The following is a 56,548-nucleotide window of genomic DNA, read 5'->3' on the forward strand; positions in this document are numbered from 1 at the left end:
AGGTGATGGGCCCGATGGGGTGCTTCCCGTCCGGGTGGGCGCGCAGTCCGCGCTCCTTGATCTGGTCGAAGATCTTCTCGGCGTCCGCCTCGATACGGTCGGTGAGCTGCTCCACGTACCAGGCACCACCCAGCGGGTCTGCCACGTTGGCGACGCCCGTCTCCTCCATCAGTACCTGTTGCGTGCGCAGGGCGATCTCGGCGGCCTGCTCCGACGGCAGTGCCAGCGTCTCGTCCAGGGCGTTGGTGTGCAGCGAGTTGGTGCCGCCGAGGACGGCCGCGAGTGCCTCTACCGCCGTGCGCACGACGTTGTTGTACGGCTGCTGGGCGGTCAGCGAGACACCGGCCGTCTGGGTGTGGAACCGCAGCCACTGCGCCTTGTCGGTCTTCGCCCCGTAGACCTCCTTCATCCAGCGGGCCCAGATGCGGCGGGCCGCGCGGAACTTGGCGATCTCCTCGAAGAAGTCCAGGTGCGCGTCGAAGAAGAAGGACAGTCCGGGTGCGAAGACGTCCACGTCCAGTCCGCGGCTGAGGCCGAGTTCGACGTACCCGAAGCCGTCGGCGAGCGTGTACGCCAGCTCCTGCGCGGCCGTCGCGCCCGCCTCGCGGATGTGGTAGCCGGAGACGGAGAGCGGCTTGTACGCCGGGATGTCCCGGGCGCAGTACTCCATCAGGTCGCCGATGAGACGCAGATGGGGCTCCGGCTCGAACAGCCATTCCTTCTGGGCGATGTACTCCTTGAAGATGTCGGTCTGGAGCGTGCCGTTCAGGACGCCCGGGTCGACACCCTGCCGCTCGGCGGCGACGAGGTACATGCAGAAGGCGGGGACGGCGGGACCGCTGATCGTCATCGAGGTGGTGACGTCGCCGAGCGGGATGTCCTTGAAGAGGACGTCCATGTCGGCGGCGGAGTCGATGGCGACACCGCAGTGGCCGACCTCGCCGAGGGACCGCGGGTCGTCGGAGTCGCGCCCCATGAGCGTCGGCATGTCGAAGGCGACGCTGAGCCCGCCGCCGCCGGCGGCCAGGATCATCTTGTACCGCTCGTTGGTCTGCTCGGCGTTGCCGAAGCCGGCGAACTGGCGGATGGTCCAGGTACGGCCGCGGTAGCCCGTCGGGTACAGACCGCGGGTGAAGGGGTACTCGCCCGGCCATCCGATCCGCTCGAAGCCGTCGTAGGTGTCGCCGGGCCGGGGCCCGTAGACCGGCTCGACCGGATCACCGGAGAGCGTGGTGAAGTCGGCGTTCCGCTTCTTCGCGGAGTCGTAGCGGGCCTGCCAGCGTCGGCGGCCTTCCTCGATGGCGTCAGCGTCCATACCCACGAATTTACTAGGACGTCCTAGTAAATGTCGATGGCAGACCGCCGTACGCATGCGTACGGCGGAGTGACTACGCCTTGACGACCGCCGGCTCCGACTCGCTGACCAGCGGCGCGACCGAACGCGTGACATTGCGTTCGACGAAGAAGGCGACGAAGGGAATCGTCCCGGAGAGCAGCACCCACAGCAGCTTGCCGAACGGCCACTTGGCCTTGGAGCCGAGGTCGAAGGCGAAGATCAGGTAGATGATGTAGAGGACGCCGTGCGCCTGGGAGACGGCGAAGGTGATGTCCTCACCCGTGTCGAACCCGTACTTGAACACCATGCAGGTGCACAGCACGAGCAGCATGACGGCGGTGACGTAGGCCATCACCCGGTAACGGGTCAGGACGCTCTTCTTCATGGCGATGAGCGTAACGGTCCGCTTTGGGCGATCTTCGGGTGGGTCGGTCCTGGGCCGAGGCGGCCCGCGCCCCGTCCGCAGAGGCGGCTCAGCCCTCGTCGAAGTCGTGCGCCGCGACCCTCAGCGGCCGCAGCAGCGCGAAGATCTCCGCGCACTCCTCGGTGTCGTAGGCGCCGAGCCCGAAGTCCATCTCCATGAGGTCCCGGGTGGCCGCCTCGACGACCTCGCGCCCCTTGTCCGTGATGGAGGCGAGCGTGCCGCGACCGTCGTTGGGGTTGGGCCGCTTGGCGACCAGACCGGACCTCACCAGGCGGTCCACGGTGTTCGTGACGGAGGTCGGGTGGACCATCAGCCGCTCACCGATCTTGGACATCGGCAGCTCCCCGGCCTTGGAGAAGGTGAGCAGCACCAGCGCCTCGTAGCGGGCGAAGGTCAGCCCGTACGGCTTGACCACGGCGTCGACCTCGGCGAGCAGGATCTGGTGGGCCCGCATGATCGAGGTGATCGCGGCCATCGAGGGCACGGGGCCCCAGCGCTGCCGCCAGAGCTCGTCGGCTCGGGCGATGGGGTCGAAGGGAAGGCTGAGCGGCTTCGGCACGGCATCGACCTTACCCACTGGTCATATGCTGGTCAGCCCTGTCTCGCACTTCGGTCCTTCCCCGCCCGAGACCCGGCCGCCTCCCGCCCCGCGGTCCGCCGCGGCCCCCGGTACCGCACGGGTGCTGGGCTGGGCGCGCGGGGCAGGACAGCCCCCGTCCGTTCGGACGCCCGGCCGGGGGCTGCCCCGGGTCGCGGGTGGGACCCGGGTCAGGCGGAGAGGTGGCGCTCGACCGTCTCGACCTTGCTCGTCAGTCCGTCCGCGACACCCGGCCTCACATCGGCCTTGAGGACGAGGGAGACGCGCGGGGCGCGTGCCTCGACCGCGGCGACGGCGCGCCTGACGACGTCCATCACCTCGTCCCAGTCGCCCTCGACCGAGGTGAACATCGCGTCCGTGCGGTTCGGCAGTCCGGACTCGCGGACGACGCGGACCGCGTCGGCGACGTACTCGCCGACGTCCTCGCCCACGCCGAGCGGGGTGACGGAGAAGGCGACGATCACGCGTTCACCGTGCCCTCGCGCCGGGCGCGGGAGGCGATGACCGCGTCCGCGGCGGCGCGCTTGAGCTTGCGGTCGGCGAAGAAGCCGCCGAACGGCACCACCGACAGGACGAAGTAGACCGCGGCCGTCCCGACGTCCCACTTGGTGCGGTTCCAGGCGTCCAGCCAGAAGATCACGTACAGGATGAAGAGGACGCCGTGGATCGCGCCCATGACCGGGACCGCGTTGAACTCCGTCGTGCGCTTGAGCACCGAGCAGACGAGCAGGAGCAGGAAGGACACGGCCTCGGGGCCGGAGACGAGCCGGAGGCGGTGGAGGGCGGAGGCGGTCTTGATGTCCACGGCAGGCACCTTCAGGGGGGAGGGGGCGATGGTCTTGTGAACGGACGCACAAGCGTAGCCATTCTGGCACCGCGCTTTTCCCGCCCTTTACCCGGGTGGCCTCGGGGTCGGGTCAGGGTCGTGTTCATTCCTGGGGGCCTGTCCGAACACGCGGCCCGCCCAGTACCTTCACCCCGTGGCAATGTTCCGACTTCAAGGCAGCAAAGTGCTCGCCGTCGACATGACCGGGGACTCCGTCAAGGCGAAGAACGGGTCCATGGTCGCGTACGACGGCCACATGGACTTCAAGAAACTGTCCGGCGGCGGTGAGGGCATCCGCGGCATGGTGACCCGACGCCTCACCGGCGAGCAGATGACCATGATGGAGGTGAAGGGCCAGGGCACCTGCTATTTCGCCGATCGCGCCTCCGAGATCAATCTCGTCTCGCTGCACGGCGACAAGCTGTACGTCGAGTCGAGCAATCTCCTCTGCACGGACGGCGGGCTGCGCACCGGCACCAGCTTCACCGGTCTGCGCGGCGGCGCGACCGGCAACGGACTGTTCACGACGACCGTCGAGGGCACGGGCCAGGCCGCGATCATGTCGGACGGCCCGGCCGTGGTACTGCGCGTGACGCCCCAGTACCCGCTCTCCGTGGACCCGGGCGCCTACATCGCGCACCAGGGCGGTCTTCAGCAGCAGTTCCAGTCCGGGGTCACCTTCCGCACGCTCATGGGCGAGGGCGGCGGCGAGGCCTTCCAGATCCGGTTCGAGGGCGACGGACTCGTGTACGTGCAGCCGAGCGAGCGGAACACCGTCGGAGGGGACGTCTGATGCCGTTCCGCGAGATCAATTCGAAGATGGTCGAGGCGACGGTGGTCCCCGGCCAGAAGATGTACAGCCAGCGCGGCGCGATGCTCGCCTACAAGGGCGACGTCTCCTTCACCCCGAACATCGCGGGCGGCCAGGGCGGCCTGATGTCGATGATCGGCCGGCGGGTCGCCGACGAGGCGACGCCGCTGATGACGGTCGAGGGCTCCGGTACGGTCATGTTCGGCCACGGCGGCCACCACATCCAGGTCATCGGCCTCACCGGCGACACGCTGTACGTCGAGGCCGACCGGCTGCTCGCCTTCGACGGCACGCTGCAGCAGGGCACGATGTTCATGGGCGCGCAGGGCGGGGTCATGGGGATGGTGCGGGGCCAGGTCACCGGCCAGGGCCTGTTCACCACCACTCTGAAGGGTCACGGCGCGGTCGCCGTCATGGCCCACGGCGGGGTGATCGAACTGCCCATCACACCGGGCCGGCCCGTCCACGTGGACCCCCAGGCGTACGTCGCGCACCACGGCGACGTGCGGAACAAGCTCTCCACCGCGCTGGGCTGGCGCGACATGGTGGGGCGCGGCTCCGGCGAGGCGTTCCAGCTCGAGCTGAGCGGCAGTGGTGCGGTGTACGTCCAGGCGTCGGAGGAGAAGCTTTGAGCACGCCGGTGATTCATGACCCGATGACGCTGCCGAGCGACGACAACGTCAACCCGTACACCTTCTGCGTGGAGCTCAAGGGCTCCCAGTGGTTCCTGCAGAAGGGGAAGATGATCGCCTACTACGGGCGGATCGACTTCAACGGGATCGGCCACGGCCGGCTGGACCGGCTGATGCGCACCAGCTTCCACTCGCCGCTGCACGCGAGCGACTGGGTGGTGGCCGAGGGCAGCGGCAAGATGCTGCTCGCCGACCGGGCCTTCGACGTCAACTCCTTCGATCTCGACGAGGGCAATCTGACGATCCGGGCCGGGAACCTGCTGGCGTACCAGCCCTCGCTGGCCCTGAAGCAGTCGATCGTTCCCGGCTTCCTCACTCTGATCGGCACCGGGAAGTTCGTCGCGGCGTCGAACGGCCCCGTGGTCTTCATGGAGCCCCCGATCCGGGTGGACCCGCAGGCGCTGGTGGGCTGGGCGGACTGCCCCTCACCGTGCCACCACTACGACCACGGGTACATGAGCGGGGTGATGGGCGGCCTGCGGCAGCTGTCCGGGATCGGCGGGGCGTCCGGCGAGGAGCACCAGTTCGAGTTCGTCGGCGCGGGTGCGGTGCTGCTGCAGTCGACCGAGGCGCTCATGCCCGAACAGGCGACCGGCGCGGTCCCGCATGCGGACGGGGTGCCCGGCGGCGGCCACGGCCCTGGTCAACACGGCTCCACCCCGCGCCTCCCCGGTCAGCTGGGGGACCTCCAGCGTCGCTTCGGCTTGTGAGCGGTAGGCTGCGGAGTGTGACGTCGAACGTCTGCACCCTTCTCGGGGGACTCGGGGTGCCGGATGTGACCGTCCCCGCATTCGTCCGGATTTCAACTTCTTAGGGTAGCATCCATATATGGAGACCGAGACGGCCACGCGCTGGCTGAGCGACACGGAGCAGTGCGCCTGGCGCACCTATCTGGACGTCAACAGGCTGTTGACCTACCAGATGGAAAAGGATCTGCAACCGTTCGGCCTGACCAACAACGACTACGAGATCCTCGTCAACCTCTCGGAGTCCCCCGAGCGGCGCATGAGGATGAGCGACCTGGCGGCGGCGACGCTGCAGTCCAAGAGCCGGCTCTCCCACCAGATCACCCGCATGGAGAACGCGGGCCTGGTCCGCCGGGAGAACTGCGAGTCCGACCGCCGCGGACTCTACGCGGTGCTCACCGACCAGGGCATGGAGACCATGCAGAAGGTCGCGCCGCACCATGTCGAGTCCGTGCGCCAGCACTTCATCGACCTGCTGTCCCCGGAGGCGCTCGCCGACCTCCACGAATCCCTCAAGCCGGTGGCGGAGCACCTGCGCGGCCGCCGCGGCAGGGTCTGACAGGGCCGTACCAACCGCTGACGCGCGCTCCGGCCGCGGGTCGCGCGGGACCCGGCCCTGTCCCGGACGTCCGCACCCGCTGCGCACCGCGCCGCCTCACCACGTGCCTTGGGGGAATGGGCACGGGACCGGCGCGGTGCGGGTGCACGGGACGGGCGTTCAGGGCTCGGACCCGCGCGGTCGCCCCCGGGTGCGCCCGAGCCCGACCGCGGCCCGGCACCGCGACCCCGCGGTGCAGAACGCCCCGCGGTCCCGCACCGCGCCCCGCCGTCGGCCGGGCGCCCTCCCCGCAACGCCGTCCGCCGGACCCCGTCCGCGGACCGTGCGGGCCGAACGGTCCTGCAGGTCGAAGGGGTCGTGCGGAACTCGAGGAGTCAGGGCTTCAGGACGCGAGGGGCAGGCGCAGCACGAACAGAGCGCCGCCGCCGGCCGCCGCAGAGACCGTCAGCGTCCCCCCGTGGCGCCGCGCCACGTCACGGGCGATCGCGAGGCCGAGGCCCGCGCCGCCCGCGTCACGGGTGCGGGCGTCGTCGAGGCGCACGAATCGTTCGAAGATCCGCTCGCGCTCCGGCTCCGGCACCCCCGGGCCGTCGTCCGCCACGCCGAGCACCGCGTCCCCGCCCTCGCGCCGTACGGACACGGACACCGCGCCGCGCGCATGCCGCTGTGCGTTGTCCAGCAGATTGCCGAGCACTCGGGCCAACTGCCTGCGCGACCCCGCCACTTCCACCGGCTCCCCGGCCTCCACGGCCACCGGCAGCCGGTCGGCCGCGCCTCGCTGCGCCACCTCCTCGCGAACCGTCGCCGCCAGGTCCAGACGGGCCCGTCCGGGCCGCTCACCCGCGTCCAGCCGGGCCAGCAGCAGCAGATCGGCGGCCAGTTGCTGAAGGCGTACGGTGTCGGCGACGGCGCCGGGCACGTCCAGCAGACCGGGGTGCGCGGCGCCCACCTCCAACTGGGTGCGCAGGGACGCGATGGGGCTTCGCAGCTCGTGCGACGCGTCCGCGACGAAGCGCCGCTGGCGCTCGACCGACGCCTCCAGCGCGGCGAGGGTCTCGTTGGTCGTACGGGCCAGCCGGGCGATCTCGTCGCGGGATTCCGGCTCGGGAACGCGCCGGGAGAGGTCCTCGGAGGCGGTGATCGCCGCCATCTCGCTGCGGATGCCCTCCACCGGCCGCAGCGCCCTGCGGGTCACCAGCCAGGTCACGCCCGCCACGACGAGCAGCAGCACGGGCAGTCCGATGAGCATGGCGTCCCTGACCGTGTCGACCGCCCGGTGCTCGGCGGCCAGGGGCGCTCCGGCGGCCACGGTGACGGTCAGGCCGTCGCGGGCGTCGGCCCGTACGACGGCGAAGCGGTAGTCCGCCGTCTCCCCGTCCACGGTCGCGGTGCCGTTGCCGAAGCCGGGCCGGTCCTCGTCGTCGGCCGGGGCCGCGGGCGTCCCGGTCATGGCCTCCAGGTCCTCGCTCGCCGCGCGCACGCGGCCGTCCTCGCCGGTCACACGCACCGGGCGGTCCTCGCCGTCCGGCAGGTCCAGCCGGTCGTAGGGCACGTCGAGGTCGAGCTGCGTCGCGATGTTGCGGGCGGTGACCTCGGCCTGGAGCCCGGCCTGGTCGGTCAGGTTCGCCCGCAGCACGAACAGCACGGCCAGCCCGGCACCGATCAGCGCCACCGCGACGACGAGCGTGGCGCCCAGGGCCGCCCTCGCCCGTACCGAACTCACCCGTCCACCAGCCGGTAGCCGGCGCCGCGCACGGTCTGGATCACCGAGGCGCCCAGCTTGCGGCGCAGCGAGCTGATGTACACCTCGACGATGTTCGGGTCGCCGTCGTAGGCGAAGTCCCAGACGTGCTCGAGGATCTCCGGCTTGCCGACGACCTCGCCGGGCCGCAGGGCGAGCTGCTCCAGCACGGCGAACTCCTTGGCCGTGAGGGCGATCTCGTCATCGCCGCGGCGGACCCGGCGGGCGGCGGTGTCGACCGCGACGTCCCCGGCACGCAGCACCGGCGAGACGCGGTCGGCCCGCCCGCGGCGGCGCAGCAGCGCCTTGATCCGGGCGACGAGGACGACGTACGAGAAGGGCTTGGTCAGATAGTCGTCGGCGCCCGTGTCGAGCCCCTCGGCCTCGTCGTACTCGCCGTCCTTCGCGGTCAGCATCAGGATCGGGACGTCGTTCCCCGCGGAGCGGAGGGCGCCGCAGACGCGGTAGCCGTTCAGGCCCGGCAGCATGATGTCGAGGACGACCAGGTCGTACGGGTTCTCACCGGCGCGGTGCAGCGCCTCCAGGCCGTCGTGCACCACGTCCACGGCGTAGCCCTCCGCGGTGAGCCCGGCGGCGAGGGACCGCGCGAGCCGCTTCTCGTCCTCCACGATCAACAGCCTCATGCGCACAGCGTCGCAAACGGATCCTGAAGGCGCCTTCAGGTGCCTTCAGGAGGGCTTCAGCGTTACCCGGGCAGGGTGGATCCCGTCATCACTCCCCGCCACCGGAAGGCATGACTCATGAAGCGACGCAAGCGGGCCATCGCGGCCCTCACCGCAGCCCTCCTCGCCGGCGGGGGGACCGCCGCCGCCTTCGCCGTCCAGGACGGTGACGGGGACCGGGGTGGCGCGGCGCAGGCCCGGGCTGCGAAGATCACCATCTCCCAGGCGATCGACTCGGCCCTGGGCGCCGTGCCGGGCACGGTCACCGGCGCCTGCCTGGACGACGGCGAGTGGGAGGTCGAGGTCCACGGCACGGACGGCGACCGGCACGACGTGACGCTGGACGCGGCCACCGGGAGGATCACCTCGACCGAGCGCTCGGACGGCGACGGTCACGCACCGTCGGCACAGGACGCCCCGGTCACGGCCGCCCGCGCGGCCGAGGCCGCCGAGTCGGCCGTCCCCGGCACGGTGACCGCGGTCGAGCTCGACCACGCCGACGGTCCCGGCGCGCCCGTCGTCTGGGAGGCCGAGGTCCAGGGTCTGGACGGCCGGGAGCACGAACTGACCGTGGACGCGAAGACGGCGAAGGTCTCGACGGAGGCGCGGAAGGCCTCCGGAGCGGAGTCGGACGAGGACACGGGCAGGGACGGGGAAGCGGACGAGCACGGCGACGTGGACGGGCAGGGCGACGCCGGCGACCACGACGGCGACAGCGACTGACCGGCCCGCAGGAACGCGGGGGTTGCGGGGCCGTCGGGTCGCCCGGCCCCGCGGGACCGTGTGCCGTGTCGCGCCGGTCCCGGGCGCGGCGCGGCAGTCACGCGCCGGCGACGCACCGGTGACCTGCGTCCGTCCACCCGCCCGGGCCGACCCCCGGAACCCGCTCCACGGGCCGGGGGGAGACCGCCACCCGTCCGCGTGGCCGGACGCGCGCCGGTCAGTCGCCCGTCAGACCCGCGACCAGTTCGTCCGCCGCCGCGTACGGGTCCAGTTCGCCCGCGACGATGCGCTCCGCGAGGGTGCCGAGGCGGCGGTCGCCGCGGAGGTCGCCGATGCGTTCGCGGAGGGCCGTGACCGCGATGGTCTCCACCTCGTGGGCGGCGCGGCGGGCGCGGCGTTCGGCGAGGACGCCGTGCTCCTCCATCCAGGCGCGGTGCTTCTCCAGGGCCTCGACGACCTCGTCGACGCCCTGCGCCCGCGCGGCCACCGTCTTCACGATCGGCGGACGCCAGTCGCCCGGCCCCCGGGACTGGCCCAGCCCGAGCATGTGGTTGAGCTCGCGGGCGGTGGCGTCGGCGCCGTCGCGGTCCGCCTTGTTGACCACGTACACATCGCCGATCTCCAGGATCCCCGCCTTCGCGGCCTGGATGCCGTCGCCCATCCCGGGCGCCAGCAGCACCACGGACGTGTCGGCCTGGGAGGCGATCTCCACCTCGGACTGTCCGACGCCGACCGTCTCTACGAGGACCACGTCGCAGCCCGCCGCGTCGAGGACGCGGATCGCCTGCGGCGCGGCCCAGGCGAGTCCGCCGAGATGGCCCCGGGTGGCCATCGAGCGGATGTAGACCCCCGGATCGGAGGCGTGCTCGGACATCCGCACCCGGTCCCCGAGCAGCGCACCACCGCTGAACGGGGACGACGGGTCGACGGCGAGCACGCCGACGCGCTTGCCGGCCTTCCGGTACGCCGTCACCAGCGCCGAGGTGGACGTGGACTTGCCGACGCCCGGCGAACCGGTCAGACCCACCACGTACGCGCCCCCGGTCAGCGGTGCGAGCTCCGCCATGACCTCGCGGAGCTGCGGGGACGCCCCCTCGACGAGCGAGATCAGCCGGGCCACGGCCCGCGGCCGGCCCTCCCTCGCCTGGGCGACCAGCTGGGGGACGTCCACCATCGTGCGTGCTCCGATCTCTGAAGGGCTTACTTCGCCGGTACGCGGACGATCAGCGCGTCGCCCTGACCGCCGCCGCCGCACAGCGCCGCCGCGCCGGTCCCGCCGCCGCGCCGCTTCAGTTCCAGCGCCAGGTGCAGCACGATGCGCGCGCCGGACATGCCGATCGGGTGGCCGAGGGCGATCGCGCCGCCGTTGACGTTCACCTTTTCCGGGGATACCCCGAGGTCCTTCATCGACTGCACGGCCACGGCGGCGAACGCCTCGTTGATCTCGATGAGGTCGAGGTCCGAGACCTCCAGGCCGTCCTTCTTCAGGGCGTGCGCGATCGCGTTGGACGGCTGGGACTGCAGCGAGTTGTCCGGGCCCGCGACGTTTCCGTGGGCGCCGATCTCGGCGATCCAGTCCAGACCGAGCTCCTCGGCCTTGGCCTTGCTCATCACGACCACGGCGGCGGCGCCGTCGGAGATCTGCGAGGAGGTGCCGGCCGTGATCGTGCCGTCCTTGGCGAACGCGGGGCGCAGCTTGCCGAGCGACTCGACGGTGGTCTCGGCGCGGATGCCCTCGTCCTTGCTGAAGACGACCGGCTCGCCCTTGCGCTGCGGGATCTCGACGGGCGTGATCTCGGCCTCGAACAGGCCGTTCTTCTGCGCGGCCGCGGCACGCTGGTGGGACAGCGCGGCGATCTCGTCCTGCTCGGGACGGGCGATGCCGAGGCGGGTGTTGTGCTTCTCGGTGGACTCGCCCATGGCGATGCCCTCGAACGCGTCGGTGAGGCCGTCGTGCGCCATCGCGTCGAGCATCTCGATCGCGCCGTACTTGAAGCCGTCGCGGGACTTCGGCAGCAGGTGCGGCGCGTTGGTCATGGACTCCTGGCCACCGGCGACGACGACGTCGAATTCACCCGCACGGATCAGCTGGTCGGCGAGGGCGATCGCGTCCAGTCCGGACAGGCACACCTTGTTGATCGTGAGGGCCGGGACGTTCATGGGGATGCCGGCCTTGACGGCCGCCTGACGGGCAGGGATCTGCCCGGCGCCGGCCTGCAGCACCTGGCCCATGATCACGTACTGCACCTGGTCGCCGCCGATGCCGGCACGGTCCAGCGCGGCCTTGATGGCGAAGCCGCCGAGGTCGGCGCCGGAGAAGGACTTGAGCGAGCCGAGCAGTCGCCCCATGGGGGTACGCGCCCCGGCGACGATGACGGATGTGGTGCTGTTCGTTCCGGTCATGAGAGGGGATCCCCTTCCAGCACGGCGGCTGAGGAGTGAACGAGGGTTTACTCGAACTGTACTGAGCGGTTCGCGCCCGGGTCACCGGGCAGCCGGTGTGATCGCGCGCACGTTGCGTAACCACCGCCGGGAGCGCTGCACTGGAACCATGCTGACGCGAATCGACCACATCGGAATCGCCTGTTTCGACCTCGACAGGACCGTCGAGTTCTACCAGGCCACGTACGGCTTCGAGGTCTTCCACACGGAGGTCAACGAGGAGCAGGGCGTACGGGAGGCCATGCTCAAGATCAACGAGACCTCGGACGGCGGCGCCTCCTACCTCCAGCTCCTGGAGCCCACCCGCGAGGACTCCGCGGTCGGGAAGTGGCTGGCCAAGAACGGCGAAGGGGTCCACCACATCGCCTTCGGCACGGCGGACGTGGACGGTGCCGCCGGCGACATCCGGAGCAAGGGCGTGCGGGTGCTCTACGACGAGCCGCGCATCGGTTCGATGGGCTCCCGGATCACGTTCCTGCACCCCAAGGACTGCCACGGCGTCCTCACCGAACTGGTCACTTCCGCCGACCCCACCTCAGCGGAGCACTGACCGCCGGGATTCCCGGCCCGGTAGAGTGGGCCGCTCCGGGCCGGGGCCGGGCCGGGGCCGCGCCGCGTCCTCGTGACTGATCTGACACCATTTCCCCGGGGGGCCGTTCAGGCGAACGGTGCTCGTCTGTAGAGAGTTGCGACCAGGGGACGGATGGGACCGCGCAGTGCGGGGCTACGAACGCCAGGAGAGCCACCGAGCTGACGACGACCACCTCTCGCGGTTCGAAGCCGAGATGGACCGGCTGAAGACCGAGCGGGAGAAGGCCGTCCAGCACGCCGAGGACCTCGGATACCAGGTCGAGGTGTTGCGCGCCAAGCTCCACGAGGCGCGTCGCACCATCGCGTCCCGTCCCGCGTACGACAGCGCCGACATCGGCTACCAGGCCGAGCAGCTGCTCAGGAACGCCCAGATCCAGGCCGACCAGCTGCGTTCGGACGCCGAGCGGGAGCTGCGCGAGGTCCGGGCCCAGACACAGCGCATCCTCCAGGAGCACGCCGAGCACCAGGCCCGTCTGCAGGCCGAGTTGCACGCGGAGGCGAACCAGCGCCGCCAGCGCCTCGACCAGGAGCTGGCGGAGCGCCGGCAGACCGTCGAGGCGCACGTCAACGAGAACGTGGCCTGGGCCGAACAGCTCCGTGCCCGCAGCGAGTCCCAGGCCCGCCGCCTCCTGGACGAGTCGCGCGCCGAGGCCGAGCAGGGGCTCGCCGCCGCCCGCGCCGAGGCCGCGCGGGTCGCCGAGCAGGCCCGGCAGCGGCTCAGCTCCGAGGCGGAGTCCGCCCGCGCCGAGGCGGAAGCCATCCTCCTGCGCGCCCGCAAGGACGCCGAGCGCCTGCTGAACGCCGCCTCCAGCCAGGCCCAGGAGGCCACCAGTCACGCCGAGCAGCTGCGTTCCGCGACGACCGCCGAGTCCGACCAGGCCCGCCAGCAGGCCGCGGAGCTCAGCCGGGGCGCCGAGCAGCGGATGCAGGAGGCCGAGGACAGGCTCCGCGAGGCGCGTACGGAGGCCGAGAAGGCCGTCGCCGAGGCCAAGGAGGCCGCGGCCAAGCTGCTCGCGAGCGCCGAGTCGGCGAACGAGCAGCGGGCCAGGACCGCCAAGTCGGAGATCGCCCGGCTCGTCGCCGAGGCCACCAAGGAGGCCGAGAACCTCAGGAGCGAGGCCGAGCAGGCACTGGCGGACGCCAAGGCCGAGGCGGAGAAGCTGGTCGCGGAGGCGTCGGACAAGGCCCGTACGGTCGCCGCCGAGGACTCCGCCGCACAGCTCGCGAAGGCGGCGCGGACCGCCGAGGAGGTCCTGAACAAGGCGTCCGAGGACGCCAAGGACACCACCCGCAAGGCCGTCGAGGAGGCCGAGCGGATCCGCCGCGAGGCCGAGGCCGAGGCGGACCGGCTGCGCGCCGAGGCCCACGACACGGCCGAGGAGCTGAAGGGCGCGGCGAAGGACGACACCAAGGAGTACCGCGCCAAGACGGTCGAGCTGCAGGAGGAGGCCCGGCGGCTGCGCGGCGAGGCCGAGCAGCTGCGTTCCGAGGCCGTCGCCGAGGGTGAGCGGATCCGCAGCGAGGCGCGCCGTGAGGCCGTCCAGCAGATCGAGGAGGCGGCGAAGACCGCCGAGGACCTGCTGACGAAGGCGAAGGCCGACGCCGACGACGTGCGGTCCAAGGCCACCACGGACAGCGAGCGCGTCCGCACCGAGGCCATCGAGCGGGCCACGACCCTGCGCCGGCAGGCCGAGGAGACGCTGGAGCGCACCCGTACCGAGGCGGACCGGCTGCGCACCGAGGCCGAGGAGCAGGCGGACGAGACGAAGGCGGCGGCCGAGCGCGCGGCCGCCGAGCTGCGCGAGGAGACCGAGCGCGGCGTCGCCGCCCGCCGTGCCGAGGCCGCGGACGAGCTGACCCGGCTGCACTCGGAGGCGGAGGCCCGTCTCGCGTCGGCCGAGGAGGCGCTGACCCAGGCGCGCACGGAGGCCGAGCGGATCCGCCGCGAGGCCGAGGCGGAGGCCGAGCGGCTGCGCGCGGAGACGGCCGAGCGCAGCCGTACGCTCCTGGAGCAGGCCGAGCGGGAGGCCGAGCGGCTGCGCACGGAGGCCGCGTCCGACGCGTCGGCCTCCAGGGCCGAGGGCGAGGCCATCGCCGTGCGAGTGCGCACCGAGGCCGCCACGGAGGCCGAGCGGCTGAAGTCCGAGGCACAGGAGACCGCCGACCGGGTCCGGGGCGAGGCCGCCGCGGCCGCCGAGCGGGTCGGTCAGGAGGCGTCCGAGGCCCTCGCCGCCGCCCAGGAGGAGGCAAACCGGCGCCGCCGCGAGGCGGAGGAGATCCTCGGCGCGGCCCGTGGCGAGGCCGACCAGGAACGGGAACTGGCCCGCGAGCAGAGCGAGGAGCTGCTCGCCGCCGCCCGCAAGCGGGTCGAGGACGCCCAGACCGAGGCCCAGCGGCTGGTGGAGGAGGCGGACCGGCGCGCCACCGAGATGGTGTCGGCCGCCGAGCAGACCGCCCAGCAGGTGCGGGACTCCGTGTCCGGTCTGCAGGAGCAGGCCGAACAGGAGATCTCCGGGCTGCGCAACGCCGCCGAGCACGCGGCGGAGCGCACGAGGACGGAGGCGCAGGAGGAGGCGGACCGCGTCCGTGCCGACGCCTACGCCGAGCGGGAGCGCGCCACCGAGGACGCCAACCGCGTCCGGGCGCGCGCCGACGAGGAGGCGGAGGCCGCCAGGTCGCTCGCCGAGCGGACCGTGAACGACGCGATCACCGAGTCGGACCGGCTGCGCGCCGAGACCTCGGAATACGCCCAGCGGATGCGCACCGAGGCGGCCGACGCGCTGGCCTCCGCCGAGCAGGACGCGGCACGGGCCCGGGCCGAGGCCCGCGAGGACGCCAACCGGATGCGTTCCGAGGCCGCGGCCCAGGCCGACCGGCTGGTGGCCGAGGCCACGAGCGAGTCCGACCGCGTCACGACCGAGGCGTCCGAGCTGCTGTCGCTCGCCGAGCAGGACGCGGCCCGGCTGCGTGCCGAGGCCGAGCAGGTCAAGCAGGACGGCGAGCGTCGGGCCGAGGAGCTGCGGGCGGCCGCCCGGGCGGACGGCGAGCGGGTCCTGGACGAGGCCAGGAAGTCCGCGGACAAGCGCCGGGCCGACGCTGCCGAGCAGGCCGACCAGCTCATCGCCGAGGCGGGCGCCGAGGCGGAACGGCTGCGCGCCGAGGCGGCCGACACCGTGGGCACCGCCCAGCAGCGGGCGGACCGCATCAGGGCCGAGGCGGAGCGGCTCCGCGAGGAGGCCGAGCGCGCCGCCGAGCAGATGCGCTCGGAGGCCCGCGAGGAGGCCGACCGTACGCTCGACACCGCCAGGAAGGACGCGGCCAAGCGCCGCGCGGACGCGGCGGAGCAGGTCGACCAGTTGATGGCGAAGGCGCAGGAGGAGGCGCTGCGCGCCACGACCGAGGCGGAGTCGCAGGCGGACACCATGGTCGGCGCGGCCCGCAAGGAGGCCGACCGACTGGTCGCCGAGGCGACCGTCGAGGGCAACTCCCTGGTGGAGAAGGCCCGTACGGACGCCGACGAGCTGCTGGTGGGGGCGCGCGGCGACGCGACCGCCATCCGGGAGCGCGCGGAGGAGCTGCGCAGGCGCGTCGAGAACGAGGTCGAGGAGCTGCACGAGCGGGCCCGCCGGGAGTCCGCCGAGCAGATGAAGGCCGCGGGCGAGCGCTGCGACCAGCTGGTGAAGGCTGCGGAGGAGCAGCAGGCCGAGGCCGGGGCGAAGGCCAAGGAGCTGGTGTCGGAGGCCAATTCGGAGGCCGGCAAGGTGCGCATCGCCGCGGTGAGGAAGGCGGAGGCACTGCTCAAGGAGGCCGAGCAGAAGAAGGCCGGGCTGGTCCGGGAGGCCGAGAAGGTCAAGGCGGACGCGGAGCGCGAGGCCGAGCGCATGATCGAGGAGGGCAAGCGGGAGCTGGACGTGCTCGTGCGCCGCCGCGAGGACATCCAGGCGGAGATCTCCCGGGTGCAGGACGTGCTGGAGGCGCTGGAGTCGTTCGAGGCTCCGGCCGGCAAGGACGGCGTGGTCAAGGCGGGGGCGTCAGCCGGGATTACACGTTCGAGTGGCAAGTCCTCCGAGAGCTAGCCACCCGAAAGGCTGGACATTCTCCATATCAAACGGGCATCAGCTCGATGACACGCCGCTCGGGCGCCTAGGATTCCCCCTAACACCTCAGCCGGTCTCATTCGACAGGAACCCCATGAGCGACACTTCCTCCCCCTTCGGCTTCGAGCTCGTGCGGCGTGGGTACGACCGCGGTCAGGTGGACGACCGCATTACCAAACTCGTCGCCGATCGTGACAGTGCTCTCGCACGCATCACCTCACTGGAAAAGCGCATCGAGGAGCTCCATCTCGAAACGCAGAACGCCCAGGCCCAGGTCAACGACGCGGAGCCGTCCTACGCGGGGCTCGGTGCGCGTGTCGAGAAGATCCTCCGCCTCGCCGAGGAGGAGGCGAAGGACCTGCGCGAGGAGGCCCGTCGCGCGGCCGAGCAGCACCGCGAGCTCGCCGAGGGCGCCGCCCAGCAGGTGCGCAACGACGCCGAGGCGTTCGCGGCGGAGCGCAAGCAGAAGGCCGAGGACGAGGGCGTCAGGATCGTCGAGAAGGCGCAGAGCGAGGCGAACTCGCTGCGTTCCGACGCGCAGAAGGACGCGCAGTCCAAGCGCGAGGAGGCGGACGCGCTCTTCGAGGAGACCCGCGCCAAGGCCGCCCAGGCCGCCGCGGACTTCGAGACGAACCTGGCCAAGCGCCGCGAGCAGTCCGAGCGCGATCTGGCGTCTCGTCAGGCGAAGGCGGAGAAGCGCCTCGCGGAGATCGAGCACCGCGCCGAGCAGCTGCGCCTGGAGGCCGAGAAGCTGCGCACGGACGCGGAGCGCCGTGCCCGGCAGACCGTCGAGACCGCGCAGCGCCAGGCCGAGGACATCGTGGCCGACGCGAACGCCAAGGCGGACCGTATCCGCAGCGAATCGGAGCGCGAGCTGGCGGCGCTGACGAACCGTCGCGACTCCATCAACGCCCAGCTGACCAACGTCCGCGAGATGCTGGCCACGCTGACCGGCGCGGCGGTCGCCGCGACGGGTGCCCCGGCGGACGACGAGCCGGTGTCCCGCGGCGTTCCGGCGCAGCAGACCCGCTGACGCCTCAGCCGCACGGCAGTACGCTCCGCGTGCGCCCGGTGCCTTCGACGGCACCGGGCGCACGCGTCTTCCCGGGTCCGTACGGCGCGGCGCGGGCCGGACAGCTGCCGGCGGTCACCGTCCGGACGGCGAAATGTCGCCGTCCGTTGGCCATATCCGCTGGCATCGCCCCATGGGCCCACGTAGCGTGAACGCATGATCGAGCTCGAGGGTCTCACCAAGCGTTTCGGCTCCAAGGTCGCGGTCGACCATCTCTCCTTCACGGTGCGGCCGGGCGTCGTGACCGGCTTCCTGGGCCCCAACGGCGCGGGCAAGTCGACGACGATGCGCATGATGCTGGATCTGGACAACCCCACCAGCGGGACGGTCCGGATCGACGGCAAGCACTACCGGGAGTTGCAGGAACCGCTCAAGTACATCGGCGCCCTGCTCGACGCCAAGGCGATGCACGGCGGGCGAACCGCGTACAACAACCTGCTCTGTCTGGCCCAGGCGAACCGGATCCCGGCGAGCCGGGTGGCCGAGGTCCTCGACACGGTCGGCCTGACCGCGGTGGCGAGGAAGAAGACCAAGGGCTTCTCCCTCGGTATGGGGCAGCGGCTGGGCATCGCTTCGGCGCTGCTCGGCGACCCGGAGATCCTGATGTTCGACGAGCCGGTCAACGGGCTGGATCCCGAGGGAATTCACTGGATCCGCAATCTGATGAAACAGCTTGCGGCCGAAGGAAGAACGATCTTCGTCTCCTCCCATTTGATGAGCGAGATGGCCCTCACCGCAGATCACTTGATCGTCATCGGACAGGGGCGACTGCTCGCCGACACATCGATGGCCGATTTCATCCACCAGAACTCGCGCAGTTATGTGCGGCTGCGGTCGCCGCAGCAGGAACGGCTGCGGGACGTGCTCCACCAGTCGGGCCTCGTCCCCGTCGAGGCCGGCAACGGCACGCTGGAGATCGACGGCGCCACCACCGAGCAGGTGGGCGAACTGGCGGCCGAGCACCACATCGTGCTCCACGAACTGAGCTCGCAGCGCGCCTCGCTGGAGGAGGCGTTCATGCAGATGACGGCGAGCGCCGTGGAGTACCACGCGCACTCCGCCCCCGGTCACGGCCCCCAGTGGGCCCCGCGCGACAAGGGAGCCTGACCCATGGCCTCGGTACCCGCCGTTCTGCAGTCCGAGTGGACCAAGATCCGTACGGTCGCCTCCACCACCTGGACGCTCGTCAGCGCCTTCGTCGTGACGGTCGTCGTCGGCGCTCTGCTCTGCGCGCTGCTCGCCTCGACCTTCGACGAGCTGCCGCCGGCGGAGCAGGCCACCTTCGACCCGACGCTCGTCAGCTTCTCCGGCATGGTGCTGGGACAGCTCGCGATGGTCGTCTTCGGCGTGCTCGTGGTCGGCACGGAGTACAGCTCGGGCATGATCCGCACCTCCCTCGCGGCGGTCCCCCAGCGCGCCACCTTCCTGTTCAGCAAGATCGTGGTGGCCGGGCTGCTGGCGCTGGTGGTCGGAATGGCGACGAGCTTCCTGAGCTTCTTCCTCGGCCAGGCCCTGCTCGGCGAGCGCGCCACCTCCATCGGCGAGGAGAACGTGCTCCGCGCGGTGATCGGCGGAGGGCTCTACATGGGGCTCATCGCGATCTTCTCCATGGGCGTCGCGGCGATGCTGCGCAGCTCGATGCTCTCGCTCGGCATCCTGATGCCGTTCTTCTTCCTGGTGTCCCAGATCCTGGCCGCCGTCCCGTACGCGAAGGACGTGGCCCGCTACTTCCCGGACCAGGCGGGCTCGAAGATCATGCAGGTCGTGCCGCTGGCGATGAACAGCGAGGAGGCCCCGTACGGGCCGTGGGGCGGTCTCGGCATCATGCTGCTCTGGGTGGCGGCGGCGCTGCTCGGCGGCTTCACGGTGCTCAAGAAGCGGGACGCCTGACGCGACGAGGCGGCGGAGCCCATGGGTCCTGGGCCCCACCGCCGGTCTCGTCTCGTTGTTCCAGGTCCCCGGCTTCGGGTCGGCTATCGGCCGCGCGCTCGCGACAGCCGGTTCACCGGCGTCACTTGCACTGCTTGGCGTTCACTACGGTCCACTTCTTGCGCTTCGAGCCGAACTTGTTCTGATAGCAGGTCTTGTCCTTCAATTTCTTGGAGGCTTCAAGGGTCGGAAAGAAGACCTTTCCTCCTACGGCGAGACCGCAAGCGGTCCCCAGAAGAAGACGCGCCTTGCCGCAGATGTACGCAAGGCCGACCTCCACGCCGAATCCGACCATGGGCGCGATGATTTTCAGCTCACGCCCCCACATACTGATGTAGACACCCCAACCGAGCGAGATTTTGGGGTCCGCCACGACGGGAAACGCGGTCGATTCGCTCGTCTCAACGGTCTGCACCAGGGTGTTGCCGTCAAGCGTGTAGGACGTGGGGACGGCTTCGCCCCGGGCGTCCTTGGCCCAGGGTGCGTCGATGGCGCCGATGGCGCGTTTGCCACCCTCTCCATCTGCGCCCTGCAGGATCTGGTAGCCGCCCTCACCGTCCGGGACGAGTTCGGCACCGTCGGGCAGGTCCAGGTCAAAGCGGTGCGTGGTCGCCGCTGACCGGTCCTTGAGGGTCACCAAAGCGCGTACGGCCCCGGAATCGGTGGCCTGCACCGAGACATCGGTGGCTTGGGCCGCTTCCGGGTAGACGACGGTGCCGCTGCCGGCCAGGACCCCGGACACGTTCTCGGTGACCGGCAGACCGAGACCGACCGTTCCGCCCTCGGGGCCCCGCACCTCGACGGAGCCGTTTGCCTCTTCAGGCGCGGCCACGGTGACGGCTCCGCCGTTCTCCACCGCCACAACGGTGGTGAAGGCGCTCCCCGCCTCGCCGGACGGACGGTCGGCCAGATCCCCGGTACCGGTGGCCCTTTCGACGACTGCGGCCGCGAGCTGGGGCGACGTCGTCACATCCACGGCACCCGCGGGCGTCGCAGAGGCCAGGAGCGAGGTGGTGAGGGCGATTGCGATGGCCCCCGAAGATATTGCGAACGCGGACTTCAAGGCAGCCCAATTCCCCTTGGATAACGAAGCGGAGTGCTTCTACGGATCTGATCTGACCACGAGGACCTCCCGGGCATGCCTGAGAACCCGCTGCGGGCAGGTCAGGCAAGCAAGGAATCGGCGATCGTGCACAGCACCCTGAAAATGCCGCGCGGAGGCCGCCGGCCGAGAATTCCCCCTGGACTCGCCGGGTGTGGTCGGCACCCGACTGATCGGTAGCTTAGGCACGCGGCGAGAGAACAATCAAATGAAGTTCCGGGGACGACCCGGTCGGCGCCCACGCGCCCTGGGGAGCAAGGTCGCCTACGCCCCGGGCGATGCCGGTCGCCCTCTTCCGTCGGATCGTCTCTCGGCACAGGCATGGGCTTGGCCGGAACCGTCAAGGCCCGGATATCCTCGTAGCTCATACGGGGGTGTACGGCAACAGCACGGCCAGGCCCCGACGACCGACAGTCGATGGGGCTGGAGACATGATCGAGGCAGTCGGCCTGACGAAGCGCTACGGCGCCAAGACGGCCGTGTACAACCTTTCCTTCCAGGTGCGGCCCGGTGCCGTCACCGGGTTCCTCGGTCCCAACGGTGCCGGCAAGTCCACGACCATGCGCATGGTCCTGGGGCTCGACCGGCCCACCGAGGGACAGGTGACCATCGGTGGGCTTCCGTACCGGCAACTGCCGAACGCCCCGCGCCAGGTCGGAGCGCTGCTGGACGCCAAGGCGGTCCACGGTGGGCGCAGCGCGCGCAATCACCTGTTGTCGCTGGCGCAGCTCGCCGGCATCCCGGCCCGCCGGGTCGACGAGGTCCTCGGCGTGGTCGGCCTCCACGACGTCGCCAAGCGACGCTCCGGCGGTTTCTCGCTCGGCATGGGGCAGCGCCTGGGCATCGCCGCGGCCCTGTTGGGCGACCCGCAGGTGCTGCTCTTCGACGAGCCGGTCAACGGCCTCGACCCCGAGGGCATCCTCTGGGTCAGGAACCTGATGAAGCAGCTCGCCGCCGAGGGCCGCACCGTCTTCGTCTCCTCCCACCTGATGAGCGAGATGGCGCTGACCGCCGACCACCTGATCGTGATCGGCCGCGGCCAGCTGATGGCCGACATGAGCGTCCAGGACTTCATCGCCCACAACTCGGCCAGCTTCGCCAGGGTCCGGACCCCGGAGACCGAGCCGCAGCAGCGCGAGAAGCTGTCCGCGGCCCTGTCCGAGGCGGGCGGCCAGGTCATGCCCGAACAGGACGGCGCGCTGCGGGTCACCGGGCTCGCCCTGTCGCGCATCAGCGACCTGGCGCACGAGGCGGACGTCCGGCTGTGGGAGCTGTCGCCGCACCAGGCATCCCTGGAGGAGGCGTACATGCGGATGACCCAGGGCGCCGTGGACTACCGCTCGACGGAGGACCAGAAGGCGGGCCTGATGCAGGCGCAGCCCCTGGGTTACGCGCCACCGCAGCCGCAGATCCCCGAGGTGCCCCAGCAGGGCTGGTACGCCCCGCCGCCGCCCGCGCCCGGCGAGAACCCGTACGCGACCGCACCGCCGGCCACTCCCCCGGCGAACGCCGCCCCCACCGACCAGATCAAGCCCGAGGACTCCCGATGACCACCCCCTACCAGCAGCCGGGTGCCGCCATGGGCGCGTACACCTCCCCGATTCCGGTCCGGGCGGCCCACCTCGGCGACGCCCTCGCCTCCGAGTGGACCAAGATCCGCTCGGTTCGCTCCACGATGTGGACGCTGGGCGTGATGATCCTGCTGATGCTCGTGGCCGGTCTCGGGATCGCCGCCTTGGTCGCCGCGGCGGACGTGAACGGCGAGATGGCCAGTGAACCCGTGCTCGGCCTGGGTGTGTTCGGCGCGCTGATCGGCTGCATCTGTGTGATCACCCTCGGCTCGCTGACGGTCACCTCGGAGTTCGGCACCGGGATGATCCGCACGACGCTGACGGCCTGCCCGAGCCGGAGCCGGGTGCTCATGGCGAAGTCGCTCGTCTTCTTCGGCCTGGCCTTCGTCACGACGCTGGTGACCACCGCTTTCGTCGCTCTCTGCCAGGTGGCGATCCTCGACGGCCGGGAGCCGACCACCGAGGAGTGGCTCCTGTCCACCGTGGGCTCATCGCTGTTCATCGCCCTGCTCGGACTGGCGTCGCTGGGTATGGGCGCGGTGATCCGGCACTCCGCCGGGACGATCACGGTGATGCTGGGCATCATGCTGATGCCGCTCGTGGCCGGATTCTTCATGCTCGGGTCCGCAGCCCTGTCGGACGTGAGCGAGTTCCTGCTCGGCTACTCGATCCCGGCGCAGCTCATCGGCGTCTACGGTGAGGCCGCCGGATCGGGGCCCGCGGGCTGGACGTCCGTACTGCTGATGCTCGGTGTCACGGGGGCCTCCCTGGGAAGCGCCTTTGTCGTGATCAACAGCCGCGACGTCTGACCGCCGCCAGCCGGCGCTTCGGCAGCCGGACCGGGCCCTTCAGTACCGAGGCGCGTTGCGGGACCGCTGCACCCGGGAGGTGCGGCGGTCCTTCGCGTTCCAGCACGCCTTGTGCCAGTGCCGCCGGTCGTCCACGCCCCCGTACTCGGGCCAGGCCACCACGTGCGGCGTGCCGGACGGGATCTCCTGGTCGCAGCCCGGGCAGCGGTAGCGCTTGCCCGCGGCGCTCGCCCCCGCGACGTGCCGGACCCGCCAGTCCTCGCCCTGCCAGTTCTCGGACCGCTCCGCACCACCGTACCGGTCGCCCATGTCACCGGCGCGGTCGGTCGGCTTCTCCCCGCCGCGAGGGCGGTTTCTGCGCGGGGACACGTGACACCTCGGGAGCAGAGCGGACAGTTCGCCCCCAAGCCTACGGTCCCGGACGGTGGGCGGGCGTCCGTTACGGCACCGAGCACACCACCCGCAGGGGCCAGTTACCGGAAAATCGCAACAACTTCATTCGGGGCCGTGCCTTTGGCACGTGTCAGACGTTGTTGCCTGTGTGGGGGGAATGCCGCGTCGGCCGCAAGGAGGCATCAGGCGATGCGCGTTGGATCTTTTGTACTGGCCGCCCAGTTCCCGGGGCAGGGGCATGGAGAGGCGCTGCACCGGGCCGTTCGGTCCGCCGAGGCGGCGGAGGCCGCCGGGCTGGACTCGGTCTGGCTGGCCGAGCACCACTTCGTACCGTACGGGGTTTGCCCGTCGGCGGTGACCCTGGCCGCGCTGCTGCTCGGGCGCACGGAACGGATCCGGGTGGGCACGGCGGTGAGCGTCCTGCCGACCGCCCATCCCGTGGCGCTGGGAGAGCAGGCGGCGCTGCTGCACCTCACCTCGGGAGGCCGGTTCTCCCTCGGTGTGGGCCGCGGCGGCCCCTGGGTCGATCTGGAGGTCTTCGGAGCCGGCCTCGCGGCGTACGAGAAGGACTTCCCCGAGTCGCTGGACCTGCTGCTGCGCTGGCTGCGGGAGGCCCGCGTGGGCAGCGAGGGGGAACGATTCGCTTTCCGTGAGGTCCCCGTCGTACCACGCCCCGACGATCTGATCGTCGAGGACGGCGACGGTCCCGCGGGCCCCGAGGTGATCGTGGCCTGCACCTCCCCCGCGTCGGTCCGGTTGGCGGCCGAGCGCGGGCTGCCGATGCTGCTCGGGATGCACTGCGGCGACGAGGAGAAGGCGGACATGGTCGCCCTCTGGCGGAGCCACGCCCTCGCGGCGGGACACGACCCGGAGGCGGTGGCCGCGGCCGGCCATGTGTCGGCCGGTGTGGCGCAGATCGCGGACAGCCGCACGGCGGCGGAGGAGACCCTCGTCAAGGCGATGCCGGGCTGGCTGAAGCAGGGCCTCGACGCGCATGTGACGGTCGACGGACGGCGGCGCGCGATGCGTGACCCGGTCGCCTACACGGAGTTGCTGTGCCGGCTGCACCCGGTGGGCCCACCGGTGCTGGCGGCGGACCGGCTCGCGGCGACCTCCGAGCGCACCGGCATCACCCGGTTCGCGCTCCTCTCCGAGGGCTCGGGAGATCTCGCGGCGACGGAGGAGAACGTGCGGCGGCTCGGCGCCGAGGTGCTTCCGCTGCTCCGCTGAGTTGGCCGGCGCACGTGCGGGCCGCACGACCGTACGGCCCGCACGCCTCCCCCGGCCCGTCGTCCGGCGGAGGCTGCCGCCCCGGCATCCATGACGCCTCCTGAGATGCGGAGCGGCAGCGGAAGACATCAGCAGTCGCGCAGTTCGGGCGACTGGTTGAGCAGCTGTGCCCTTACGGAAGTGAAGCGGGCGAGCCGCTCGTCCACCGAGGAGTCCAGCGGGAACACCGCGACGCGGTGGCAGTTCTGGAAAGCGAGCCGTACTCCGAAGTGCCGCTGCAGCGCACCCCGGATGGCGTCACTCGCGAGCGCGCGCAACAGCTGACCACGTGCCTGCTCGTCCGGCGGAGGCGTCTGGTTGTCGGCGAACTCGCCGCCGTCCACCTTCAGCTGAGCCACCAGAGAACTGATCATCTCCCATGCGAAGGGCAGGGAGGTCCGGACGCAGTCGACGAATGCAGCTTCGTCGACCTCGCCTCGCTCGGCCTGTTCCAACAGCGCCGGTGAGACGTCGAGCGACATGGGTTCTCCTCTCGCGACCCCGCTGAACGGGGTCTTACGGGCAGGGAAGGAGGCGACCGTTCCTGCCCGGCTGCGGCGCTGAAGACGACGCAGAGTGCACGACCGGCGACCTCCTGCTTCCACGTTATGCGCGCTGTCTGGTCCGCACCAGGAGAATGGGAACACAACCGGCCAACAACGTAAGGGCACAAGAAGGGCGACCCGTAGGGACTCGGACAGGGGCAGTGTGGGCGACAGCTGGAGGAATCGCGCGCGAGGAGGTCGGTCGAGTAGCGTTGCGCACCATGCGTCTCGTCATCGCCCGCTGTTCCGTGGACTACGCCGGCCGGCTCACCGCCCACCTGCCCTCCGCTCCCCGTCTGATCCTGGTCAAGGCGGACGGCAGCGTCTCCATCCACGCCGACGACCGGGCGTACAAACCGCTGAACTGGATGTCCCCGCCCTGCAGCCTCAAGGAGGGGGACGACGGCGTCTGGACGGTCACCAACAAAACGGGCGAGAAACTGATCATCACGATGGAGGAGGTCCTCCACGACTCGTCCCACGAGCTGGGTGTGGACCCGGGCCTCATCAAGGACGGCGTGGAGGCGCACCTCCAGGAGCTGCTGGCAGACCGTATCGAGACACTGGGCGAGGGCTACAGCCTGATCCGCCGCGAGTACCCGACGGCGATCGGCCCCGTGGACATCCTGTGCCGCGACTCCGACGGCGCGACGGTGGCGGTGGAGATCAAGCGCCGCGGTGAGATCGACGGCGTCGAGCAGCTCACCCGCTATCTGGATCTGCTGAACCGCGACCCCCATCTCGCCCCGGTACGCGGTGTGTTCGCCGCACAGGAGATCAAACCCCAGGCGCGCGTGCTGGCGACGGACCGCGGCATCGGCTGTGTGGTGCTGGACTACGACGCCCTGCGTGGCATCGAGGACGACAAGCTGCGGCTCTTCTGACGGGAGGCACGCGTACACGGGCGGCCCGCTGTGTGCGTGCCGCCCGCGCCTTGTGTGCGCGGGCGCACCGGGCGGCGTGGGTGTACGCGTCGAGGTGACGGCGTGCGCGCGGACGCAGCGCCGCGGGTGCCGGGCGCGTCACTCCGGCGCGCTCGCCGCGGTGACGGCCCGCGTACCGCCGCCCCCTCTTGCCGTTCCGTGCGCCCGTCCGAACCGGACCGGACGCCTCCGAACCGAACAGGCCCGGACCGGACCGCGACGGGCGGTGCGGGCCTGCCCGAAGCCGGGGGCCCTGACGCGCCCCCGCTCAGGACGACGAACTGCTGGGGTCCGCCTGGTTGCCGCTGGGGCTGCTCGACGTGGTGCCCGTGCCGCCGTCAGTCGTACCGCCGTCCGCAGTGCCGCCGTCGGTCGTGCCACCGTCGGTGGTCCCGCCGTCGGTCATACCCCCGTCAGTCGTGCCACCGTCGGTGGTCCCGCCGTCGGTCATACCCCCGTCAGTCGTACCACCCTCAGTCGTACCGCCGTCGGCCGTACCGCCGCTCGGGCCGCTGGACGAGCCACCGGTCGTCGGCGAACCCGACGAACCCGACGACGAGCCGCCCGTCGACGGGGAACCCCCCGTAGACGACGAACCACCGGTCGTGCCGCCCGTCGTCGACGAGGACGAGCCACCGGTCGCCGAGCCGGTCGTGCCCGAACCGCCCGTCGAGGAACCGCTGCCCGACGTGGCCGGGTCGCCCGCCGAGCCGCTCTCACCGGGCCGGGCGGTGCCCGGGGCCGCCGGAGCGCCACCCGACGTACCGCCGGTGGTGCCGTCCGCGGGACCGCTCGTGGAGTCGTCGGAAGGCTCGTCGGCGTTGAGGCCGTCGCTCCCCTCGCCCTCGTTCGCCGAATGTTCGCTGGTCACGCGGTTCGCCGGAGTCTCCTCGTCGGAGGTCGCCCCGAGCGTCACCACCGTCCCGAGGACCACGGCCAGCAGGACGCCCGCTCCGGCTGCGACGAGATGGCGCCGGGGGCCGGAGACGGCGAGCCGGCGGGCGCCGGCGAGCAGTCCGGCCGGCGAGGCAGGGGTGTCACGGCGGGTCACCAGCGTCTCGACCGGCGCGGAGACGACCGCGAGGCCCTTGCCCGGGGACACCGGCTCCTCGGTGCGGACGGACGGAGCACCTTCGCCCTCGGACGTGTCCGTGCCGGGGAGCCGGGCTCCCTCGCGGTCGGTCACGAGGGCCAGCGCCCTCCGGCCGGCGACCGTGCCGCGCTTGTCGGCCAGCGCTCCGCGCATGGCGATGGACGCCTCGAGTTCGGCCCGCGCCCGGTCGAGGCTGCCCGAGCAGAGGGCCAGTACGCCGAGCTCGTGGAGGAAGTAGGCCTCCTCGGCGACCTCGCCCGCGGTCCGGGCCGCCTCCTGACCGGCGCGCAGGGCGCGCTGCCACGCCTGCCAGTGCAGTCCGGCCGCGAACGCGGGTGCGGCGCTGCGGGCCAGCAGCACGGCGGTGCTGGCGTGCCCGGTCTCCTGCGCGGGCACCAGCGCGCCCAGTGCCGCGAGGATCGCGTCGGCCTCCGACGACGCCCGCGCGGGCGTCACCGAGGGGTGCCCCGTCCACCAGGCGTAGTGCTGGGCGGCCGTGTGGGCGCGGCCGAGGGCGCCCTCGCCGTACCCGGCGGCCTCGAGCTGCGCGGCGACCCCGGCCGCAAGCCGGTAGCGGGGGCCGACGGGGCTGAGCAGGGCGCAGCCGGTCAGTTCGCCGAGCGCGGCGTCCGCGTGGGTGTCGCCGACGAGGGCGGGGAGATGGGCCTGGTGCGGGACCTCGCCGCCGAGGGCGACCGCGAACCGGAGGGTGTCCCGGGTGGACTCGCTGAGCCGGGAGGCGAGCAGCGCGGCGGGGGCGGCACCTTCGCCCAGCGTCGGCAGCGGGACGTCGGGACCGTCGCCGAAGACGTTGTCCCCGTCGTCGTCATCGTCGTCGCGCTCCTCGGGGACGTTGCGCAGGGCGTCGCGCTGCCTCAGCAGCGCGCCGGCCTGGACGAAGCGCAGGGGCAGCCCCTCCGACTCGAACCAGAGGTCGCCGGCCCAGTTGGCCTCCTCGTCGGTGAGCGGCCGGTCCACGGCCCGCTCGAGGAGCTCCAGCGCCGTGCCGCGCTCGAGCCCGGAGAGGAAGACCTCTTCGACTCGGGAGTCGGCCGAGGGCGGCGCGACGTCGGGTGTCGCGGCGAGCAGGAAGGCGCATTCCGGGGTGGCGTCCAGCAGTTCGTCCAGGGCGCTCCCGCCGAACTCCAGGTCGTCCACGAGGACGACGGCGCCGATCTCGCGGACGTGTCCGAGGAGCTCCGCACGGTCGGGCCGGTGCAGGGGCGCGTTGTGGACGGCGGTGAAGAGTTCGTAGAGGAGCTCGGCAGAGGTGCGGTGGTGTCCGGAGAGGCGGACGACGCCGTCGGGGGCGAGGTCCGCGCAGTCGGCGGCGACGGCGTCGAGCAGGGCGGTGCGACCCGATCCGGCCGGGCCGGTCAGCCGTACCGTACGGCCGTGCCCCAGGAGCCGGACGAGCCGCTCGCGCTCCTCCTGACGCGCCAGCAGCGGCAGCGCGGGGGCGGCCGGTCCGGGCGGGACCGGGGGCCGGCCGGCGCGCCGCAGTTCGTCGCGCTCCTCGGTGGTGTGCCGGACGGGGGCGGCGGGTTCCGTGCCGGGGGGACAGGGCTCGATCTCGCTGCCGTCGACCGGGTTGACGGTGAGCGCGAAGTCGCCGGCGACCACGCGCACCGTCCGTGCGGGTGCGGCCTTCTGGTGGGCGAACTCCGGCGGTACCGCGTCGCGCGGCGGCCGCTGCGGGGTGCCGCCCTCCTCGGTGCCGCGGTCGTACTCGTCCGGTCCCGGATTCCTCGGGTCCATGGTCAAAGCCCCCCAGATGACGTCTCGTGCGGAAGCCCCTCCCGGCCGGTCTGCACGCTCCGCTGCCGCTTCTGGTCCGGTGCCCGCCGTGTGGGTTCGTGAAGAGGCAGGCGACCGGAGCCTAGACGCTCGCCGGGTGTCGGGGAACAGCCGGGGGGCCGCCCGCCCCAGGACGTCACGGTCTCGTGATGATTGTGCGCCCTGGCAGGTGTCGTCCGCTCAGACCCGGGGCAGGGACTCTGCGGCGATTCCGCCCTCGATGGCCAGGATGCGGTGCAGCCGGGTGGCCACGAGGAGCCGCTGCATCTGCGGCGGCACACCCCGCAGGACGAGGCGCCGGCCGCAGCGGCCGGCCCGCCGGTGCGCGCCCATGATGACGCCGAGGCCGGTGGCGTCCCAGGAGTCGAGATTGCTCAGGTCGAGCACGAGATCGCCCACTCCGTCGTCGACGGCCGAGTGCAGGACCGTTCGGGCGTCCGCCGCGCTCCGGACGTCGAGGCGGCCCCCGACGACCAGCTCGGCATGGTCGCCCCTGATGTGCATATGCGCTCCCCGAGAGTGCCTGTGTCCGTCAGGTCTGACTTGTACGTCTGTCTTCTGACTCTGCGTTCGATTGTCGCGTTCGACCGTGAGCTTCGACTGCGTATTTCTTTGCACCAACTGACTGCCACACGGGCAGAGAAGTTGCCGTCTGTAAGCGAACCGATACCGAATTCACCCTGAGGGGTGACGGTACGCAGGGGCGTACGGCCCCCGCGCACCCAGGGTCGGAGTTCAGTGCTTGTAGAAGCCCTGCCCGCTCTTGCGTCCGATGTCACCGGCGTCCACCATCCGGCGCATCAGCTCCGGCGGCGCGAACTTCTCGTCCTGCGACTCGGTGTAGATGTTGCCGGTGGCGTGGAGCAGGATGTCGACGCCGGTCAGGTCGGCGGTGGCCAGCGGCCCCATCGCGTGGCCGAAGCCGAGCTTGCAGGCGATGTCGATGTCCTCGGCGGTCGCCACGCCCGACTCGTACAGCTTGGCGGCCTCCACGATGAGCGCCGAGATCAGACGGGTGGTCACGAAGCCCGCGACGTCACGGTTGACGACGATGCAGGTCTTGCCCACGGACTCGGCGAACTCACGGGCGGTGGCGAGCGTTTCGTCGCTGGTCTTGTAGCCGCGGACGAGTTCGCACAGCTGCATCATGGGAACGGGCGAGAAGAAGTGGGCACCGACGACGCGCTCCGGCCGCTCGGTCACGGCCGCGATCTTGGTGATCGGGATGGCGGAGGTGTTGGACGCCAGCACCGCCTCGTCCCGTACGAGCTTGTCGAGCGCACGGAAGATCTCGTGCTTCACCTCGAGCTTCTCGAAGACCGCTTCGACGACGACGTCCGCGTCGGCCACCGCGTCGAGGTCCGTGGTCGTGGTGATGCGCCCCAACGCGGCCTCGGCGTCGGCAGCTTCGAGCTTCCCCTTGGCCACGAACCTGTCGTAGGACGCCTTGATGCCGTCGGTGCCGCGAGTCAGGGCCGCGTCGGTGACGTCACGCAGCACGACGTCCCAGCCCGCCTGGGCGGAGACCTGCGCGATACCGGACCCCATGAGTCCGGCCCCGATGACGGCGAGCTTCCTGGCCACTGCTGCACCCCTTAACACACGTTTACATATCGGATCTCTGCGGAGGTTAGCGGCCTCGGGGCGCCGTGTGGCGGCGAAGAGATACGCGTCACGTCTCAGATGACGGACATCACATCGGGAGGCGGGAGGGCGCCGCTTCACGCACCGTCCCGGGCGGTGCCCGTACGGTCCCGCCGGGCCCGGGAACCGGGGGACGCGGCGCCTCGGACGCGCACTCACCGAGTCGCCGGGACAGCCCCGGCGCGACCGTACGGGGACGGGCCCGCCGCCCCGTGACGGTACCGCCCCGGCAGGCCGCGGCGGGGGCCCCGGGGCGGCGCGCCTTCGCGGACACGGCCCGAGGGCCGTCCGTGATCCGCGGTGGATCGGCGCGCGGCATCGGATGCGGAGCATCGCACGACAGAGCGGCGTCCTCCTGCTCGGGCGTATTCGGATGATCCAACGACGCAGCCAGTGCCGCGGCCGACGTCGTGTGCCCGATGGGGGTCACGAGACAGCCCTTAGGCTGGCCGCATGGTCAATCTGACGCGCATCTACACGCGCACCGGCGACAAGGGCACCACGGCGCTCGGGGACATGAGCCGCACGAGCAAGACCGATGTGCGCATCTCCGCCTACGCGGACGCCAACGAGGCCAACGCGGCCATCGGGACCGCCGTCGCGCTCGGCGGGCTCCCGGAGGAGGTCGTGAAAGTCCTCGTGCGGGTCCAGAACGACCTCTTCGACGTGGGGGCGGACCTTTCCACACCCGTCGTGGAGAACCCGGAGTACCCGCCGCTGCGCGTGGAACAGCAGTACGTGGACAAGCTGGAGGCGGACTGCGACCGCTTCCTCGCCGACCTGGACAAGCTCCGCTCGTTCATCCTGCCGGGCGGCACGCCGGGCGCCGCGCTGCTGCACCAGGCGTGCACGGTGGTACGGCGGGCCGAGCGCTCCACCTGGGCGGCCATGGAGGTGCACGGCGAGACGATGAACCCGCTGACGGCGACCTACCTCAACAGGCTGTCCGACCTGCTCTTCATCCTCGCCCGGACGGCGAACAAGGAGGTCGGGGACGTCCTCTGGGTGCCCGGCGGCGAGCGCTAGCCGCACTGCCCGGGCGCCCGGCGCCCGGGCCGGGAGGTGTTCCGAAGTCCGTCCGTCCGCCCGCGGCCGGACGGACCTCCCCGACCTCCCAGGACGGAACGCCTAGTAGGACTTGGTCAGGTCCCCCGCCGAGGCCTTCTTCGGGCCCTTCTTCGGAAAGAGCGCGTAGCTCAGCGCGAAGAGTCCGTGGAAGGCCACGATCCGCCAGGAGGTGTGCATCCAGCCCTCCAGCGAACCCGTCCGCGCGGCGTCGCCGACGTACCAGGCGGCGGCCTGCAGCAGACCGGTGGCGACGGCCGCACCGACCACCGTGCCCAGCCAGACCCGGCCCTCGTGCCGGGCGCGCGCGGCGCCGTGGGTCGGGGGCTTCACGGGCGGCGGACCGCCGCCGAGCCGGTGCGCGGCATGGCCGTCGAGCCACTTGACGGTCCGATGGCCGTGGCCCACGGTGTAGCCGATGTAGAGCGCGGCGAGACCGTGCTTCCAGCTCGGGTCGGCCCCGTTCCTGAGGTCGAGGGCCGTCACCACCAGCAGGACGATCTCCAGCAGCGGCTCCATGAGCAGGATGGCCAGTCCGGTCCTCGGCATCCTGAGCGGATAGCGCGCGGCGAGACCGGCGGCCAGCAGCACCCAGAATCCGACCTCGCAGACGATGATCAGCGTGACGATCACGGTGGTTCCCCCCTTCGTACCGGAACCAGGCTCCCCGACGGCGCACCCGGACGCGTCGTCGCCGGTGACGAACCGTGACTGCACCCTTCGATGTATCCGGGCTCACCCCGGACGGGGAGGCCGGGAGGCTCCCCGGCGTGTTTCATGGGGTGGTGACCATCCCCCGCCCTCATCGCCACGACGCCGTCATCGCCGTCACCGGCCTCGTCGGCGGTCTGCTGCTGTGGTCGCTCGGTCTGCACACCACCGAGGGCGGCCGTCCGCTGTCCGGGCCGTGGGTCACACTCGTGCCGCTCTTCGCCATGTCGGGGCTGGAGCTGCTGCGGCGGACCATGCCGAGGACTGCGCTCCTCGCCGGCACGGCCGCGGTCGTGGCGGACCAGTTCACACCGGGCAACCTCGCGACGGTCCTGATGTTCACGGACATCGTGTACGCGGCCGTCGTGTACGGCCCGCCGGCCTCGGCACGGCGCATCCCGTACACCACCGGGCTGATCACGGTCGGGGCGACGATCGGCTTCCTCACCTGGTTCCGGCATCCCTCCGCGCTGCTCGTCGGGGTGGTCGTGGGACTGGTGTCGTTCGGCCCGGCGGCGACCGGCGCGCTCGTGCGCGACCACCGCGAGGCCGCGGAGGCGGCACGGCTGCGCGCGCAGCAGACGGCGCTGCTCGCCGAGATGGACCGGAGGGAGGCGATCATCGCCGAGCGCACCCGGATGGCCAGGGAACTGCACGACCTGGTCGCCAACCACCTCTCCGCGATCGCCATCCACTCCACCGCGGCGCTGTCCCTGGACGAGCCCGCGACGACGCGGCAGGCACTCACCGTCATCCGGGAGAACAGCGTGGAGGGACTGGCGGAGATGCGGCGGCTGATCGGGCTGCTGCGGGACAGCGGCGACGGCGCCGAGCCCGCCGTCGCCCCCACCCTGGCCGGCCTTGACGCGCTCATGGCGCAGGCCCGCACCAACGGCGCCGCGAGCGGACTGGACTTCATGCTGGACGACGCGATCGACACGGATACCGCGCCTCCCGTCCCGGTGGCGCTCGCGGCCTACCGGATCGTGCAGGAGTCGCTCACGAACGCGCTGAAGCACGCGGACGCGGGCGAGGTCGCCGTCCGGCTCACCGGCACCACCGGCCGGGCGCTGACGGTGACGGTGACCAGCCCGTACGGCAGCGGGCCGGGGCCGCGCGCGCCGGGGTCGGGCGCCGGGCTGGTCGGGATGCGGGAGCGGATCGCACTGCTGGGCGGTGAGTTCGCGGCGGGACCCGAGCCCGGCCCGGCCGGCGGCCCGGCGAGGATCTGGCGGGTACGGGCGGTGCTGCCCATGGTGGACGACAAGGAGCCCTCGGCATGATCCGGGTAGTGGTCGCGGAGGACCAGAAGTCCGTCAGGGCCGGTCTGGTCCTGATTCTGGGCAGCGCCCCCGACATCGAGGTGGTGGGCGAGGCCGGGGACGGCGAGGAGGCGGTACGGCTGGCCCGGGGACTGCGGCCCGATCTGGTGCTGATGGATGTGCAGATGCCGCGGCTGGACGGGGTCTCGGCGACCCGTCAGGTCGTCGCGGAGGGCCTCGCGGACGTGCTGGTGCTGACGACGTTCGACCTCGACGAGTACGTCTTCGGCGCACTGCGCGCGGGGGCCGCCGGCTTCCTGCTGAAGAACACCGAGGCGAAGGACCTGATCGAGGGGGTGCGCACGGTCGCGCGCGGCGAGGGCCTGGTCGCGCCGGCGGTGACCCGGCGGCTGCTCGCCGAGTTCGCCTCGCCCACGCCCGTGCCGTCGCCGGACGCTCCCGACACCGCCGTGCTCGACGTGCTGACGCGGCGCGAGCGCGAGGTGCTGTCCTGTCTGGGTGAAGGGCTGTCGAACGCCGAGATCGCGGTGCGGCTGCAGATGGCCGAGGCCACGGTGAAGACCCACGTCAGCAGGCTGCTGGGCAAGCTGGAGCTGCGCAGCCGGGTGCAAGCGGCCGTACTGGCACAGGAGTTGGGGGTCTGACAGCCCGGACAGCCGCCCCACCCCGCCGATGGTCTGGACCTCTTGACGATTGGTCCAGACCTTCCTACGCTCGCCGCACGCACACCGCGGTGAGCCCCGCGGAGTGCTCTGCACGGACCGACCCCCGACCCCGTCCGTCCGCGAACTCGAGGAGCACCCTTGAGCACGAGTACCCCCCGCACCAGAAGCAGATTCAGAGCCCGAGCGACGGCGGGACTCACCGCCCTGCTGCTCCCCTTCGCCGCCATGGTCGGACTCGCCACACCCGCCCAGGCAGCAACCTCCGTCACCGCCACGTACGCCAAGGTCCAGGACTGGGGCAGCGGCTTCGAGGGCAAGTGGACGGTGAAGAACACCGGCACCACCTCGATCAGCACCTGGACCGTCGAGTGGGACTTCCCCTCCGGCACGTCCGTGACCTCCGCGTGGGACGCCGACGTCACCGGCTCGGGCACCCACTGGACCGCGAGGAACAAGAGCTGGAACGGCACCCTCGCACCCGGCGCCTCGGTGTCCTTCGGCTTCAACGGCGCCGGCGCCGGCTCGCCCGCCAACTGCAGGATCAACGGCGGTTCCTGCGACGGCGGCACCGTCCCCGGTGACAACCCGCCGTCCGCGCCCGGAACCCCGTCCGCCGGCGGGGTCACCGACACCGCGGTGACGCTCGGCTGGACCGCGGCCACCGACGACAAGGGCATCAAGAACTACGACGTCCTCCGCGACGGCACCCGCGTCGCGACCGTCACCGGCCTCACGTACACCGACACCGGGCTCACCGCGGGCACCGACTACTCGTACACGGTGCGGGCCCGCGACACCGCCGACCAGACCGGACCCGTCAGCGGCGCCCGCGCCGTGCGGACCACCGGCGGCGACCCGGGTCCCGGCCCCGGTCCCGGCCCCGGCCCCGGCTCGAAGATCAAGCTCGGCTACTTCACCAACTGGGGCGTCTACGGCCGCAACTACCACGTCAAGAACCTGGTGACCTCCGGCACCGCCGCCAAGATCACCCACATCAACTACGCCTTCGGCAACGTGCAGAACGGCCAGTGCACCATCGGCGACTCCTACGCCGACTACGACAAGGCCTACACCGCCGACCAGTCGGTCGACGGCGTCGCCGACACCTGGGACCAGCCGCTGCGCGGCAACTTCAACCAGCTCCGCAAGCTCAAGCAGCGCTACCCGCACATCAAGATCCTGTGGTCCTTCGGCGGCTGGACCTGGTCGGGCGGCTTCCCGCAGGCCGTCCAGAACCCGACCGCGTTCGCCAACTCCTGCTACAACCTGGTCGAGGACCCGCGCTGGGCCGACGTCTTCGACGGCATCGACCTCGACTGGGAGTACCCGAACGCCTGCGGCCTGTCCTGCGACACCAGCGGCCCCGCCGCCTTCAAGAACATGATGCAGGCCATGCGCACCAAGTTCGGCCCGAACAACCTGGTCACGGCCGCCATCACGGCCGACGCGAGCTCCGGCGGAAAGATCGACAAGACCGACTACGCGGGCGCCGCGCAGTACTCCGACTGGTACAACGTGATGACGTACGACTTCTTCGGCGCCTTCGACGCGGACGGCCCGACCGCCCCGCACTCGCCGCTCACGTCGTACGCCGGCATCCCGCAGCAGGGCTTCACCTCCGCGGAGGCGATCGCCAAACTCAAGGCCCAGGGCGTACCTGCGGGCAAGCTGCTGCTGGGCATCGGCTTCTACGGCCGCGGCTGGACGGGTGTCACCCAGTCCGCGCCGGGCGGTTCGGCCACCGGGCCCGCCCCCGGCACGTACGAGCAGGGCATCGAGGACTACAAGGTCCTCAAGAACAGCTGCCCCGCCAACGGCACCGTCGCCGGGACGGCTTACGCCCACTGCGGCTCCAACTGGTGGAGCTACGACACCCCGGCGACCATCGGCAGCAAGATGAGCTGGGCGAAGAACCAGAGCCTGGGAGGCGCGTTCTTCTGGGAGTTCAGCGGGGACACCGCGAACGGTGAGCTGGTGAGCGCGATCAGCACCGCGCTGGGATAGCCGCAGCGCCCGAACGGGGGTGGTGCTCCGCACCACCCCCGTTTCCCGTACGGCGCGGGGGCGTGGGCTGCTCACCCCGCGCCCCGTCGCTGCCCTACACCGTCACCGGATAGGACAGCAGAAGGCTCACGGCAGCCAGCAGGGCCGCCACGGTGAGCCCGAGCAGCACACGCTGGGCGCGCCCCGCCCGGGCCCGCCCGGCCACCGCGGCGAAGAACAGGACCAGGGCGAACAGCACGGCCGTCAGGACGTAGTTGTCCGATCGCTGATTCGCCTGACGCGCCGTCGCCGACTTCCGTTCCGCCTGGCGAAGGAGGCGGTCGGCCGCCTCGTCGGCGGCGAGTCGGTACTCCGGCATGGCGAACGGCGTCGGTGGCGCCTCGAGGTTCCTCAGAGGACGCTCCGCGAGCCAGGCGGACACGGCCGGCTTGAACTCCTGGCGGAACCTCGCGAAGAGGAAACCGGAGACGCTGTTCGGGTCCGGTGTGTACACACCCTCGGGCCGCTTCGACGGGTCGGCGGCGATCTCCTCGTTGAGCGCGGTGAGCCACTGCGTGAAGGAGATGACGTCGATGGTCAGGAGCTGGCCCGCCTCGGCCGAACGCCGTGAGGACTCTGTGCGCGCCGCGGACGCCTGCGCGTAGGAGTTCGCCTGCACACCACTCCATTTGGCGCTCTGGAACCCGGCCCACGCGGTACCGACCGCGGCCAGCGCGAGGATGACCGTCAGAAGGAGCTCGATCCGGTCCCGTCCGCGCCCCGTTTCCACCGGTTCGTCACCGGCCGGGCCTCCCGTACCGCCGCTTCCCCGACCCGGTCCGCCGTCGTCCGCGCCCTCCTCGGCACGCTCGTCCGCTGTGCTCATGGCGCGAGCCTATGCGTGCCGAGATCGGAAAGTGCCGCGAACCGGACCGCAGTCGTCCGGGCGGGGGCGCCACGAGCCGAGTATCACCCGGATTCCGTAAGGACACCGGCCCGGCCTCAGGCGCAACACCGACTCTCCCCCGGACTCCGTTCCGGGGGAGAGTCCCTCCAACTAGGCCACATTGACTCGTTGGCCGGGAGGTGCCGCCTCCAGCCAGGCCAGGAAGCCGGTCAGCGCGTCCTCGCTCATCGCCAGCTCGAGACGGGTGCCGTGGTGCAGACAGCCGAGGACGACCGCGTCCGACAGCAGCGCCAGCTCCTCCTCGCCCTCGGGCAGACGCCGGGCGACCACCTCGATCGCCGAGCGCTCCAGGGCGCGCCGCGGACGGAGGGCGTAGGAGAAGACCCGGAACCACTCGACCCGGTCGCCGTTGTAGCGGGCCACGCCGTACACCCAGCCCTTGCCCGAGTGGTCGCCGTCCTCCGGCACGTTCCAGCGCAGGCTGCAGTCGAAGGTGCCGCCCGAGCGCTGGATCAGCCTGCGGCGCAGACCGAAGACGAAGAGCCCGATCACCACCAGTGCGACGACCAGTCCGCTCACGAGCAGAGCGAGGAACATCTTCACCGACCTCCTCGCTTCGTCCCGTAGCGGAATACGACCTGCACCTGCATCTGCACCTGCATTGCCTCAGCCGCGACCTGGTCTGGAGAAGTCCAGTCCGGGCCGCGGCTGAGAGTGGTTCATCGGCGGGGTGCGCTCAGCGCACCGCCACCGCGCGCAGCCGAACCTCGGCGCGCCGCTCGGCGGCGGCGTCGTCGTCGGCCTTGGCGCGCTCCAGCGCACGCTCGGCGCGCTGGGCGTCGATCTCGTCCGCCAGCTCGGCGATCTCCGCCAGCAGCGACAGCTTGTTGTCGGCGAACGACATGAAACCGCCGTGCACTGCGGCGACGACCGTTCCCTCGTTCGTACGGATGGTCACCGGGCCCGACTCCAGCACACCGAGCAGCGGCTGGTGACCGGGCATGACGCCGATGTCGCCGGACGTGGTGCGCGCGACGACCAGGTTGGCCTCGCCGGACCAGACCTGGCGGTCGGCGGCGACCAGCTCGACGTGCAGCTCAGCAGCCAAGGGTGGCTCCTCGGGTCACCACCCGGCGGTCATGCCGGGTGTTGGGTCATAAGTCTAATAGGGGCCCGGGCGCCGAAACGCCCGGGGCCGTCCGGGGCCCGCCGCACGGGCGGCTGATTCAGGACCCCGGGAGGGCGTGAGAAGGGGGGCGGGACGGACCCCGCCCCCCGTCACGAGTCACGGGACTCAGGAGACGCCGAGCTCCTTGGCGTTCTTCTTGAGGTCCTCGAGACCACCGCACATGAAGAAGGCCTGCTCCGGGAAGTGGTCGAAGTCGCCGTCGCAGATCGCGTTGAACGCGGCGATCGACTCGTCCAGCGGAACGTCCGAACCGTCCACACCGGTGAACTGCTTCGCCGCGTGGGTGTTCTGGGACAGGAAGCGCTCGACACGACGGGCACGGTGGACGACCAGCTTGTCCTCCTCGCCCAGCTCGTCGATGCCGAGGATCGCGATGATGTCCTGGAGGTCCTTGTACTTCTGCAGGATCCCCTTGACGCGCATGGCGGTCGTGTAGTGGTCCTGCGAGATGTAACGCGGGTCCAGGATGCGGGACGTGGAGTCCAGCGGGTCCACCGCGGGGTAGATGCCCTTCTCGGAGATCGGACGGGAGAGAACCGTCGTCGCGTCGAGGTGGGCGAAGGTGGTCGCCGGCGCCGGGTCGGTCAGGTCGTCCGCGGGGACGTAGATCGCCTGCATCGAGGTGATCGAGTGACCTCGGGTCGAGGTGATGCGCTCCTGGAGGAGGCCCATCTCGTCCGCCAGGTTCGGCTGGTAACCCACCGCGGACGGCATACGGCCGAGCAGGGTGGACACCTCGGAACCCGCCTGGGTGAAGCGGAAGATGTTGTCGATGAAGAACAGCACGTCCTGCTTCTGCACATCGCGGAAGTACTCCGCCATGGTCAGACCGGCCAGGGCGACGCGCAGACGGGTGCCCGGGGGCTCGTCCATCTGGCCGAAGACCAGCGCGGTCTTGTCCAGAACACCGGACTCTTCCATCTCGGCGATGAGGTCGTTGCCCTCACGGGTGCGCTCACCGACGCCGGCGAACACGGAAACACCCTCGTGCAGCTTCGCCACACGCATGATCATTTCCTGGATGAGGACGGTCTTGCCGACACCGGCACCACCGAACAGACCGATCTTTCCACCCTTGACGTACGGGGTGAGAAGGTCGACGACCTTCAGGCCGGTCTCGAACATCTCGGTCTTCGACTCGAGGTCCTCGAACTTCGGGGCCTTGCGGTGGATCTCCCAGCGCTCGGACTCCTGGCCGTTCGCCTCCGGCTCGTTCAGCACCTCACCGAGGGTGTTGAACACCTTGCCCTTGGTGAAGTCGCCGACCGGGACGGTGATGCCCTTGCCCGTGTCGGACACCGGGGCCTGGCGGACCAGACCGTCGGTGGGCTGCATCGAGATGGTGCGGACGACGCCCTCGCCGAGGTGCTGCGCGACCTCGAGCGTCAGGGTCTTGGTGGTACCCGGGTTCGCCGGGTCCGGCACCTCGACGTTCAGCGCGTTGTAGATCTCCGGCATCGCGTCGACGGGGAACTCCACGTCGACGACCGGGCCGATGACCCGCGCGACGCGGCCAGTGGCCACGCCAGCAGGAGCGGTCGGCTCAACAGTGGTGGTCATTAGTAGTCACTCCCCGCGGTCGCGTCGGCCAGGGCGCTCGCGCCACCGACGATCTCGCTGATTTCCTGGGTGATGTCGGCCTGGCGGGCCGCGTTGGCAAGTCGGGTGTACGTGTTGATCAGATCACCCGCGTTGTCGGTCGCCGACTTCATCGCCTTGCGGCGGGACGCGTGCTCGGAAGCCGCGGCCTGCAGCAGGGCGTTGTAGATCCGGCTCTCGACGTACCGCGGAAGCAGTGCGTCGAGGACGTCCTCCGCCGACGGCTCGAAGTCGAACAGCGGAAGCAGTTCGTCCTTCCCGCCGCCCCCGGCCTCCGCCTTCGCCTCGTCGAGGCTGAGCGGCAGCAGCCGACCGTCGATCGGCGTCTGCGTCAGCATCGAGACGAACTCGGTGAAGACGATGTGGAGCTCGTCCACGCCGCCCTCGGCCGTCTCCTTCTCGATCGCCTCGATCAGCGGCGCCGCGATGTCCTTGGCGTTGGCGTACGAGGGATTGTCGGTGAAGCCCGTCCACGAGTCCGCGATCTTCATCTCACGGAAGCCGTAGTAGGCCACGCCCTTGCGGCCGACGACGTAGGTGTCGACCTCCTTGCCCTCGCCGCGGAGCCGCTCGGTCAGCCGGGCGGCCGTCTTGATCGCGTTCGAGGAGTAGCCGCCGGCCAGACCGCGGTCGCTCGTGAGGAGCAGGACAGCGGCACGGGCCGGGGACTCCGCCTCCGTGGTCAGCGGGTGCTTCGTGTTCGAGCCGGTCGCCACCGCCGTGACCGCGCGGGTCAGCTCGGTCGCGTACGGCGTGGAGGCCGCCACCTTGCGCTGCGCCTTGACGATGCGCGAGGCGGAGATCATCTCCATCGCCTTGGTGATCTTCTTCGTCGCGGTGACCGACTTGATACGACGCTTGTAGACCCGGAGCTGGGCTCCCATGAGTCAGGTCCCTTCCGTCGTCACTTCGAGACGTTGACGGTCGCCGCGTCCTCGCCGAGCAGCTTGCCGTCGGAGGTCTCGAACTGCTTCTTGAAGTCGGCGATCGCCTCGGCCAGCTTCTCCAGCAGGTCGTCGGACATCTTGCCGCCCTCGCGGATGGAGGTCATCAGCGTCTTGTGCTCGCGGTGCAGGAACTCGAGCAGCTCGGACTCGAAGCGGCGGATGTCCTCGACCGGGACGTCGTCCATCTTGCCGGTGGTGCCGGCCCAGATGGAGACGACCTGGTTCTCCGTCGGGTACGGGGCGTACTGCGGCTGCTTCAGCAGCTCGACCATGCGCTTACCGCGCTCCAGGGCGGACTTCGAAGCGGCGTCCAGGTCGGAACCGAAGGCGGCGAACGCCTCCAGCTCGCGGTACTGGGCCAGGTCGACACGGAGTCGGCCGGAGACCTGCTTCATGGCCTTGTGCTGGGCGGAGCCACCGACGCGGGAGACCGAGATACCGACGTTCAGGGCCGGGCGCTGACCGGCGTTGAACAGGTCGGACTCCAGGAAGCACTGGCCGTCGGTGATGGAGATGACGTTGGTCGGGATGAACGCCGAGACGTCGTTGGCCTTGGTCTCGACGATCGGCAGACCGGTCATCGAGCCGGCGCCCATCTCGTCGGACAGCTTGGCGCAGCGCTCCAGCAGACGCGAGTGCAGGTAGAAGACGTCACCCGGGTAGGCCTCACGGCCCGGCGGGCGGCGCAGCAGCAGCGACACGGCGCGGTAGGCGTCGGCCTGCTTCGACAGGTCGTCGAAGACGATGAGGACGTGCTTGCCCTCGTACATCCAGTGCTGGCCGATGGCCGAACCGGTGTACGGCGCCAGGTACTTGAAGCCGGCCGGGTCGGACGCCGGGGCGGCGACGATCGTCGTGTACTCGAGGGCACCGGCCTCCTCCAGCGCGCCGCGCACGGACGCGATGGTGGAGCCCTTCTGGCCGACGGCGACGTAGATGCAGCGGACCTGCTTCTTCGGGTCGCCGGAGCGCCAGTTGTCGCGCTGGTTGATGATCGTGTCGACGGCCAGCGCGGTCTTGCCGGTCTGGCGGTCGCCGATGATCAGCTGACGCTGGCCGCGGCCGACCGGGGTCATCGCGTCGACGGCCTTGTAGCCCGTCTCCATGGGCTCGTGGACCGACTTGCGCTGCATGACCGTCGGGGCCTGCAGCTCAAGGGCGCGGCGGCCCGAGGTCTCGATCTCGCCGAGGCCGTCGATCGGGTTGCCGAGCGGGTCGACAACGCGGCCGAGGTATCCCTCGCCGACGGCGACGGACAGGACCTCGCCGGTGCGCTGGACCGGCTGGCCCTCCTCGATGCCGCTGAACTCACCGAGGACGATGGCACCGATCTCGCGGTCCTCGAGGTTGAGGGCGAGGCCGAGGGTGCCGTCCTCGAACTTCAGCAGTTCGTTGGCCATCGTCGAGGGAAGACCCTCGACCTTCGCGATGCCGTCGCCGGCAAGGCTGACCGTACCGACCTCCTCGCGCGAGGCCGCGTCCGGCTTGTACGACTGGACAAAGTTCTCCAGCGCGTCCCGGATCTCCTCCGGCCGGATCGTGAGCTCCGCCATCTGGGTTCCCTGCTCTCCTTGTTGGGCCCGAAGTTTCTTTGGGGGTCTGGGGCTGTATCCGTGACGGCTTGCGCCGCGGGACCCCCAGGAATCCTCTGCGGCCCAACCGGGCCGCCTAGCAATTCTTGTTTTTCTTGGTGGCCGGTCAGCCCGCGAGACGGCGCTGCGCCTCGGCGATGCGGTCCAGGACCGTCCCGTCGATCAGCTCGTCGCCGACCCGCACCGAGATCCCGCCGAGGACCTCGGGGTCCACGTCCAGGTTCAGGTGCATCTCGCGGCCGTACACGTTCGCCAGTACGGCTCCGAGGCGCTGCTTCTGCCGGTCGGACAGCGGTACCGCGGAGGTGACCACGGCGACCGTCCGGTTCCGGCGCTCGGCGGCGAGCTTGGAGAGGGACTCGAGTCCCGCTTCCAGGCTACGTCCACGCGGTGCCGTGACGAGACGGGCCACGAGCCGCTCGGTGCCGGCGTTGGCCTTGCCGCCGAGGAGGCTGCGGACCAGCTGGGACTTGGCGGCCGCAGTGGCGGTCCGGTCGGTCAGCGCGGCGCGCAGCTCCGGGTTGGAGGAGACGATTCGGCCGAACCGGAACAGCTCGTCCTCCACGTCGTCCAGGGCGCCGGCCTTCTGCGCGGCCGTGAGCTCGGCGGTGGCCGCCAGCTCCTCGAGCGCGTCCACCAGGTCGCGGGACTGCGACCAGCGGGAACGGACCATGCCGGAGACCAGGTCGACGGCCTCGCCGCCCACCTGACCGCTCAGCAGTCGCGCGGCCAGCTCGACCTTGCCCTCACCGGGCTGCGCCGGGTCGGTCAGGACCCGACGCAGCGACACCTCGCGGTCGAGCAGCGCGGTAACGGCGACCAGCTCCTCGGCGAGCTTCGCCGCGTCGACCGACGTGCTGTCGGTCAGCGCGTCGAGACGCTCGCGTGCGGCGGCCAGTGCCTCGCGGCTCGCTCCGTTCATCGGGCAGCCTCGGCCTTCTCCTCGAGCTCGTCGAGGAAGCGGTCGATGACGCGGCTCTGGCGGGCGTGGTCCTCGAGGGACTCACCGACCAGCTTGCCGGCCAGGTCGGTGGCGAGCTTGCCCACGTCCTGGCGCAGCGCGGACGCCGCGGCCTTGCGGTCGGCCTCGATCTGGGCGTGACCGGCGGCGACGATCTCCTCGCGCTGCCGCTGGCCTTCCGCGCGCATCTCGGCGATGATCGCGGCGCCCTGCTCCGTGGCCTCCTGGCGCAGACGCGCGGCCTCGTGACGGGCCTCGGCGAGCTGAGCGCGGTACTGCTCGAGCACGCTCTGGGCCTCGACCTGGGCCGCCTCGGCCTTCTCCATGCCGCCTTCGATGGCCTCGCGGCGCTCTTCCAGAACCCTGTTGATGTTCGGGAGGAGCTTCTTGGCGAGGAAGAAGAAGACGATGGCGAAGGCGATCGTGCCGACGAGCAGCTCGGGGCCCGGGGGAAGGAGCGGGCTCTGCTCCTCCCCGGCCGCCAGCTGAACGAGGTTGGCGATCACATCAATGCCTTTCGTCGAGAAGTGTCAGGTAGCTGTGAATTAGCGACCGAACACGAACGGCATAACGATGCCGATGAGGGCGAGCGCCTCACAGAAGGCGAAGCCGAGGATCTGGTTGGCACGGATCAGGCCGGCAGCCTCGGGCTGACGGGCCAGAGCCTGGGTGCCGTTACCGAAGACGATGCCGACGCCGATGCCGGGGCCGATGGCGGCGAGGCCGTAGCCGATGGAGCCGAGCGAACCGGTGACAGCGGCGAGGGTCTCAGTGGCAGCCATGCTGATTCTTCCTTTTCATTCACGGACCGGTGGGGGTTGGCCACCGGACGTTCGGGGGTGGTGCGGGCGAGGTACGACTCAGTGGTGCTCGGCGAGAGCGCCCTGAATGTAGGAGCAGGCCAGCAGGACGAAGACGTACGCCTGGACGGCCTGGACGAAGAGCTCGAAGACGATCATGGCCATCGTCATCGCGAAGGAGACGCCGGCGGCCGGGATCATGTAGCTGTTCAGCAGGTACCAGGAGGCGACGGTGAACATCACCAGCATCAGGTGACCGGCGAACATGTTCGCGAAGAGCCGGACCGCGTGGGTGAACGGGCGGACCAGCAGGTTCGAGAACAGCTCGATGAACGAGACCAGCCACTTGATGGGGCCGAGCGACGGGTCGTAACCGGTGATGTTCTTCCAGCCGCCGACAAAGCCGTGGCGTTTGAAGGTCAGCGACACCCAGATCACGTAGACGAGCACCGCGAGGACGATCGGGTACGCGATGATCGACGACACCGGGAACTGGGCCAGCGGGATCACGGACCAGATGTTCATGATCCACACGAAGAAGAAGATCGAGACCATCAGCGGGACGTACTTCTCGCCCTCCCGCTTCCCGAGGGTCTCGTAGACGATCCCGCGGCGCACGAAGTCGTAGCCGGCCTCGCCGATCATCTGCAGCTTGCCCGGGACCACCTTGGCCTTGCCGAAGGCCACCCAGAAGAAGCTGACGACGACGAGCGTGGTGAGCAGCGCGAGCAGCATCACCTTGTTGAAGCCGTAGCCACCGACGGTGAAGATCGGCTGGAAGAGGAAGGAGTGCAGGCCCGGTGCCGGAAAGCCACAGCCGTTGTCGGCCATGATGCGGCAGCTCCAGTCAAAGGCGAGCGTGGTCTGTTCAGCACTCACCGCGGGCTCCTTCGGCGTGACGCATGGGTTCGGCAACCTCGTTGTGTCGGCGCGGCGCGCAGCCGCGAGTCGGCACCGGACTGGTGTTTCGGATGTGGGGGCGGCGGTCAGGCATCGAGGCCTCGCGATCGAGCAGGCGTCAGCTCAGATGCCCGCGCCCGCAGTGCCGCAGTTGGCACCGGACGATAGCAGTTTCTCGAACGCGCACTTATCCCGGCCCTACCCGTCACGTCGACGGCCCCGTCTTTTCGCCCTTGCGGGGATCAGACGGCTCCGGTTCGACGTAGAGGATCTTGGCCTTCATATGGGCACGGGCCTGTGCGGCCACCCAGACGAGCGTCGACGCGACGATGGAGGCCGCGAACGTCCTGGGGTTGAACAGCGTGGTGTCCTTGAAGGCGGCGACGAAGATGAACAACACGAGCAACTGGGTCGTGTAGAGCATCAGTCCCATCGCCTGGAACAGCTGCGGGAGGTGCTTCGCCGTCCTCTGCAGGACGACGATCCCGATTCCCATGAAGACGATGACCACCAAGGTGCCGACGACCGCGCCGAGGGCCCCCTTGCCGCCGGCGAGCACACCGCTGACGATCGCGGCGATCACGCCGACGGCAGCGGTGGGCACGACGGTCTGCAGGAGAGTCCGGACGTCGTTGGACGGCATGGCGGCGGCTCCGCGGGGTGGTGGGGGCACTGGTGTCGTCAAGGACGAGCGTAGATCCGGTCCGAGGTGGGTCTCGGGCACCGAGGAGACCGTCGCACTGCGGCCTCCCGGCTCTGTCTCCGGTTCTCGTGAACCGTATCACAAACTATTTGAATAGGTCTTTACCCGCCGGTGTGCCAACTCTCACACATGAGAGTGAGGCCGCGCGTGTGTGCATGACGGTAGACCACTTTGTCTGGTAATGGCCTTGATGTGCCTGACTATCGGCACCCTGGGGCACGTGGGGCGCACGAACCTTGGGCCCCGCAGCCGCAAGGAAGAGCCGTCCGATCCGCCATCGGGCGCACTCCGTTCGTCACATTGTGTGGTCGATCGCACCACACGTCTGTTGACGGCTACTTCCTCGCCGCCGTGAACCGCGAGCGCGCCCCGATCGCCGTCGCCCCGTTGATGCCCGCAGGCACCGGGATACGCCGCTCGTCGGGACCCACGGCCGCCGCGTCGGCGGGATCGGTGGGGTCCGGTGCCGTAGCGGCCGGGACACCCGGTGCCGTGGGCGGCGCCGGCACCACGGGGCGCGGGCGGCGGCGGTAGCGCGGCGGGACGAAGGACTCCGCCCAGCGCGGCGCCCGCGGGGTGAAGCGCGGCAGCAGCAGGAGCACCAGGCCGACGAAGCTCAGCACCACGATCGCGAAGACGATCCACATCGAGGCGCTGTGCACCGAGTACAGGACCACGCCGAAGGCGATCAGAGCCGACCAGAAGTACATGATCAGCACCGCGCGGCTGTGCGAGTGCCCGATCTCCAGCAGCCGGTGGTGGAGATGCCCGCGGTCGGCGGCGAACGGCGACTTGCCCTTCCAGGTCCGGCGGACGATCGCCAGCAGCAGGTCCGCCACGGGGATCGCGATGATCGTGAGCGGCAGCAGCAGCGGGATGAAGACCGGCAGGGCGGCGTGGGTGGCCTGGCGGGTACCGCCCTCGAACAGCTTCAGCGCGTCCGGGTCCACCTGGCCGGTCACCGAGATCGCGGACGCCGCCAGCACCAGGCCGATCAGCATCGACCCCGAGTCGCCCATGAAGATCCGCGCCGGATGCATGTTGTGCGGCAGGAAGCCCAGGCACATGCCCATCAGGACGGAGGCGAAGAGGGTCGCCGGAGCCGCGGCCTCGATCCCGTAACCGAACCACATCCGGTAGGCGTAGAGGAAGAACGCCGCCGACGCGATGCAGACCATGCCCGCGGCCAGGCCGTCCAGGCCGTCCACGAAGTTCACCGCGTTGATCGTGATGACGACCAACGCGACCGTGAGCAGCGTGCCCTGCCACTGGGTGAGGGAGACCGTCCCGACGCCCGGGATCGGCAGCCACAGGATCGTCAGACCCTGCATCACCATCACGCCCGCAGCGATCATCTGACCGCCGAGCTTGATCAGGGCGTCGATCTCGAACTTGTCGTCCAGCACCCCGATCAGCCAGATCAGCGCGGCGCCGGAGAGCAGGGCGCGCGGTTCGTTGGACAGTTCGAACACGCTGTTGAGATTGCTCAGGTGGTCGGCGACGAGGAGGCCGGCGCAGAGGCCGAAGAACATGGCGATGCCGCCGAGCCGCGGCGTCGGTTCGCGGTGGACGTCGCGGGCCCGGATCTCCGGCATCGCTCCGGTCGCGATGGCGAACTTCCGCACCGGTCCGGTCAGAAGGTAGGTCACCGCAGCCGTGACGCAGAGCGTCAGCAGGTAATCACGCACGGGCTGCCCCAGAGGAATCGCTGGCCATCTCAGCCCCACACACTAGCTTTGTTGGCCACATGCTTGAGGACATACGAGCGGGCCGGACGGTTGCAGGGCCTTCCCGTCTGTCCTCAATACGGCGGAAATCTCCCGACCAGTTCCCGCACTTCTTCGCGAACGCGGTGGATCTCCTCGCCTTCCGCGCGCAGCGCCGTGGTGAAGAGCACGGCGATCCTCGCCATCTCGGCCTCGCCCATGCCCTGCGTGGTGACGGCCGCGGTGCCGAGTCGGATGCCGCGGCCGTCGCCGTACGGCAGCGCACAGGTGTCGAGCACCATCCCGGCGGCGGCGAGCCGCCCGCGTGCCGTGCGGCCGTCCAGGCCCAGCGGCGCCGGGTCCGCGGTGATCAGATGGGTGTCCGTGCCGCCGGTGGTGATCGCGAAGCCCTCCGCCTCCAGCCCTTCCGCCAGGACCCTGGCGTTGGCGACGACGTGGTGGGCGTAGCCGGCGAACCCAGGGGTGGCCGCCTCGCCGAAGGCCACGGCCTTGGCGGCGATCGTGTGCATCTGGGCACCGCCCTGTGTGAAGGGGAACACCGCCCGGTCGATCCGCTCCGCCAGATGGCTGCCGCAGAGGATCATCCCGCCGCGCGGACCGCGCAGCACCTTGTGCGTCGTGGCGCACACGACGTCCGCGTACGGGACCGGGCTGGGGGCCGCTCCCCCGGCGATCAGACCCATCGGATGCGCCGCGTCGGCGATGAGGTACGCACCCACCTCGTCGGCGATCTCCCGGAACGCGGCGTAGTCGGGGTGCCGGGGGTACGAGATCGAGCCGCAGACGATCGCCTTCGGCCGGTGTTCGCGGGCGAGCCTGAGGATGTGCTCGTGGTCGAGCAGCCCCGACTCGGCGTCGACGCCGTAGGGCACGAACGTGAACCAGCGGCCCGAGAAGTTGGCCGGTGAGCCGTGTGTGAGGTGCCCGCCGAAGGCCAGGCCCATCGCGAGGACGGTGTCCCCCGGCCGCAGCAGCGCCGCGTACGCCGCGAGGACGGCCGAGGAGCCGGAGTGGGGCTGCACATTGGCGTGGTCGGCGCCGAAGAGGGCGGTGGCGCGGTCGACGGCGATCCGCTCGGCGGCGTCGACGAGCTCGCAGCCGCCGTGGTGGCGCGCCCCTGGATAGCCCTCGGCGTACTTGTTGGCGAGCGGGGAGCCCAGCGCCGCGAGGACCGCGGGGGAGGTGAAGTTCTCCGCGGCGATCAGCTGGAGGCTGTCGGCCTGCCGGGCCGTCTCGCCGAGCACGACCTCGGCGATCTCGGGGTCCTGGCGGCGCAGGACGTCGAGGTCGGCGGGCGTGGCAGGGGTGCGGGCGGGTGCGGGGGTACTGACCGGCATCGTGGTCTCCCGGCCTCACGTGGGGTGTACGGCCCCTCCAATGTAGGCCCGGTCGGGCACGGCCGCCCGGTGTCCGGCGGCCTGGATCCGCCCCGTTCGGCCGTACGGCCCTCGTCACCGTTCACCGGTCCGCGCCCGCCTGTCCGGTGACCGGCCACCACCCTGCGGTGGGGACGTGCGGCGTTCCGGACCGCCCCGTACGCCGACCGGGCCACCGCGCCGGGGGGTCGTGATGTCCGTCCGGGCCGGGTGAGTACGCCGACCGGGCCACCGCGCCGGGGGGGTCGTGATGTCCGTCCGGGCCGGGTGAGCGCGGGGACGGGGCGCCGGGACGGGCCGGAGGCGTGAGCGGCAGCCGCCGTCCGAAACGCTCCGGGCCCGGCCGACCTCCGTGAGGCGGTGCGACGACGCCGCGGGGAGTGCGACGAGCCCGTCGGCCGGTGCGACGAGCCCGTGGCGGCGGCCCCCGCCCCGCCGTGGTCCTCAGCGGCGGGCCGATACGCCCGTCAACGCCGTCAGCACGGGGTCGAGAGCCTGGTGGATCTCGTCGCCGATGGAGCGGAAGAAGGTGATGGGCCCCCCGTACGGGTCGTAGACCTCGTCCGCCTCCGCGCTCGGCGCCAGCAGCCAGCCGCGCAGTGCCGCGGCCGCCCGCACGAGGGCCCGGGCCCGCTCGACGACACCGTCGTGGTCGGGGTCCGGCAGGGTCGCCGGGTCTATCGCCCGGACGAGCCGGGTGAACTCCTTCAGCGTGAACGTGCGCAGACCCGCGGAGTGGCCCATGGAGATGACCTGCGCGCGGTGGTCGCGAGTGGCGGTGAGCACCAGGTCCGCCCGGATGACGTGCTCGTCGAGCAGCTCGCGCCCCGTGAAGCCGCTGGGGTCCGCGCCGAAGTCGGTGAGGACCGTCGCAGCGTTCGCCTCCATCGGCGCACCCTCGTGGCCCCAGGTGCCCGCGCTCTCCACGAGCAGCCCTCCGGCGAGGGGGTCGCCCAGCCGGTGGCTCAGGGCATGCCGCGTCAGCCGCTCGGTGATCGGCGAGCGGCAGACGTTGCCGGTGCTGACGTGGAGGATCCGGAATGTGCCGCCGACGGCGGCCGTACCTTCTATGCCACGCCCCTCAGGGACGGTCACTGTGCCGGCCCCCGGCTGTTCGCTCCGGTCACGGTGCCACCTCGAGGTCGGGTACGACCTTGCGGAGCTCGTCCGCCTCCAGGGCGCCCGCGCGCAGCAGGACCGGAACCTTGCCGGTGACGTCGACGATCGAGGACGGCACGTTGCCGGGGGTCGCGCCGCCGTCGAGGTAGACGGAGACCGAGTCGCCGAGCATGTCCTGCGCGGCGTCGCAGGTCTCGGGTGCCGGATGTCCCGTCAGGTTCGCGGACGACACGGCCATGGGGCCGACCTCGGTGAGCAGTTCGATGGCGACGGGGTGAAGCGGCATCCGGATGGCGACGGTGCCGCGGGTGTCCCCGAGGTCCCACTGGAGCGACGGCTGGTGCCGGGCGACGAGCGTCAGCGCACCGGGCCAGAACGCGTCGACGAGCTCCCACGCCTGCTCGGAGAAGTCGGTGACCAGGCCGTGGAGCGTGTTCGGGGAGCCGATGAGGACAGGGGTGGGCATGTTGCGGCCGCGTCCCTTGGCCGCCAGCAGGTCGACGACGGCCTCGGAGCTGAAGGCGTCCGCGCCGATGCCGTAGACGGTGTCGGTGGGCAGCACGACGAGCTCGCCGCGGCGGACGGCCGAAGCGGCTTCGCGCAGGCCGGTGGTGCGGTCCGTCGCGTCGTTGCAGTCGTATCGCCGAGCCATCAGCGGGCCTCCTCGTTTTCGGTCACACGGTTCTTCTCCCGGCCGCCGGCCGGGAGGACCCCCGAGCCGCTCTGGCGGGCGTCGACGGCCGGTCGTACGCGGTCCCTGGCCTGCCGTGACCTTCGTGCGGTCTCCCTCACGGCAGGGCCTTGCGGGCCGTGGCGAAGCGCGGTCGGTTGTTCAGGTCGGGGTGGTCGGCCGCGTCCGCCCAGCCCGCCTCCTCGTTGAAGATCCAGGGCACCTGGCCGCCCTGGGTGTCGGCGTGCTCGACGACGACCAGACCGCCCGGGCGCAGCAGCCGGTGCGCGGTGCGCTCGATGCCGCGGATGGTGTCGAGGCCGTCCTCACCGGAGAAGAGGGCCATCTGGGGGTCGTGGTCACGCGCCTCGGGCGCCACGTACTCCCACTCGGTGAGCGGGATGTACGGCGGGTTGGAGATGACGAGGTCGACCTGGCCGTCGAGCTCGGGGAGGGCGGCGAGGGCGTCACCGTGGTGGACGGTGACGCGGGAGCCCTCGGCGTTCTTCCGCGTCCAGCCGATCGCGTCGTCGGACAGTTCCACGGCGTGCACGCGCGAGCGCGGCACCTCCTGGGCGATGGCGAGCGCGATGGCGCCCGAGCCGGAGCACAGGTCGACGACGAGCGGCTCCACGACGTCCATGGCGCGCACCGCGTCTATGGCCCAGCCGACGACCGACTCGGTCTCGGGCCGCGGCACGAAGACGCCGGGGCCCACCTGGAGCTCCAGATAGCGGAAGAAGGCGCGTCCGGTGATGTGCTGCAACGGCTCGCGGGCCTCGCGGCGGGCGACGGCCTCCCAGTAGCGGGCGTCGAAGTCCGCGTCCTTGACCAGGTGCAGTTCGCCGCGCTTGACGCCGTGGACGAACGCGGCGAGCTCCTCCGCGTCGAAGCGCGGTGAGGGCACGCCGGCGTCGGCCAGCCGCTGGGTGGCCTGGGCCACCTCGGCAAGCAGCAAGGAGCGGGGGTACCGGGGTCGTCCCCCGGGGAGCGACTGCACGCTGGTCCTCCGGGCTGGGCGGGGCTGTTCGGGGTTACGCGGCTTACGCCGCGGCGAGCTTCGCGGCGGAGTCGGCGTCGAGGCAGGCCTGGATCACGGCGTCCAGTTCTCCGTCGAGCACCTGGTCCAAGTTGTACGCCTTGAAGCCCACGCGGTGGTCCGAGATGCGGTTTTCCGGGAAGTTGTACGTACGGATCTTCTCGGAGCGGTCGACCGTGCGGACCTGGCTGCGGCGGGCGTCCGCCGCCTCCTGCTCGGCCGCCTCCTGGGCCGCCGCGAGAAGCCTGGAGCGCAGGATACGCATCGCCTGCTCCTTGTTCTGGAGCTGGCTCTTCTCGTTCTGGCAGGAGGCGACGACTCCGGTCGGGATGTGCGTGATGCGCACGGCGGAGTCCGTGGTGTTGACGGACTGGCCGCCGGGGCCGGAGGAGCGGTAGACGTCGATGCGCAGATCGTTGGGGTTGATCTCCACGTCGATCTCCTCGGCCTCGGGGGTCACGAGGACGCCGGCGGCGGAGGTGTGGATCCGGCCCTGGGACTCGGTCGCGGGGACCCGCTGCACCCGGTGCACCCCGCCCTCGTACTTCAGGCGCGCCCAGACGCCCTGGCCGGGCTCCGGCGTCGCGTTGCCCTTGAGCTTCACGGCGACCTGGACGTCCTTGTAGCCGCCGAGCTCGGACTCGGTGGCGTCGATGATCTCGGTCTTCCAGCCGACGCGCTCGGCGTAGCGGAGGTACATCCGCAGCAGGTCGCCGGCGAACAGCGCGGACTCGTCGCCGCCCGCGCCCGCCTTGATCTCCAGGATGACGTCCTTGTCGTCGCTGGGGTCGCGGGGCACCAGCAGCAGCCGCAGCTTCTCGGTGAGCTCCTCGCGCTGCTTCTCCAGCTCCTTCACCTCGGCGGCGAAGTCCGGGTCGTCCGCGGCGAGTTCGCGGGCCGTCTCGATGTCGTCCCCGGTCTGCTTCCAGGAGCGGTAGGTGCCGACGATCGGGGTCAGTTCGGCGTACCGCTTGTTGAGCTTGCGCGCGTTCGCCTGGTCGGCGTGGACCGAAGGGTCGGCGAGCTGCTTCTCGAGGCCGGCGTGCTCGCCGACCAGTTCCTCGACCGCTTCGAACATCGAAGGCTCCTGGTTCTCGTACGGCTGGGTGGCTGCGGGAGAGACGGCAAAGCGCCGGTCCCGGCCGCCCGCGCAGGGGCAGCCGAAGACCGGCGCAGTGGCTCGCTACTTCTTGGCGGAGCCGGCAGCCTTGCCGAAGCGGGCCTCGAAGCGGGCCACACGGCCACCGGTGTCGAGGATCTTCTGCTTGCCCGTGTAGAACGGGTGGCACTCGGAGCAGACCTCGGCGCGGATGTTGCCGCCCTGGATCGTGCTACGGGTCGTGAACGACGCGCCACAGGTGCAGCTCACCTGGGTCTCGACGTACTCGGGGTGGATGTCGCGCTTCAAGGTTTCTCCTAGATTCGGGAGGGCGCCGGGTCGCACGCGCGGGATGCGCGGACGTGAACCGGGGCCGACGTACCAGTCTGCCAGGACCGGCCGTATCTCCCAAAACCGGGGGTCGCCGCCGGGTATTCCCGGCCTGCTCGGGGCCTGCTCGGGCCGTGGTACCGGTCTGCCGCGGACCCCGGTCGCGGACCCCGGTCGCGGACGGCCGGGCCGGGCTGCGGCTCGCGCCCCGGGCGGGTCCGGTCCGCTACTTCACGATGCCCTCGGCCTGCCCGTCCGCGGTGCCCTCGGTGGCTGAGGCGGGGATCGGCAGATCGTTGCGCAGCGCGGTCCAGACCTGCTCACCCTGTTTCTCCAGGGGCGCGACGCGGTTGGGGTCCCACTTGTCGTAGTCCACCGGCATGGTGATCATCTGGATGTCGCCGGGGCCGAGGCCCTTGAGGCGGTCGGCGAAGCCGATGAGCTCCTGGACGGAGTCGAGCTCGGAGTCGGGAGTGATCGCCTTGGTGGCGGTGTCGGCGAGGTCGTACAGCTTCTTCGGGTTGCTGAACACGCCGATGTCCTTGACCTGCTGGATCAGCGCCTTGATGAAGGCCTGCTGCAGCTGGATCCGGCCGAGGTCGCTGCCGGTGCCGACGGCCTTGCGGGTGCGCACCAGCCCGAGGGCCTGCTCCCCGCTGAGGGTGTGCGTGCCGGGTTCGAGGTCGAGGTGGCTCTTGGAGTCCCTGATCGCCTCGGTGGTGGTGACGTCCACGCCGCCGAGTTCGTCCACGAGCTTCTTGAAGCCGGTGAAGTCCACCTCCACATAGTGGTCCATGCGGATGCCGGAGATCTTCTCGACGGTCTTCACCGCACAGGCCGGGCCGCCGACCTCGTACGCCGTGTTGAACATGGCGCGGCGCTCGCCGGGAACGCCGTCGCCCCGGCTGTCGGTGCAGGGGGGCCGGTCGATCAGGGTGTCGCGGGGCACGGACACGACGGCGGCCTTCTTGTGGCCCTCGTATATGTGCACGATCATCGCCGTGTCGGAGCGGGCGCCGCCCTCGTCCCTGCCGTACTCGCCGTTCGCTCCGGCGCGGGAGTCGGAACCGAGGACGAGGATGTCCATGGAGCCGTTGTCGACGTCGTCCGGGCGGTCGGTGCCCAGCCGGCCGCTGATGTCGACGCCCTGGATGTTGCCGTCGAGCTTGAGGTATACCCAGCCGAGCCCCGACCCCCCGACGAGCACGAGCCCGGCCGCGGACCACGCGGCGAGCGTCGCGGCCCGGCGTCGCGCGGTGGGCTGCTTACGGCGACTGCCCGTACCGCGTATTCGGCCCTTGCTCTGGTCCGCCATGGCTCCCCCAGTCCTCGTAGGTCCCGTTACCCCCGGCCACGGTCTTCAGCCACGGTTTCATCCACCCTGTCAAGCTTTGTTACTCCACCTGTGAGACCGGCGAGGGGCAAGAAGGGTTGCACGGGGCCCTGAGAGGTCCATGAGAAGCGCATGGAGAAGGGCCTGTGCGCACCGAAGGGAATCGGTGTGCACAGGCCCTTGGTGACCTGCGAGGACGCTCCGGCCGGCCGGGGCCGAGGGCCCCTTTCACCGTGGACCGCCGCCGGGGCGTGTGGTGTACGTCCCACCGCGCCCGGCGGCTTCCGCCGGATCTGTTCGGGTTCGCACCCCTGGCGGGATCAGCCGAACAGGTTGTACGCCTGCCAGCCGCTGCCCATCGCCACGCGGGCGTTGAAGCCGCCGTTGCCCTTGCCCGGGTAGAGCCAGAGCTTGCCCGCGGTGTCGCGGGTCAGGACGTCCGCGTGGCCGTCGCTGTTGACGTCGCCGGTGGTGACGATGGCGTTCATGGCGCCGAAGGCGCCGACCAGCACGGGGGCCGCCCAGGGCTTGGTGGCGACACCGGTGCCCTTGTAGAGGTAGGTCTTGCCGTCGCTCTTGCGTGCGAAGACGTCGGCCTTGCCGTCGGCGGTGAAGTCGCCGTGGCCGCGGACCATCGTGAACGTGCCCCAGCCCGAGCCGACGGCGATCGGCGCGGCGAATCCGCCGTTGCCCCTGCCGGGGTAGACGCGCATGGTGCCGGCGGAGTCGACCGCGAGCATGTCGGGCAGCTCGTCGCCGGTGACGTCGCCGGGGGCGACGATCTGCTTGTGCTTGCTCCAGCCCTTGGCCACGAGCTTGGACGCCCAGTCGCCCTCGGTGCCGCCGGGGCCGGGCACGTAGTGGTCCCAGTACACGTCGCCGTTGCCGACGCGGTACAGCAGGTCCTGGTTGTCGTCCCGGTCCAGGTCGGTCTGGACCAGCAGGCTGACGCCCTTGAAGTTGCCCAGGTTGTGGGTGCGGGCGAGGCTCGTCACCTTGGAGTGCCAGCTGAACAGGGAGTTGTCCGAGGCACGGCGGGCGAGCAGGTCCGCGGTGTGGCCGTCGCCGCTCCAGTTGGTGTCGTCGACGCGCGACTGGATCGGCGCGGAGTACGTGGTGGCCTTGGCGTACACGCCGTACTTGCCGGCGGCCGAGCAGTTCTCGTCGCCCCAGGAGACGATGCCGGCGAGCTTGCCGCCGACGACCAGCGGGCCGCCGGAGTCGCCGTTGCAGGTGGTCTCGCTGGTGGCGTCCTCGCCGGTGGGCGCGGCGCCGGCGCAGACCATGTGGCCCTTGATGAAGCCGTCGGGGTACGCGGCGGCGCACGAGGCGTCGGAGACGATGTCGGCGTCGGCGACCTTCAGCGTCTGCGAGGAGCTGTTGGGGTTGGTGGAGCTGGTGCGGCCCCAGCCGTACACCTTGCCGTCGCGGCCGGCCTGGTACAGCGCGGAGTCGGTCGGCTGCGCGAGCGGCAGCGTCCCGACCGTGGACGGCACCGGCGAGGTCAGCGTCAGCACCGCCACGTCGTTGTCGATCGTGTACGGGCTGTACTGCGGGTGGTGCCACTGGCGGTAGGCGCCGAGGAGGGTGCCGCCGTGGAGGTCCAGGGAGCCGTCGGTCTTCTGGGTCGGCATCTGGTCGGTGCCGACGACGACCGCGCCGTCCCGGTACCACTTGATGCCCTTGACGCAGTGCGCCGCGGTGGCGACCTTGGTCGGGGCGATCACCACGCCGCCGCAGAAGTAGCTGCCCTCGGCGTCGGAGAAGTGGAGCTGTGCCATCCAGGGCGCGGTGGAGATGGTGGTCGTGGAACCACCGATGATGCGGGCGCTCGGCGCGCTGCGGGTCTCCTCGGCGGCGGCGGAGTCGGGCTGCTTGATGAGGGACCGCTCGTTCTTCGCATCGGCCTTCATGGCCGCGATCACGCGTCCCCGCAGCTCGCCCTGCGACGGCTGGGCGGGCTTCTGCGACTCGGCGGTGATCTGCGGTGTCTCACCGGCCTCGGCCGACCCGGAGCCGGTGATCGCGATGCCGGCGCCGGTCAGCGCGACGATGACGGCGACAGCAGGCACCGCGAGTCTCATGCGGCGCTTGTGCCGGCCACCGCGGGTGCGTATCTGCACTCGGTTACCCC

54 protein-coding genes (1 of these 54 running past the window's edge) are annotated in these 56,548 nt (G+C 71.0%); 18 read left to right on the forward strand and 36 right to left on the reverse strand.

What is annotated here, in order from left to right; all coding sequences use genetic code 11:
- The 5 genes from O7595_RS09665 to O7595_RS09685 all read right to left on the reverse strand — a co-directional run.
- On the reverse strand, positions 1 to 1,315 hold the 5' portion of the coding sequence (locus tag O7595_RS09665; RefSeq protein ID WP_269728305.1) for an acyl-CoA mutase large subunit family protein. It extends 386 nt beyond the left edge of the window; the window shows 1,315 of its 1,701 coding nt (coding positions 1-1,315); the start codon lies at positions 1,313 to 1,315; its stop codon lies off the left edge, out of view.
- A 73-nt stretch (positions 1,316 to 1,388) separates the two neighbouring features.
- Positions 1,389 to 1,721 carry a DUF3817 domain-containing protein gene (locus O7595_RS09670; RefSeq protein ID WP_269728306.1) on the reverse strand — a complete coding sequence of 111 codons (333 nt, stop codon included), beginning with the start codon at positions 1,719 to 1,721 and terminating at the stop codon, positions 1,389 to 1,391.
- 88 nt (positions 1,722 to 1,809) lie between these two features.
- Positions 1,810 to 2,319 (reverse strand): MarR family winged helix-turn-helix transcriptional regulator, encoded by a 510-nt coding sequence (locus tag O7595_RS09675; protein ID WP_269732437.1) that lies wholly within the window; start codon positions 2,317 to 2,319, stop codon positions 1,810 to 1,812.
- A 209-nt stretch (positions 2,320 to 2,528) separates the two neighbouring features.
- Positions 2,529 to 2,822: an MTH1187 family thiamine-binding protein gene (locus O7595_RS09680; RefSeq protein ID WP_269728307.1), complete on the reverse strand. Its 294-nt coding sequence runs from the start codon at positions 2,820 to 2,822 to the stop codon at positions 2,529 to 2,531.
- Positions 2,819 to 3,163, reverse strand: a complete 345-nt coding sequence (locus O7595_RS09685) for a DUF3817 domain-containing protein (protein ID WP_269728308.1) — start codon at positions 3,161 to 3,163, stop codon at positions 2,819 to 2,821. Before O7595_RS09685 ends, O7595_RS09680 begins: the two co-directional genes overlap by 4 nt.
- Positions 3,164 to 3,344: 181 nt before the next feature.
- On the opposite strand from O7595_RS09685, the gene O7595_RS09690 reads away from it, so the two are divergent.
- The 4 genes from O7595_RS09690 to O7595_RS09705 all read left to right on the forward strand — a co-directional run bounded on the left by O7595_RS09690 (position 3,345) and on the right by O7595_RS09705 (position 5,992).
- On the forward strand, positions 3,345 to 3,977 hold the full coding sequence (locus tag O7595_RS09690) for an AIM24 family protein (protein WP_269732438.1): 633 nt from the start codon (positions 3,345 to 3,347) through the stop codon (positions 3,975 to 3,977).
- Complete coding sequence (locus O7595_RS09695) at positions 3,977 to 4,627, forward strand: AIM24 family protein (RefSeq protein ID WP_269728309.1); 651 nt, start codon at positions 3,977 to 3,979, stop codon at positions 4,625 to 4,627. Before O7595_RS09690 ends, O7595_RS09695 begins: the two co-directional genes overlap by 1 nt.
- Positions 4,624 to 5,397: an AIM24 family protein gene (locus tag O7595_RS09700; protein WP_269728310.1), complete on the forward strand. Its 774-nt coding sequence runs from the start codon at positions 4,624 to 4,626 to the stop codon at positions 5,395 to 5,397. The genes O7595_RS09695 and O7595_RS09700 overlap by 4 nt, the downstream gene beginning before the upstream one ends.
- 118 nt (positions 5,398 to 5,515) lie before the next feature.
- Entirely contained in the window at positions 5,516 to 5,992 is a 477-nt protein-coding gene (locus O7595_RS09705) for a MarR family winged helix-turn-helix transcriptional regulator (RefSeq protein ID WP_138053076.1), read from the forward strand.
- Positions 5,993 to 6,374: 382 nt separating this feature from the next.
- On the opposite strand, the gene O7595_RS09710 is transcribed toward O7595_RS09705, so the two are convergent.
- Entirely contained in the window at positions 6,375 to 7,715 is a 1,341-nt protein-coding gene (locus O7595_RS09710) for a sensor histidine kinase (RefSeq protein WP_269728311.1), read from the reverse strand.
- The gene (locus O7595_RS09715; protein ID WP_269728312.1) at positions 7,712 to 8,377 is read right to left on the reverse strand and encodes a response regulator transcription factor; all 666 of its coding nucleotides are present in this window, start codon (positions 8,375 to 8,377) and stop codon (positions 7,712 to 7,714) included. Before O7595_RS09715 ends, O7595_RS09710 begins: the two co-directional genes overlap by 4 nt.
- A gap of 117 nt (positions 8,378 to 8,494) precedes the next feature.
- Here O7595_RS09715 and O7595_RS09720 point away from each other — a divergent pair, with 117 nt between their 5' ends.
- Entirely contained in the window at positions 8,495 to 9,139 is a 645-nt protein-coding gene (locus tag O7595_RS09720; RefSeq protein WP_269728313.1) for a PepSY domain-containing protein, read from the forward strand.
- 217 nt (positions 9,140 to 9,356) lie between these two features.
- On the opposite strand, the gene meaB is transcribed toward O7595_RS09720, so the two are convergent.
- Together meaB and O7595_RS09730 are read right to left on the reverse strand one after the other, a co-directional pair.
- Positions 9,357 to 10,313, reverse strand: a complete 957-nt coding sequence (meaB, locus tag O7595_RS09725) for a methylmalonyl Co-A mutase-associated GTPase MeaB (RefSeq protein WP_269728314.1) — start codon at positions 10,311 to 10,313, stop codon at positions 9,357 to 9,359.
- Between the two features lie 26 nt (positions 10,314 to 10,339).
- Positions 10,340 to 11,542 (reverse strand): acetyl-CoA C-acetyltransferase, encoded by a 1,203-nt coding sequence (locus O7595_RS09730; RefSeq protein WP_269728315.1) that lies wholly within the window; start codon positions 11,540 to 11,542, stop codon positions 10,340 to 10,342.
- 148 nt (positions 11,543 to 11,690) lie between these two features.
- Between O7595_RS09730 and mce the strand changes: the two genes are divergently transcribed.
- The 5 genes from mce to O7595_RS09755 all read left to right on the forward strand — a co-directional run bounded on the left by mce (position 11,691) and on the right by O7595_RS09755 (position 19,231).
- Positions 11,691 to 12,131, forward strand: a complete 441-nt coding sequence (gene mce, locus O7595_RS09735; RefSeq protein ID WP_269728316.1) for a methylmalonyl-CoA epimerase — start codon at positions 11,691 to 11,693, stop codon at positions 12,129 to 12,131.
- Positions 12,132 to 12,297: 166 nt separating this feature from the next.
- A complete protein-coding gene (scy, locus tag O7595_RS09740) occupies positions 12,298 to 16,248 on the forward strand; it encodes a polarized growth protein Scy (protein WP_269728317.1) in 3,951 nt (1,316 codons plus the stop codon).
- 115 nt (positions 16,249 to 16,363) lie between these two features.
- A complete protein-coding gene (locus O7595_RS09745) occupies positions 16,364 to 17,302 on the forward strand; it encodes a cellulose-binding protein (RefSeq protein WP_269728318.1) in 939 nt (312 codons plus the stop codon).
- 195 nt (positions 17,303 to 17,497) lie between these two features.
- Positions 17,498 to 18,448: an ABC transporter ATP-binding protein gene (locus O7595_RS09750; RefSeq protein ID WP_269728319.1), complete on the forward strand. Its 951-nt coding sequence runs from the start codon at positions 17,498 to 17,500 to the stop codon at positions 18,446 to 18,448.
- Between the two features lie 3 nt (positions 18,449 to 18,451).
- Positions 18,452 to 19,231, forward strand: coding sequence for an ABC transporter permease (locus O7595_RS09755; RefSeq protein ID WP_269728320.1), 780 nt, complete (start codon positions 18,452 to 18,454; stop codon positions 19,229 to 19,231).
- Between the two features lie 121 nt (positions 19,232 to 19,352).
- Here the strand turns inward: O7595_RS09755 and O7595_RS09760 are convergent, their stop codons facing one another.
- Positions 19,353 to 20,333, reverse strand: a complete 981-nt coding sequence (locus O7595_RS09760; protein WP_269728321.1) for a hypothetical protein — start codon at positions 20,331 to 20,333, stop codon at positions 19,353 to 19,355.
- Positions 20,334 to 20,803: 470 nt separating this feature from the next.
- Between O7595_RS09760 and O7595_RS09765 the strand changes: the two genes are divergently transcribed.
- Entirely contained in the window at positions 20,804 to 21,922 is a 1,119-nt protein-coding gene (locus tag O7595_RS09765) for an ABC transporter ATP-binding protein (RefSeq protein WP_269728322.1), read from the forward strand.
- Positions 21,919 to 22,752 (forward strand): ABC transporter permease, encoded by an 834-nt coding sequence (locus tag O7595_RS09770; protein WP_269728323.1) that lies wholly within the window; start codon positions 21,919 to 21,921, stop codon positions 22,750 to 22,752. The genes O7595_RS09765 and O7595_RS09770 overlap by 4 nt, the downstream gene beginning before the upstream one ends.
- A gap of 39 nt (positions 22,753 to 22,791) precedes the next feature.
- Here the strand turns inward: O7595_RS09770 and O7595_RS09775 are convergent, their stop codons facing one another.
- Positions 22,792 to 23,121 (reverse strand): ATP/GTP-binding protein, encoded by a 330-nt coding sequence (locus O7595_RS09775; protein WP_269728324.1) that lies wholly within the window; start codon positions 23,119 to 23,121, stop codon positions 22,792 to 22,794.
- A 213-nt stretch (positions 23,122 to 23,334) separates the two neighbouring features.
- On the opposite strand from O7595_RS09775, the gene O7595_RS09780 reads away from it, so the two are divergent.
- Complete coding sequence (locus O7595_RS09780) at positions 23,335 to 24,375, forward strand: LLM class flavin-dependent oxidoreductase (RefSeq protein WP_269728325.1); 1,041 nt, start codon at positions 23,335 to 23,337, stop codon at positions 24,373 to 24,375.
- Between the two features lie 128 nt (positions 24,376 to 24,503).
- Here O7595_RS09780 and O7595_RS09785 read toward each other — a convergent pair whose 3' ends face one another.
- On the reverse strand, positions 24,504 to 24,896 hold the full coding sequence (locus O7595_RS09785) for an SCO5389 family protein (RefSeq protein WP_269728326.1): 393 nt from the start codon (positions 24,894 to 24,896) through the stop codon (positions 24,504 to 24,506).
- Between the two features lie 284 nt (positions 24,897 to 25,180).
- Between O7595_RS09785 and nucS the strand changes: the two genes are divergently transcribed.
- Positions 25,181 to 25,843: an endonuclease NucS gene (gene nucS, locus O7595_RS09790; protein ID WP_269728327.1), complete on the forward strand. Its 663-nt coding sequence runs from the start codon at positions 25,181 to 25,183 to the stop codon at positions 25,841 to 25,843.
- A gap of 307 nt (positions 25,844 to 26,150) precedes the next feature.
- Here nucS and O7595_RS09795 read toward each other — a convergent pair whose 3' ends face one another.
- From O7595_RS09795 to O7595_RS09805, 3 genes are all read right to left on the reverse strand, one after another.
- Complete coding sequence (locus O7595_RS09795) at positions 26,151 to 28,733, reverse strand: ATP-binding protein (RefSeq protein ID WP_269728328.1); 2,583 nt, start codon at positions 28,731 to 28,733, stop codon at positions 26,151 to 26,153.
- Positions 28,734 to 28,952: 219 nt separating this feature from the next.
- The gene (locus O7595_RS09800) at positions 28,953 to 29,276 is read right to left on the reverse strand and encodes an STAS domain-containing protein (RefSeq protein ID WP_093653370.1); all 324 of its coding nucleotides are present in this window, start codon (positions 29,274 to 29,276) and stop codon (positions 28,953 to 28,955) included.
- A 231-nt stretch (positions 29,277 to 29,507) separates the two neighbouring features.
- Entirely contained in the window at positions 29,508 to 30,356 is an 849-nt protein-coding gene (locus tag O7595_RS09805; protein WP_269728329.1) for a 3-hydroxyacyl-CoA dehydrogenase family protein, read from the reverse strand.
- Positions 30,357 to 30,869: 513 nt separating this feature from the next.
- Here O7595_RS09805 and O7595_RS09810 point away from each other — a divergent pair.
- Complete coding sequence (locus tag O7595_RS09810; protein WP_269728330.1) at positions 30,870 to 31,442, forward strand: cob(I)yrinic acid a,c-diamide adenosyltransferase; 573 nt, start codon at positions 30,870 to 30,872, stop codon at positions 31,440 to 31,442.
- 102 nt (positions 31,443 to 31,544) lie between these two features.
- On the opposite strand, the gene O7595_RS09815 is transcribed toward O7595_RS09810, so the two are convergent.
- Entirely contained in the window at positions 31,545 to 32,114 is a 570-nt protein-coding gene (locus tag O7595_RS09815; RefSeq protein ID WP_269728331.1) for a hypothetical protein, read from the reverse strand.
- 149 nt (positions 32,115 to 32,263) lie between these two features.
- Here O7595_RS09815 and O7595_RS09820 point away from each other — a divergent pair, with 149 nt between their 5' ends.
- The 3 genes from O7595_RS09820 to O7595_RS09830 all read left to right on the forward strand — a co-directional run bounded on the left by O7595_RS09820 (position 32,264) and on the right by O7595_RS09830 (position 36,144).
- The gene (locus O7595_RS09820; protein ID WP_269732439.1) at positions 32,264 to 33,475 is read left to right on the forward strand and encodes a sensor histidine kinase; all 1,212 of its coding nucleotides are present in this window, start codon (positions 32,264 to 32,266) and stop codon (positions 33,473 to 33,475) included.
- On the forward strand, positions 33,472 to 34,119 hold the full coding sequence (locus O7595_RS09825) for a response regulator (RefSeq protein WP_269728332.1): 648 nt from the start codon (positions 33,472 to 33,474) through the stop codon (positions 34,117 to 34,119). Before O7595_RS09820 ends, O7595_RS09825 begins: the two co-directional genes overlap by 4 nt.
- A 159-nt stretch (positions 34,120 to 34,278) precedes the next feature.
- Positions 34,279 to 36,144 (forward strand): glycoside hydrolase family 18 chitinase, encoded by a 1,866-nt coding sequence (locus O7595_RS09830; RefSeq protein WP_269728333.1) that lies wholly within the window; start codon positions 34,279 to 34,281, stop codon positions 36,142 to 36,144.
- A 94-nt stretch (positions 36,145 to 36,238) separates the two neighbouring features.
- Here O7595_RS09830 and O7595_RS09835 read toward each other — a convergent pair whose 3' ends face one another.
- The 20 genes from O7595_RS09835 to O7595_RS09930 form a co-directional block, all read right to left on the reverse strand.
- Positions 36,239 to 37,009, reverse strand: a complete 771-nt coding sequence (locus tag O7595_RS09835) for a hypothetical protein (RefSeq protein ID WP_269728334.1) — start codon at positions 37,007 to 37,009, stop codon at positions 36,239 to 36,241.
- Between the two features lie 171 nt (positions 37,010 to 37,180).
- Positions 37,181 to 37,627, reverse strand: coding sequence for a DUF2550 domain-containing protein (locus O7595_RS09840; RefSeq protein WP_138057415.1), 447 nt, complete (start codon positions 37,625 to 37,627; stop codon positions 37,181 to 37,183).
- Positions 37,628 to 37,766: 139 nt separating this feature from the next.
- Complete coding sequence (locus O7595_RS09845; protein WP_138053096.1) at positions 37,767 to 38,138, reverse strand: F0F1 ATP synthase subunit epsilon; 372 nt, start codon at positions 38,136 to 38,138, stop codon at positions 37,767 to 37,769.
- Positions 38,139 to 38,324: 186 nt separating this feature from the next.
- On the reverse strand, positions 38,325 to 39,779 hold the full coding sequence (gene atpD / locus O7595_RS09850; protein ID WP_269728335.1) for a F0F1 ATP synthase subunit beta: 1,455 nt from the start codon (positions 39,777 to 39,779) through the stop codon (positions 38,325 to 38,327).
- Positions 39,779 to 40,702 carry a F0F1 ATP synthase subunit gamma gene (locus O7595_RS09855; protein ID WP_269728336.1) on the reverse strand — a complete coding sequence of 308 codons (924 nt, stop codon included), beginning with the start codon at positions 40,700 to 40,702 and terminating at the stop codon, positions 39,779 to 39,781. The genes atpD and O7595_RS09855 overlap by 1 nt, the downstream gene beginning before the upstream one ends.
- A 20-nt stretch (positions 40,703 to 40,722) precedes the next feature.
- A complete protein-coding gene (atpA, locus tag O7595_RS09860) occupies positions 40,723 to 42,318 on the reverse strand; it encodes a F0F1 ATP synthase subunit alpha (protein WP_269728337.1) in 1,596 nt (531 codons plus the stop codon).
- A 145-nt stretch (positions 42,319 to 42,463) separates the two neighbouring features.
- Complete coding sequence (locus O7595_RS09865) at positions 42,464 to 43,279, reverse strand: F0F1 ATP synthase subunit delta (protein WP_269728338.1); 816 nt, start codon at positions 43,277 to 43,279, stop codon at positions 42,464 to 42,466.
- Positions 43,276 to 43,824, reverse strand: coding sequence for a F0F1 ATP synthase subunit B (locus O7595_RS09870; protein ID WP_017949947.1), 549 nt, complete (start codon positions 43,822 to 43,824; stop codon positions 43,276 to 43,278). The genes O7595_RS09865 and O7595_RS09870 overlap by 4 nt, the downstream gene beginning before the upstream one ends.
- Before the next feature lie 39 nt (positions 43,825 to 43,863).
- Positions 43,864 to 44,100 carry an ATP synthase F0 subunit C gene (atpE, locus tag O7595_RS09875; RefSeq protein WP_017949948.1) on the reverse strand — a complete coding sequence of 79 codons (237 nt, stop codon included), beginning with the start codon at positions 44,098 to 44,100 and terminating at the stop codon, positions 43,864 to 43,866.
- 78 nt (positions 44,101 to 44,178) lie between these two features.
- Positions 44,179 to 44,949, reverse strand: coding sequence for a F0F1 ATP synthase subunit A (gene atpB / locus O7595_RS09880; RefSeq protein ID WP_269732440.1), 771 nt, complete (start codon positions 44,947 to 44,949; stop codon positions 44,179 to 44,181).
- Between the two features lie 274 nt (positions 44,950 to 45,223).
- Positions 45,224 to 45,661, reverse strand: coding sequence for a hypothetical protein (locus O7595_RS09885; RefSeq protein ID WP_138053102.1), 438 nt, complete (start codon positions 45,659 to 45,661; stop codon positions 45,224 to 45,226).
- Positions 45,662 to 46,056: 395 nt separating this feature from the next.
- On the reverse strand, positions 46,057 to 47,409 hold the full coding sequence (locus O7595_RS09890) for an MraY family glycosyltransferase (RefSeq protein ID WP_269728339.1): 1,353 nt from the start codon (positions 47,407 to 47,409) through the stop codon (positions 46,057 to 46,059).
- Positions 47,410 to 47,522: 113 nt separating this feature from the next.
- The gene (gene glyA / locus O7595_RS09895) at positions 47,523 to 48,785 is read right to left on the reverse strand and encodes a serine hydroxymethyltransferase (RefSeq protein ID WP_269728340.1); all 1,263 of its coding nucleotides are present in this window, start codon (positions 48,783 to 48,785) and stop codon (positions 47,523 to 47,525) included.
- A gap of 483 nt (positions 48,786 to 49,268) precedes the next feature.
- The gene (locus O7595_RS09900) at positions 49,269 to 49,919 is read right to left on the reverse strand and encodes an arsenate reductase/protein-tyrosine-phosphatase family protein (RefSeq protein WP_269728341.1); all 651 of its coding nucleotides are present in this window, start codon (positions 49,917 to 49,919) and stop codon (positions 49,269 to 49,271) included.
- A 28-nt stretch (positions 49,920 to 49,947) separates the two neighbouring features.
- A complete protein-coding gene (locus tag O7595_RS09905) occupies positions 49,948 to 50,595 on the reverse strand; it encodes an L-threonylcarbamoyladenylate synthase (RefSeq protein WP_269728342.1) in 648 nt (215 codons plus the stop codon).
- A gap of 136 nt (positions 50,596 to 50,731) precedes the next feature.
- Entirely contained in the window at positions 50,732 to 51,613 is an 882-nt protein-coding gene (gene prmC, locus O7595_RS09910) for a peptide chain release factor N(5)-glutamine methyltransferase (protein ID WP_269728343.1), read from the reverse strand.
- Positions 51,614 to 51,656: 43 nt separating this feature from the next.
- Positions 51,657 to 52,730: a peptide chain release factor 1 gene (gene prfA, locus O7595_RS09915; protein ID WP_269728344.1), complete on the reverse strand. Its 1,074-nt coding sequence runs from the start codon at positions 52,728 to 52,730 to the stop codon at positions 51,657 to 51,659.
- Between the two features lie 105 nt (positions 52,731 to 52,835).
- Complete coding sequence (rpmE, locus tag O7595_RS09920) at positions 52,836 to 53,060, reverse strand: 50S ribosomal protein L31 (RefSeq protein WP_093662507.1); 225 nt, start codon at positions 53,058 to 53,060, stop codon at positions 52,836 to 52,838.
- Between the two features lie 247 nt (positions 53,061 to 53,307).
- Positions 53,308 to 54,396, reverse strand: coding sequence for an LCP family protein (locus O7595_RS09925; protein WP_269728345.1), 1,089 nt, complete (start codon positions 54,394 to 54,396; stop codon positions 53,308 to 53,310).
- 338 nt (positions 54,397 to 54,734) lie between these two features.
- A complete protein-coding gene (locus O7595_RS09930; protein ID WP_269728346.1) occupies positions 54,735 to 56,498 on the reverse strand; it encodes a trypsin-like serine protease in 1,764 nt (587 codons plus the stop codon).
- Positions 56,499 to 56,548 lie beyond the last annotated feature (50 nt).

It is taken from the genome of Streptomyces sp. WMMC940 (assembly GCF_027460265.1).
GTDB lineage: Bacteria > Actinomycetota > Actinomycetes > Streptomycetales > Streptomycetaceae > Streptomyces.

Bases quoted from the DNA above. Each gene is read 5' to 3' on its own strand.
- O7595_RS09885 (WP_138053102.1), bottom strand. From the start codon at position 45,661: ATGCCGTCCAACGACGTCCGGACTCTCCTGCAGACCGTCGTGCCCACC.
- O7595_RS09810 (WP_269728330.1), top strand. From the start codon at position 30,870: ATGGTCAATCTGACGCGCATCTACACGCGCACCGGCGACAAGGGCACC.
- atpE (WP_017949948.1), bottom strand. From the start codon at position 44,100: ATGGCTGCCACTGAGACCCTCGCCGCTGTCACCGGTTCGCTCGGCTCC.
- atpD (WP_269728335.1), bottom strand. From the start codon at position 39,779: ATGACCACCACTGTTGAGCCGACCGCTCCTGCTGGCGTGGCCACTGGC.
- O7595_RS09800 (WP_093653370.1), bottom strand. From the start codon at position 29,276: ATGCACATCAGGGGCGACCATGCCGAGCTGGTCGTCGGGGGCCGCCTC.
- O7595_RS09930 (WP_269728346.1), bottom strand. From the start codon at position 56,498: ATGAGACTCGCGGTGCCTGCTGTCGCCGTCATCGTCGCGCTGACCGGC.
- glyA (WP_269728340.1), bottom strand. From the start codon at position 48,785: ATGCCGGTCAGTACCCCCGCACCCGCCCGCACCCCTGCCACGCCCGCC.
- O7595_RS09925 (WP_269728345.1), bottom strand. From the start codon at position 54,396: ATGGCGGACCAGAGCAAGGGCCGAATACGCGGTACGGGCAGTCGCCGT.
- O7595_RS09780 (WP_269728325.1), top strand. From the start codon at position 23,335: ATGCGCGTTGGATCTTTTGTACTGGCCGCCCAGTTCCCGGGGCAGGGG.
- O7595_RS09705 (WP_138053076.1), top strand. From the start codon at position 5,516: ATGGAGACCGAGACGGCCACGCGCTGGCTGAGCGACACGGAGCAGTGC.
- meaB (WP_269728314.1), bottom strand. From the start codon at position 10,313: ATGGTGGACGTCCCCCAGCTGGTCGCCCAGGCGAGGGAGGGCCGGCCG.
- atpA (WP_269728337.1), bottom strand. From the start codon at position 42,318: ATGGCGGAGCTCACGATCCGGCCGGAGGAGATCCGGGACGCGCTGGAG.
- O7595_RS09865 (WP_269728338.1), bottom strand. From the start codon at position 43,279: ATGAACGGAGCGAGCCGCGAGGCACTGGCCGCCGCACGCGAGCGTCTC.
- nucS (WP_269728327.1), top strand. From the start codon at position 25,181: ATGCGTCTCGTCATCGCCCGCTGTTCCGTGGACTACGCCGGCCGGCTC.
- prfA (WP_269728344.1), bottom strand. From the start codon at position 52,730: ATGTTCGAAGCGGTCGAGGAACTGGTCGGCGAGCACGCCGGCCTCGAG.
- atpB (WP_269732440.1), bottom strand. From the start codon at position 44,949: ATGGCCGACAACGGCTGTGGCTTTCCGGCACCGGGCCTGCACTCCTTC.
- O7595_RS09690 (WP_269732438.1), top strand. From the start codon at position 3,345: ATGTTCCGACTTCAAGGCAGCAAAGTGCTCGCCGTCGACATGACCGGG.
- O7595_RS09855 (WP_269728336.1), bottom strand. From the start codon at position 40,702: ATGGGAGCCCAGCTCCGGGTCTACAAGCGTCGTATCAAGTCGGTCACC.
- O7595_RS09905 (WP_269728342.1), bottom strand. From the start codon at position 50,595: ATGGCTCGGCGATACGACTGCAACGACGCGACGGACCGCACCACCGGC.
- O7595_RS09840 (WP_138057415.1), bottom strand. From the start codon at position 37,627: ATGTTCCTCGCTCTGCTCGTGAGCGGACTGGTCGTCGCACTGGTGGTG.
- O7595_RS09770 (WP_269728323.1), top strand. From the start codon at position 21,919: ATGACCACCCCCTACCAGCAGCCGGGTGCCGCCATGGGCGCGTACACC.
- O7595_RS09695 (WP_269728309.1), top strand. From the start codon at position 3,977: ATGCCGTTCCGCGAGATCAATTCGAAGATGGTCGAGGCGACGGTGGTC.
- O7595_RS09755 (WP_269728320.1), top strand. From the start codon at position 18,452: ATGGCCTCGGTACCCGCCGTTCTGCAGTCCGAGTGGACCAAGATCCGT.
- O7595_RS09765 (WP_269728322.1), top strand. From the start codon at position 20,804: ATGATCGAGGCAGTCGGCCTGACGAAGCGCTACGGCGCCAAGACGGCC.
- O7595_RS09785 (WP_269728326.1), bottom strand. From the start codon at position 24,896: ATGTCGCTCGACGTCTCACCGGCGCTGTTGGAACAGGCCGAGCGAGGC.
- O7595_RS09730 (WP_269728315.1), bottom strand. From the start codon at position 11,542: ATGACCGGAACGAACAGCACCACATCCGTCATCGTCGCCGGGGCGCGT.
- O7595_RS09745 (WP_269728318.1), top strand. From the start codon at position 16,364: ATGAGCGACACTTCCTCCCCCTTCGGCTTCGAGCTCGTGCGGCGTGGG.
- mce (WP_269728316.1), top strand. From the start codon at position 11,691: ATGCTGACGCGAATCGACCACATCGGAATCGCCTGTTTCGACCTCGAC.
- O7595_RS09670 (WP_269728306.1), bottom strand. From the start codon at position 1,721: ATGAAGAAGAGCGTCCTGACCCGTTACCGGGTGATGGCCTACGTCACC.
- O7595_RS09715 (WP_269728312.1), bottom strand. From the start codon at position 8,377: ATGAGGCTGTTGATCGTGGAGGACGAGAAGCGGCTCGCGCGGTCCCTC.
- O7595_RS09750 (WP_269728319.1), top strand. From the start codon at position 17,498: ATGATCGAGCTCGAGGGTCTCACCAAGCGTTTCGGCTCCAAGGTCGCG.
- O7595_RS09720 (WP_269728313.1), top strand. From the start codon at position 8,495: ATGAAGCGACGCAAGCGGGCCATCGCGGCCCTCACCGCAGCCCTCCTC.
- O7595_RS09835 (WP_269728334.1), bottom strand. From the start codon at position 37,009: ATGAGCACAGCGGACGAGCGTGCCGAGGAGGGCGCGGACGACGGCGGA.
- O7595_RS09795 (WP_269728328.1), bottom strand. From the start codon at position 28,733: ATGGACCCGAGGAATCCGGGACCGGACGAGTACGACCGCGGCACCGAG.
- O7595_RS09825 (WP_269728332.1), top strand. From the start codon at position 33,472: ATGATCCGGGTAGTGGTCGCGGAGGACCAGAAGTCCGTCAGGGCCGGT.